Origin of the sequence: Hymenobacter bucti, from assembly GCF_042681145.1 — a bacterium.
Lineage (GTDB): Bacteria > Bacteroidota > Bacteroidia > Cytophagales > Hymenobacteraceae > Hymenobacter > Hymenobacter bucti.
On sequence record NZ_JBHUFD010000002.1, the window covers coordinates 115,343 to 159,074 of the forward strand.

Sequence of the window (43,732 nt, forward strand, 5' to 3'; positions counted from 1 at the left end):
CCGATGGCCCACATCACCTTGCTGTGCTCGTAGACGTGGCTCAGGATTTCATCTTTCGAGAAGAAGCCCGCGAACGGCGGAATACCGGCGATGGCCAGGCAGCCGATGAACATGGTGATGAACGTAATCGGCATCGATTTGCGCAGGCCGCCCATGCGGCGCATGTCCTGCTCGTTGCTCATGCCGTGAATAACCGAGCCGGCCCCTAGGAAGAGCAGCGCCTTAAAAAAGGCGTGCGTAAGCACGTGGAAGAACGACGAGGTATAGCCCATCACGCCCAGCGCCAGGAACATGTAGCCCAGCTGCGACACGGTAGAATACGCCAGTACCTTCTTGATATCGTTCTGCGCCAAGCCGATAGTTGCCGCGAACAGCGCCGTAGCCAGGCCCACGATACCGACCACTTCCAGCGTGTGTGGAGCCAGCGTGAAAAGCACGTTGGCGCGCAGCACGAGGTAGATACCGGCCGTGACCATGGTCGCGGCGTGGATGAGGGCCGATACCGGCGTAGGGCCGGCCATGGCGTCGGGCAGCCAGGTGTAGAGCGGCAGCTGAGCCGACTTGCCCATGGCGCCCACGAAGAGCAGCAGCGTAATGGCCGTGCAAATGCCCACCGTGTAGGTACCAAACTGCCCTAGGTGGGCTTTTTGGAACACCTCGCCGTACTGCACCGAGTTGAAGGTGAGGTAAATGAGGAAAATACCGAGCAGGAAGCCTAGGTCACCCACGCGGTTGATGATGAAGGCTTTTTTGGCGGCGTTGTTGTAGCTAGTGTTCTTGTTCCAGAAGCCGATGAGTAGGTACGAGCACAGCCCCACGCCTTCCCAGCCGATGAAGAGGATGACGAAGTTCGAGCCCATCACCAAAATCAACATGCTGAACACGAAGAGATTGAGGAAGCTAAAGAACTTGCCCACATTCTCGTCGTGGCCCATGTATCCGATGCTGTAGACGTGAATGAGGAAGCCCACGCCCGTAATCAGCAGCAGCATAATCAGGCTGAGCTGGTCAATCTGGTAGCCGAAGGGAATCTGGAGCGAGCCGACCGAAATCCAGTCGAACAGCTGCACGGTGTACTGGTACTTGAAGCCCATGAACAGCGTGAGCGACAGCAGGAACGAGCCCAGCACGGTAGCGCTGCCGATGAGCCCGGCCAGCGTGCCCGAGAGCTTGCGGTTGAGCAAGCCGTTGAGGAGAAACCCTAAGAAGGGCAGGCCCGGAATAGCGGCGTAAAACAGCGCCGAGTAAGGCGCATTAGCGCCAGGTAAAACAGTTTCCATCAGGTGAATGAGTGGAGGAGTGAATGAGTGAATGGGAAGCAGCTTGAGCGAGAGAGTCGAATAAAAATTCACTCAATCATTCATTCGCTCACTCACCACTTCAGGCGATTCAGCAGATTAACGTCGGTATTCTGGAAGTTGCGGTAAATCATGACGATAATACCCAGGCCCACGGCGACTTCGGCGGCGGCCACGGCCATGATGAAAAACACGAATACCTGCCCGTTGGGGTCGGAGCGGTAGGCGGCGAAGGCGGCCAGCAGGATGTTGACGGCGTTGAGCATCAGCTCGACGCACATGAAGATAATGATGGCATTACGCCGCACCAGCACGCCCGTGACACCGATGCAAAAGAGCGCGGTGGCGAAGAAAACGTAGTACTGGAGCGGAACGGTGCGGATGACCTCGGGTATCGTCGGATTCATGCGGGGGAGTTCGGGGGCCGAGCCGGCCGGTTTGGCGGGCTCTTAGCGGGCAAAGGTACCCGAAAAGTGCGAATCGGTGTAGCCTAGACTCTGCGAGTCCGAGCGCGAGCGCAGCTCGCATTTGCGTGAGGGGGCGCGGGCGAACGTAGATGCTCGCTGCGCTCGCGCTCGGACTCACAGAGCCCAGGCTACGGCTGACTATTTCGGCACTCAATTTGCACTACTATTTACTTCTGTTCTATGTATCAAAAAAGCGGCTTCCTCTGGAGGCCGCTTTTTTTGTGGCCAACTTGTAAAATATCCCGCGCCGCGCCTCGTCTGCTTAGGCACGATGAACGCGAGCGCCCTTACCCTATCTGCTGCCATGACGGCCAGCCAGCAAGACCAGCAAATTCAGGCCACGGTGCGCGAGCAGCGGGGGCGGCTGTTGCGCTTTATCGAGCGGCGGGTGCCCGACCCCGACGAGGCCGAGGACATTCTGCAGGATGTTTTTGCCGAGCTCGTGGAGAGTTACCGCTTGTTTAAACCCGTGGAGCAGGCGGCGGCCTGGCTGTTTCGGGTGGCGCGCAACCGCATCATCGACCGCTACCGGCGCCCTAGGGCCACGGTGTCGCTGGATGCGCCACTCGGCGCGGCGGCCTCCGACGACGAGCCCGCCCGCCTGCTGCAAGACATCTTGCCCGCCGCCGACGATGCCCCCGAAAACCGCCTACTGCGCGAAACCATTATGGACGCCCTCACCGACGCCCTAGCCGAGCTGCCCGCCGAACAGCGCCAGGTATTCGTGTGGCACGAGTTGGAGGACAAGTCCTTTAACGACATGGTGGCCGAAACCGGCGTGCCGCTCAAAACGCTCATCTCGCGCAAGCACTACGCCGTGAAACACTTGCGCAAGCGCTTGCGCAAGCTCTACGACGAGCTTTTCACGGATTAGCGTCTTTGTCCTTGTCTTTACTTCCCACCCAGCACTTTCCTCCTCCCCTAACGCTCCGCGAGGTTTAGCTTCGCCCTACTCCTATGAATCGTACCTTCTGGCTCAAGAAAGCCTTCAAATTCGTTTTTTTCGCGGCGCTATTCGTGGCCGTGGCTGGGTTCGCTACCCAAAATTTATGGAACTGGCTGGTGCCTAGCCTCTTTCACGGCCCCTTTATCAGCTTCGGGCAGACCCTAGGGCTGCTGCTGCTGAGCCGCATCTTGTTTGGCGGCTTTGGGCGCGGGCGCGGCACCTGGGCGCAGAAGCGCCGCCAGTGGCAGCAGCACATTGCAAAAGAAGTGGAAACCCTTTCGCCCGACGAGCGCGAAAAATTTCGGCAGCAAATGCAGAACCGCTGCGCCCAGTGGGGCCGCCGGGCGGGCGCTACTGCTCCAATGAGCAATTAACAATGAGTAATAAACAGGCGCTCCGACAAGCCTAATTAGGAATGTCAGAGCGCCTGCTCACTGTTAATTGCTCATTAAAAATCTACCCACCCTGCTTGCTGCCGCCACCTTTGGTGTCGTCGTTTTGGATGCTCTTGCGCTGCTTACCCTGCTGCTCCTGGCCAAAGCGGTAGGCAAAGCTCACGCGGAAAGCTCGCTGGTAGGCGTAAAAGGTCGAGCGCTGGTCGAAGGAGGGCGTGCTAATGGTGGAGCGGTAGGCCCAGCGCTCGTTAAAGGGGCAAGTGACGTTGAGCGAGATATCGGCCTTTTTATCCCAGAACGTTTTCTTACCGCCGAAGGAGTAATACAGGTTGGCCGGGCCGTAGCCCTGAATATCGATGCTGCGCAGCGAGCCGTAGCCGAAGGCCTGAATCGTGTAGTCCTTGGGCAGCCGGTACGAAGTGTTGAAGTTGAGGCTGGCCGTGAAGCCCCGCTGGTCGGCCTGCAAGGAGGGCGAGCGGCGCACGATGTACTGCACATCGGGGCCGGCACTGATGTCCCATTTGGGCGTCGGTTTGAGCGAGCCGTAGATATTGAACTGGTAGAACGTGTTGGCCGCCACGTTGGCGTAGGTAGTTTCGATAATGCCCTGCGTATTACTAGGCAGATTCACGTTCTCGATGGCATTACCGGTGTGCCGCACCGACAGCGCCGCGTTGACGGTAGTCGTTTTGACGCTGGTATTGTAGCTCAGTTCATACGAATCGGTCAGCTCGGGGTCGAGAAACGGGTTGCCGTAGGACACGAACCCTGGCGTAGACGCATCGCGGAAGGGGTTGAGGTAATCGATGGCTGGCCGCGTGATACGGCGGCTGTAGGCGGCGCGCATGCTGCTGGCCTCGCCAAGCTTGTACTGGGCAAAGCCGTTGGGCAGCACCGTGAGGTAGCTCGGGGCAAACTGCGAATTGGTGGTGCGGAAGTCAGCATTGATGCCGGTACGCTCCAGGCGGCTACCTAGGCTGGCCGTCAGCTTCTTGCCTACCCCAAAAGAGTAGATGGCGTAGGCAGCCTCCACGTCCTGGTTGTAGCTGAAGTCGGTGCCCCGGCGCCGGTCTTCGCGCAGGTTTGGGCCGTAGCCGGTGCGCAGCGTATCGACCGTGGCCACCGAGCCGGTGCTCCGGAAGATGCCTTTGAGGCCCAGTTCCAGCTTGCTTTGCTCGCCTAGGGGCTGGGTAAAGTCGGTTTGCAGCGTGGTTTCGTGGCCCGGCGTGCGGCCCCGGCTGCGCTCGCGGTAGTTGGCCTCGGCCGCGCCCAGCGGGATGCTGGAGCCCTGAAACTGATTGTAGTCGTAGCCAAACGTGCCGGTATTAAGGGCATATTGGCCCAGCACGCTCCACTCCTTGCGGGCCTGGGCAAAGGTGCGGGTGTAGGTGCCGGTACCCTCCACGTTGAGGCCGTTGAACACCTCCTTGGTGGCGCGGGTAAACAGCTGGTTGCTGGCGGCCAGCGGCGAGGTAAAGCGGTTGAAAAGGTCGCTGGTTCCCTGGCCCTGGTAGTAGTTGATGGAGCCCGCCAGCGTGATGCTGTGGTGCTCGGCGGGGTCGTAGTCGAGGCCCACGGTGCCGTAGGTCCAGCCGCCTTTGTTGTAGCGGTTGCCGCTGCGGCGCAGCGTGTCGGTGCCGGCCTGCGAGTAGCCCAGGCGGTAGGTTTCCGACTGGCCGGGGTTGTACCAGGCCCCGGCATTGGCCGACGATGTGAAGTTGATTTTACCCTGGCGGAAGTTCAGCGCCGAGTTGAAGTTGGTGTTACGATTGCCGCTGCTGATGCCCACCCGGCCATTGGCGCCCTGCTTAGTACCCTTCTTGAGCACGATGTTGATGATGCCGGCCGTACCCTCGCCGTCGTACTTGGCGGGCGGCGTCGTTATCACCTCCACGCTCTGAATCTGCTCGGCCGGAATGCTTTTGAGGGCCTCGGCCAGGTTGCGAGCCAGCGTGGGCGAAGGCTTGTTGTTCACGAGCACCTTAAAGTTAGCCGAGCCGCGCATGGTCACGTTGCCGTCGCCATCCACGGCCAGCAGCGGGGCCTTGCGCAGCACGTCCTGGGCGGTGCCGCCGGCATTGCTCACGTCCTGGTCGGCGTTGTAGACGAGGCGGTCGGGCTTCACTTCTATCACAGGCTTCTGGCCCACCACCACGGCCTCCTGAAGGGCCGTGGCCGCGGCGGGCAGCCGAATGGCCCCTAGGGCGGTGGCCCCGCTCGTCACGGTCACGGCCTGGGTATGGGTGCCGTAGCCCACGTAGCTCACGCGCAGCCGGAAAGAGCCAGCCGGCAGCTTGGTGAGAGAAAACTTACCCGCATCATCGGCCGCCACGCCCGAAATGGGCTTGTTATCCGTGGCGGCGGCCGGCAGCAGCACCACCGTGGCGTAGGACACCGGCTGGCGGCTCACCGAATCGAGCACCGTGCCAGTGAGCGCGCCGGTGGCGGCCACGGCGGCAATGGGTGCGGCCGGGCTTTGGGCCAGCGCCAGCGTGGTAGTACAGAAGGCAGCTACTGGCAGCAGCCAGCGCCCCAGACGGGCAGTAGAGAAGTTAGGCAAAGCAGGAGAGGAAGAAGAGTCGGAATGATAGATGCCGGAGGGCCGGCAGACGTTGCCACGGCAAAGGACTAATTCAGAAAAAAACACATTAGCTTCATATAGCAGTGCTCTTATCCATTGGCCACTCGCTGGCCGGCCCGGTTTTGTCCCCACTATCGGTCCCATCGGCCAAACGTTACGGCGCTTCCCACAATAATTATTTGTTACCTGCCGCACGACGGCAAGCGAGTAGGCAAAGGGCTGAGGCATGGCAGAAAGGTGCTGGGTGAAGACGAAGGCAAAAGTCCTCGCCACCCCCACACCAAGCGCCCTAAACCATTATTTGGCGCGTCCCAACTTATACTTTGGGCCGTGCTACCTCGCTGGGCGCCTGCCCCAGCAGCTTCTTAAACACGCGGTTAAACGTTGATTTTGAGTTAAATCCGCTCTCCAATGCCACGCCCACCAACGAGTAGTGCGCCAAGCGCGGGTCGGCGAGCTTGCGGCGGGCTTCCTGCACCCGGTAGGTATTCACGAAGTCGTTAAAATTCTGCCCGCAGCCCGCATTGATGACCTTAGAGAGCAGCGCCGGGTGAGTGCGCAGGCGGTGGGCCAGCTCGGCCAGGGTCAGCTCGGGCTCTAGCCAGGGCTGCTCGTTGGCCATGAGGCGCAGCAGCTTGTCGCGCCAGGGCTGGAGCTCGGGCGGCAGCGCAGGGGGCGGCGCGTCGGCAATTGCGCCAGCCGTGCCAGCGGTGGTAACCCCGGCGGCTGGTGCGCCACCCGCTGGGGTCAGCAGGGCACCCGGCAGCGCGCCAACGGGGGCGCTCGGGGTAGCCGCCGCCCCCATTGGCGCGCTGGCCGCAGCAACGGGCGTGGGCAACGGCAGCGGCATACCGCTTGGCGAGGCCTCGGAGGCCTCGCCTACCCCAGCGGCGGGTTCGAAGCGCAACGGGCTGGTGGCGGCGGCGTAATTGGCCTGCACACCCACTATGATGAGGCCGTAGATAAGGACGCCGCGCAGCGCAAACAAGTACCAGGCCGCATCGTAGCTCAGGTCGAAGAGGTAATTGAGTAGCGTGCCGCCCAGGGCCAGCATCAGCACCAGTAGTTGCAGCACTAGCAGCTGCTGCAGCCCGGCAAACCGCAGCCGCTCAGAGTCCGAAAAGTTGTCGTCGAGGTAGCGGCGGTAGTGGCGGTAGTCGGCCAGCATACGTAGGCCATAGCGTACCAACAGGGCCAGGGCCAGCCAGTTAATGGGCTCGAACCAGTCGTCGCGCCAGGTAGCTGCCGCGCCCTTCGTGCCAAAAAAGTTGGGCAGCGCCTCGTGGTGCAGCCCCCGCCGCCAGCCTAGGTCAAGCAGAGCCACCCCGGCAAATAAGCCCACCTGCGCCAGCCCCGGCAGCAGGTGCCGCCAGGCCCGTGGCCCCAGCCGAAACTCCTGGTTGGTGAGGCTGCGAAAGTAGAGGTAGTAGCCCGGCCCCAGCAGCAGGCCCAGCTGCCAGGGCACGTAAAACATCACGGTCGAGTACCCATCGTGGCTATCAAACCAGCCCGCGTAGCCCAGCATCCACTGGCTTACGGTGAGCGTGGGCAGCAAAACCAGCAGCGCCAGCAGGGCATCGGGGGTACTGCCGCGCCGCCATGCCCGGCCCAGCAGCCACAGCGTAGCCACCGCCCCCGGTACCACGAAGGGCAATAGCAACGAGCTATGCGGGCCAAACTGAAAGAGCATGGCCGCGAAAGTACAGCCCTAGGCGCCGCCACGGCCAAACATTGCGCTTAGCTTTGGGGTAGTTGGGTCCATCCCCCTCCGAGCCCCATGCACATCCTGCGCCACGTCGACCTCACCCGCGTTTTCTTCGTTGATATCGAAACCGTGCCCGGCCACGCCACGCACGCCGAGCTACCGGAGGCGCACCAGCCGCTGTGGCAGAAATTCTGCGAAAAGCGCCACGCCAAGGAGCTGGCCGACGGCCTCAGCCACGCCGAATTATTCGCCCACGGCGGCCTCTACGCCGAGTTTGGCAAAATCGTGTGCATTTCGGTGGGCTACTTCCGCCATTTGAAAGATGAAACGCTGGAATTCCGGGTTAAGTCGTTTGCCGACGATGAGGAATGCACCGTGCTGCGCGGCTTTGCCCAGCTGCTGGGCGAGCGGGCGCCCTACGCCGCGGCCAGCCGCTACGCCAAGCTCGAAACTGCCGGCCCCGAGGGCTACTACCTCTGCGCCCACAACGGCCGCGAGTTCGACTACGGCTACCTAGGGCGGCGCATGCTCATCTGCGGGCAGGCCATTCCGCCCATGCTCGACGTGGCCGGCCACCGGGCCTGGGACTTGCCCCACCTGCTCGACACCATGGAGCTCTGGAAGTTTGGCGACAACAAAGGCACCATCTCGCTGCCGCTGCTGGCCGGCGTGTTCGGCATCCCGTCGCCCAAAGACGACATCGACGGCTCGCAGGTAGGGCAGGTGTACTGGCAAGACAAGGACCTAGGTCGCATCGTGGAGTATTGCGAGAAGGATGTCATTGCCACCGCCCGCATATACCTGCACTACGCCGGCCAGAAAGAGCTGTGGCCCGCCGTGCAGCTCACGCAGGTGCCGTGGCCAGCCGTGCCCGCCCGCGGGGCATAATTTCCTTTTTCCAAGTTCTTTGCCTACCTAGGGGCAGCCAGCCGGCTGCCCTTTTTTGTTGCTCATCCCATCCATCCGAATAAGCATAGCCCCCATCTTAATACTATTTATAATTTTTTCTTTCTGCAATTTTAAATTCAGGCAAAAACGAAGCAATCAATTTTTATCCCTTTATAATACCATTTAAAATCATATTTTGAGGCTAATTTTTGTGTTTTAACGATAGATTCTGAATTTTAATCCTATATTTGCTTCGCCAACGGATTTATTCAATTACTCCCCGCTGGCAAGTGCCCAAGCACTCTTGTTATACGAATAATTACAAAGCAGACGACTTAACGAATTCTGACACTCTTATTTTTTTACTTATATCAATCACTCTATTTACTATGCGTCTTACTTCTATTCGTTTATCATTATGGCTGGTTGGGCTGCTGGTTGGCTTGTCGGGCCAGCGGGCAGTAGCCCAGGTTACTGCTCCTAGCCAAGGCGGTGAGGTTAGCCTCGAATATGCTACAGCTACTACCCTGACGCTGAATTTTGGTACTACTGGTAATGGCCAAGGTCGGGTGCTGGCTATTGCAGAATCCTCGCAAGGTGCACCTGTACCATTACTCCCCGTTGATGAGCATTTTTACACCGCTAACGCTGCTTACGGACAAGGGAGCGCGCTCAATAGCGGCTTTATAGTTTACAATGGAGCAGAACATTCAGTCACGGTTACAGGCCTAAAAGCTAGTACGTACTATTATTTCATTAGTGCCGAGTATAACACTGATGGCTTCGCTATACGCTATAACTCAAACGGCATCAGTATGTCGACGGCTACTCGCAAAGCTTCTACAACCTCCGTTCCAAGCCCACTACCTGTCGAACTAATTTCCTTTACCGGAACTGTTGACGCGCACGATATTGCTACACTACATTGGAGTACAGCCTCCGAGCGCAACTCGGCTTACTTTGCCCTTGAGCGCTCCCTCGATGGAACCACGTTCACTGAGGCTGGGCGCGTAGCGGCGGCAACTATCAGCAGCCAAACCATCACCTATCAGTGGCCCGACCCTAAGCGCTTACTATCCCCTACCTACTACCGCTTACGGCAAGTTGACACCAATGGCACAACACAGTATAGTAATGTAGTAACCTTAGCACCCGCACCAACAATAGCTAAGCTCCTAGAAGTATACCCTAATCCTAGCGAAGGCAAAGTTATGCAATTACTATTGCAAGGATATAATGATGAACATCTTACAATACGAATTACTGATGCTTTAGGACGCACGGTAGCAACTCAAAGGCTGCATCCTGCCAGCGCTCAATACTTGGCACCACTTGCCTTACCGCCGGGCTTAACTGAGGGCACCTATGTGCTCACACTTGCCGGCAGCGGTAGCCCTATTCAAAAACGCATTATTGTATCATATTAGTTATGCATTATTAATTTGTTTTATAATATCTGTCTACATTTTATATGATAGTAGGTAATACTAGCTGTATCGTATAAAAAAAATTGCATACAAAAAAGGCTTCCCAGACATGGGAAGCCTTTTTTGTATGCAAAAAAACACAGCAACATATAATACCTGTTTTGTATCGCTTTGGATGATTCATACGACTAATAATACTATTCCTAATTGTACTTCCTACCAACTAGTGTTGCGCTTATCACCTGAAGAACAAACAGTAAGCTCAACTGTAACAAACTAACATTTTGTTGTACTACTTCAATTACATGTGTTGCTTATCGTATATTTGGCTGTCAATTCCTTCCTGTTATTTCTTGACATCATGCAAACATCTTTAAACACTCATTCTTTATCGCCATCTACTTTGTGGCAAAAAGTATTTATTCTCAGCAGGTTGCGGCTAATCACCAGCCTCATTCTGCTCCTTTTCATCGGGTCATTCAGCCAGGTATTGGCTAACGTGACTGTCGGAAGTAACAACGTTATCATTGGTGGCACCAACGCGTCCGTCAACGGTACTTACTACACCAACAGTTCGAACGCTGCGGCAACAAAGGGCGCCTTTACGGCCGTGACCTCACTAGGTACGTTTAACCGCACCACAGGTAGCTTACAACTGAGTGCTCAGGCAACTACCCGCCAGACAGGCAACGACGAGGTGCAGTCTGCGCAGTTGTTTTATCGGATTTACGCAACTGGTACAACTGCGCCTACAGTATACACGGCGCTAAATCTTGATGTTGTCACCCTTTCGGGAAATGGCAATAACATAACCAAAACTTGGACTGCCTCGGCTAACCCTACTAATCTGTTGACTGCGACCAGCGGAGGTACTACTAGTGCTGGGCAGACCTACGTATTAGACCTCTACTTTCAATTCGTAGCTGTCGATAACAGGAACAATCCTACTAACTATTTTGACAGGGATAACATCAATCCTTACCAAACTAGATTCTCAGTACAAGGTAATGCTGCTGCAAACTGGGTTGGCAATACTACTGATTGGTATACTGCCAGCAACTGGTCTACTAACGCTGTACCCAATTCATCTACTGACGTTAACATCACTCTGCTGCCCACTATCACAAGGTACCCTACTATTGCGGGTACAGGTCGAATAGCCCAGGCGCGTACTTTACGAATTGATGTCAGCCGCGCTCCAAACACTGCCATTCTCACCCTAAACTCGGGTGAACTACAGGTATTTGGCGATTTTCAAAATCCTAATGGCGGGCTCAAGCAGAACAACGGCGCGTTTACGCTAGCTGGTAGCACCCAGACGTTTGACGGCGCTTCGTTTACTGAGTTTCGCATTCAGGGCGGTGGGACCAAGACCCTTACCAATCGGATGGACGTTGTCAATTCGCTGACTTTTGTGAATGCGAACGGCGGCGGTATCCTGGCTACCAATACAACTAACTCTGAAATTTTCAATGTTGACCTAGGAACAAACGCCACAATATCTGGCGAAACGGAAACCAGCTATGTATTAGGCATTTTGCGCGCTCCTAATCGCGTGATTACTCGGGGCACTACCAATACGTTTGGTGGCATTGGCATAGAAATAAATTCCTCTCCTTCAGCACCCGAAGACCCTGGCTTCTCTATAGTGACCCGGCGCACGGGCCTAGCCTACACCGGCGCCGGCCCTAATGGCACGGGTGCGAGCGTTAAGCGAAGCTTTACCTTCAGCTCGATTGACAGCCCTAATGACCAAGTTTTCACACTCAACTTCCGGTACTTAACTACTGAGTTGAATGACTTGAACCCTGCAAGCCTAGGATTTTACCGCTCTGCAAGTGGTGTCGCTCCTTTCGACAATTTGAGCCGGGCTCGGAATAGCGCCAACCTGGTAGTTAGCTCTACCATCACTGGTACTCTGGCCGCTACCTTCACCTTAGGCGCTACCACTCTTCCGCTGCCCGTAACGCTGGTAAGCTTCACGGCCACCCCCACGGCCCAAGGCGCTGCCCTACTGCGCTGGACCACCGCCGTCGAAACCAACAACAAGGGTTTTGGCATCGAGCGGCAGCTAGCTAGCGGCGATACGTGGCAGTCGGTGGGCTACCTCGCCTCGGGCAATAACGCCACCGGCAGCACCTATGAGTATACGGATAAGAGCCTGAGCGTCGCTGCTTCCACTCCTCAAGCCTACTACCGCCTGCGGCAGGAAGACCAGGATGGCAAGCTCAGCTACTCGCCGGTGGCTGTGATAGCGCGCCCTGCCGTGGCCGCTTCCAGCGACTTGCTCCTGAGCCCCGTACCCGTAACGGGCGCTAGCCTCTCGCTCTCGTTTGCTGAGGCCGGCCAGGCCGGTACCGAAATCTCCATCATCAACACGCAGGGCCAACGGCTATTCAGCCAAACTACGCAGACCAGCTCCGATGCGGTGCTTAGCCTCCCCGTAGAGCGCCTGGCCGCTGGGGTCTATATCGTAAGCGTGCGCGTACCGGGCCAGGCCGTGCGCCACGCCCGCTTCGTAAAGCTATAGGGCTTCGCCTGTAAACGCAAAATGCGCCCGCTGACATTTCTTGTCGGCGGGCGCATTTTGCGTTTTGCCCCTGCCCTGGCAAGCACTGCTCATTAGGCAGTACTGGGGGCACACGCTGGGTACTGCTTGCCTTAGAAGCGGCTGCTAATCAGCCTCTCATATCAAGCTTATCTTTACCTTATACTTCTCGATATTTCTCGCCCCTGCATGCCCCCTCTCGTACGATGGCTCCCGCTGTTCGCCGTGGTGCTTACCCTAGCAGTAGCGGTGTGGCTCATGCAGCCGCCCCGCCCCCTAGGTACCGAGGCGCCCGCTTCGGTGTTTGCAGTGGGCCGGGCCCTGCGCGACCTAGCGATTATTGCCCGGGAGCCACATAGCCTCGGCACGCCCGCCAATGCAGCGGTGCACGAGTACCTCGTGCGCCGCTGCCGGGCGCTCGGGCTACGGGTTAGCTTGCAGGATACCAGCGTTTTCACGCTTACGGCGGGGCAGCTGGTGGGCGGGCGGGTACAAAATATCGTGGCGCGGCTGCCGGGCCGGCAACCGGGCGGTAAAGCGGTGCTGGTGCTGGCGCACTATGACTCGCAGCCCCATACGCCCGGCGCGGGCGACGATGGCGCGGGCGTGGCGGCCATGCTCGAAACCATCCGGGCCCTGCGGGCGGGCCCGCCGCTAGCCCACGACATTATCTGGCTGTTTACCGATGGCGAAGAAGCCGGCCTGCTCGGGGCGCGGGCCTACGCGGCCGACACCGCCCGCCTGCGCCGCGAGGTGGGCGTGGTGCTCAACTTTGAGGGCCGGGGCAACCGTGGGCCCAGCGCGCTATTTGAAGTTAACGCGCAGAACGGCTGGGTAATCCGCGAATTTGCGCGGGCCGCGCCCGTAGCTTTCGCGTCGTCGCTCTTCTACGAGGTATACCGCAACCTCCCTAACGATACCGATTTTACGCCCCTGCGCCAAGCCGGCCTGACGGGGCTGAATTTCGCGTATACCGACGGGTTTAGCCACTACCACAGTCCGGCCGACACCCCGGCGCACCTCGACCTAGGTTCCTTGCAGCACCAGGGAGCCTACATGCTGAGCTTGGTGCGGCACTTTGACACCGTGTCGCTAACCCAAACCAAGGCCCCCGATTATACCTTCTTCAACCCCATCGGCCACTGGCTGGTGTATTACCCGGCGGCCTGGAACCTACCCCTGACGCTGCTCACGCTCGCGGTGCTGCTGGCCGTGGCCGTGCTGGCCCGGCGGCGCGGCCGCCTAGGTTGGCTGGGCCTGGTGGGAGGCGCCGCCGCCTGGGTTGGGGTGCTGCTCCTGATGCTGGCCGCGGGCTACGGCCTGCTGGCGGGCATCGTGGCGCTGTATCCGCAGTACCAGGCTTTTTACTCAGCCGCCTTTTACAATATCCTGGCTTATCAAGTAGCTCTGCTGGCCCTGGGCGGAGCCGTTTTTACCGCTTACTACAGCTGGCTCGGTAAGCGGGTGCGGCCCGATGCGCTGGTGGGCGGCGCCCTGCTAATCGGGGCGCTGCTACTGGGGCTGGTGCAATGGCAGGCGGCTTCGTCGGCTTTCTTGCTGGTATTTCCGCTGCTGTTTGCCAGCCTAGGTTGGGCGCTGCGGCTGCGCCCGGCGGGGCCTGGTTGGGCCAAATTGCTTGGTGGGCTCTCGGTGCTGCCGGCCGCCGCTCTGCTGGTGCAGTACCTGTACTTTACCCTGATAATCTTTGGCGGAGGGCCGCTGGTGCTGGTGGCCCTCCTCTTGCTTGCACTCCTGCTGGGCTTCGGACTGCCGGTGCTGCTCCCCTTGCTAGGGCAGCGGTACGCCCTACCCGCCCTAGCGCTGGCGAGCGCCTTGGTTGCCTTGGTGGTAGGGCACGCCACTAGCCAGCCTACCGCTGCCCAGCCCCAGCAAACCCATCTTTTTTACACCCTGGCCGCCGACCAGGGCCGAGCTTACTGGCTCTCGGCCCTGCCCCGGCCTGATGCCTGGACGCGGCAGGTGCTTACGCGGCCGCACTACGGGCCGCTCCCAGCCGCGTTGCCGGGGGCTACCAGTCCCGTGCTGTACCAGGCGGCACCCCGGCTAGCCCTCGCCCCGCCGCAGCTACTCGTGCTCACTGATAGCACGCTAGCGGGCCAGCGCCATTTAAAAATTCTGGTGCGGCCCGGGCGAGCCGGTGTTCGCAGCATGCGCCTGCTGCCCGCGGGGCGCGGGCTGCAAGCCCTACGCCTGGCAGGCCACCGCTTGCCGCTTACCAACTTCACCGGCCCATCGCTCGCCATTACCTTTTACGCTCCGCACGCGGCGGGCGAACTGCTGGACCTGGAGCTAGCCACGGCCAGCCCCGTGCAGGTAGTCGTGACGAGCCGTAGCCTAGGGCTGCCCCCAAGTGCCGGGCTGCCGCCCCTATCCCGCACCTTTGTGCCAGCGCCGGGCTACGCCAGCTTTTCAACCCAGGTCAAGCAGGTTTTTACCTTCTGATTACCAGTTATCATCTACCGCCTTGCCCGTCATGGTCTGCCGAATGGCGGTGGCCTGCTGCCGGCCGCTGCGCTGAATGGCCTCAATGGTTGACTGAAGCACGGGCTTTGGGTAGCCGGCGTCATCAAACGTGAGCGCGTTGGGAGCCAGGTAGTTTTCGATGGGTGTCACTGCGCCCTGCCCGGTGCTACTGTCGAAGGCAAAGTTGGTAATCTGGTAGCGGAAGCGGCCGGGCTTCACTTGCACCGTCACGGTGCGCCAGAGCGGCACCTGCACGTTGGCCCCCAGGAAGTTCTGCATCACTAGCTCGCTGGTTTTACCAGTGAGCTTGCCCGCCGCCTCGTCCTGCGTTTCGATGGTCATCTTGGTGGGGCCGGGCGCCGTGGCAAACCACTTTTTGGCCCGCGCATACAGCACCGCCTGGGTGGCGCCGGGCACCTGCACCACGCCCTGGTACGATACTTTGCGCGTCAGCGAGTCCATCGGCAGGGGGTTTACCCACCCGTGGAGCTTCGGCAGTTTTACCTGAGCCTGCGCCGTGGTGAGGGCACCTAGCAGCAGCAGTATGGCAAGGAAATGTTTCATGGGCTGGCTACGCAAAGCCGTTGGCAATGGTTGATAAGGCGGGCCACTATGGCGAGCATCACTAGCTAAGCTACTTGCTACTAGTTATCTGGGTAACTGCCAACTAGCAACTACCTAAAGCAAAAAAGAAGCCCAACTACCGTCGGGCTTCTTTTTATTGGCAATTAGCCTAAGTGCTTAGTTTAGCGACGCTACGTCGATGACGAAGCGGTATTTCACATCGCCCTTCAGCATGCGCTCAAAGGCTTCGTTGATGTGCTGAATGTCAATCACCTCAATATCCGACATGATATTGTGCTCGGCGCAGAAGTCGAGCATCTCCTGGGTCTCGGCGATGCCGCCGATGAGCGAGCCGGCCACGCGGCGGCGCTTGGCAATGAGGTTGAACGCGTGCAGTTGCGGAGCCTCGCTGGGCACACCTAGCAAAATCATCGTGCCATCGAGGCGCAGCAGGTTCACGTAGGAACCTAGGTCAATCTGGGCCGAGATGGTGTTGATGATGAAGTCGAAGTAGTTGTTCACCGAATTAAGCTGCTCCTCGTCCTTGGTTACCACAAACTTGTGGGCGCCCAGGGCTTTGGCATCGGCTTCTTTGCCGGCCGAGGTGCTGAGCACCGTTACTTCGGCACCTAGGGCCACGGCAAATTTCACAGCCATGTGGCCCAGGCCGCCCAGACCCATCACGGCTACGCGGTGGCCGGGGCCCACTTTCCACTGGCGCAGGGGCGAGTAGGTGGTAATGCCGGCGCACAGCAGCGGGGCCACGCGGGCCAGGTCGAGCTTCTCGCTCACGTGCAGCGTATACTTTTCATCCACCACAATGCTCTGCGCATAGCCGCCGTAGGTGGGCTGGCCGGTCTTGATTTCGCGGCTGTTGTAGGTGCCCACGAAGCCGGTGGTTTCGCAGTACTGCTCCAGACCTTCCTGGCACGAGGTGCACTCGCGGCACGAGTCAACCATGCAGCCCACGCCGGCCAGGTCGCCTACTTTAAACTTCGACACGTAGTCGCCCACGGCCGTGATGCGGCCCACGATTTCGTGGCCGGGCACCATCGGGAAAATAGAGCCGCCCCACTCGTCGCGGATTTGGTGCAGGTCGGAGTGGCACACGCCACAAAACAGGATTTCAATCTGGACGTCGTGGGCGCCGGGGGCGCGGCGCTCTAGGGAAAACGGCTCGAGCGGAATATTGACCGCGGGGGCCGCGTAGGCTTTGGTAGTAGACATTATCTGGCTTGGTTTTAGGGAAGGGGGCCTACAAAAACGCCGTGGCCGCCCGGTGGCAGCTACGGCGCTTGAAGTAGGTAGTGGGTAGTAAACTGCCCTAGGCGGCCTTTGTTTGCGGAGCGGCCAGCGCCGCGGCTACCAGCTGCCGCATTCGGGCCAGCGACTCGCGGGCAAACCGCCGCTGGAGCCGCCGCCCAAACAGCCTGAACCCCAGCCAGTAGAATGGGTTACGGATGCGCCCGGTCTGCGACACGGCGTGAATGCGAAACTGCACCGCGCCGCTAGCCAGGTTTTTGTGGATGGTGAAGTCAATCTGCCCCCGCTCGAAGTGGCCCTCCAGCGTGCGATAGCCGTAGCCCCACACGCGCTCGGGGCCGGCAGGCGCGGGGCGGGCTTGCTCATCGGTCACCCCGCTCACCCGCACTCCAAACCAGAACGAGAAGCCCAAAAACCGCGCGTGCAGCAGCATCACGCGGTTTTCAAGCGGCGTGTCGGGGTTAAAAATGCCCGTAAGCAGGCTCGGCGGCGGGAAGGCGTAGCGCCGCAGCACGTCTTGCGCGGCCGCAAACGCGCCGTACGCTGCGGGCGGGCCGGGCGCCTCGGCGGGCAGGTCGGTGGCGTAGTCGTCGAGGCGCCAGCCGTTGGCGACGGTGTACTCATTCTGGCGCGCAAAATCGTAGTTGACTTTAGCGTCGGCATAGCTGGCCAGGCGGGCTTTGTACTGCTCCCAGAGCGGCGGCTTATTCATTTAAACAAGTAACAATGAGCAATTAACAATGAGCAGGCTGGCGGTCTTAGCTGCGCTGCTGGTCGGTGGCACCGCCGGGCGCGTGGTGCACCGTTTCGACTACTACGGGCCCTAGGGCCTGCCCGCCGCTGGCGGCGGCCACGCGCTCGCAAAACGCGACCCAGGTGGCCTCCTGCATCAGCAGCCCGCCCCCGATGGTATCGTAGGCAAACGCCACCAGCCCATCGCGCGAGCGGGCCCGCGACCGGATTTCGAACCGCAGCGTATCGGGCCGTTCATCGAGGTAGTGCGTCTCGAAGTAGATGCGCCCCGCCTCGGGGTGGCCTTCGAGGGTGATGAACTCGAAGGCGGTGGGCCCCACGTCAGTGACGCGCACGCTGCCATTCCAGGGACCTAGTATCTTGATGCTGAACTCGTCGCCCACGCGCAGCGGACCGCTTTGGACGGGCTCCTCCTTCTGGAAATCGGCCAGCAGCTTGGGCGAGAAATGTGGCAAGTCGGCCTGCACCTGCGCCATGAGCTGGGTGGGCGACAGGCGCGGGCGCGCCACGTCGAGGTAGTAGCGGCGCTCGAGCCAGGGGCCGGAGCCCGTAGTGCCGGGTTGTTCGGCGTGCGAATGGTCAGACACTTTTTTAGAATTATGAGTTATTAGTTGGCTGGGGCAACCTTCTTGTCCATCTACCCATATGCTGCTTTATGTTCGCTAATACCCTGAGAAAAGTTGCCTCGCCGGCCAACTCATACTTCCTAACTCTTAACTCTTAACTAAAAAAGTGGCCTACTTCCGTCCGCCCGGCCCGGCGCCCGACCCGGCGCTGGTGCGCAGCCTCACCCAGCAGCAGCACGAGCTGCACCAGCGCCTGCGCGCCGAGCCGCTGGCCCAGCCCCCGCGCCTGATTGCGGGCTGCGATTCGTCGTTTCCGACGCCCGACACCATTTTGTCGGTGTTCGTGGTCTTGCAATATCCCTCGCTCGAGCTGATGGAGAAAGTGTACAGCTACGGCCCGGTGCCGCTGCCCTACATCCCGGGCTTGCTCTCGTTTCGGGAGGCGCCCAACGTGGTGCAGGCCTTCGCCAAGCTGGTGAATAAGCCCGACGTGATTATGGTGGATGGCCACGGCGTGGCGCACCCGCGCCGCATGGGCATTGCGGCCCACCTAGGCGTGCTACTCGACATGCCCACGTTTGGCGTAGCCAAGAATAAGCTCACGGGCACTTTCGCGGAGCCCGGCCCCACCCGGGGCGACCACTCGCCCCTCACCGATACCCGCACCGGCGAGCTGCTGGGCCAGGTGCTGCGCAGCAAAGACCGGGTGCTGCCGCTCTTCATCAGCGCCGGCCACCGCTGCGACCTGCCCACCGCCACCGCGCTCACCCTAGGGTGCCTGCGCGGCTACAAGCTGCCTGAGCCCACCCGCCTGGCCGACCACTGGGCCGAGGAATTCAAGCAGGAAGTGCGCTAGCCCGGCGGCCGGTGTACCGTGGGCCCTGCGGGTCCGCGCGTCGAATGCGTTGCACGCGCGGACCCGCAGGGTCCACGGCACGCCGGGCACCCGCCGCTGGGCGAGTTGTTTGGGGCATTGGGCGGTAGAACCGACCCGTGGGTACCCTAGGAACGTTTATTTTCAGCCAGAAAAGGCAGAAGCGCAGCGGGCAGGCCGGGCGCCGGCTTTATCTTTGACTAGTTCGAGCTGGCCCCATGAATAGGCGTTGATTAGGTAGTACTAATTCTGGGTTTCGACCCGGGGTTAGCCCACCGCCAGCTCGCACCTAGCGCTCTCCCTTCTTGGTTTTATGACGAAACTTTATTCTCTGCTGGCTGGGTGCTGGCTGGCAGTGCTGGCGCTAGGCGCGCGGCCCGCCGCGGGCCAAACCTTGCCGAGCCCCGGCCCGCGCACCTGCGCCACCGACCAGGCCAATGCCTTGCAGCAAGTGCAGCTGCAAAAGCGACTGCCAGGCTACAAGCCCACGGTAGCCACCCAAACGCGGACCACGGCGGCGCTGCGCACCACCGCCGTGACGTATACGCTGCCCGTTATCGTGCACGTCATCAACGACGGCGAGGCCGTGGGCGTGGGCACCAACATCAGCCAGGCGCAGGTGCAGTCGCAGCTCGATGTGCTGAACGAGGACTACCGCAACCTGAACCCCGATGGCTCGCTGGTACCCAGTCCGTTTCAGCCGCTGCGGGGAGATATGCAGGTGCAGTTTGTGCCAGCGGCGCTGGACCCCAGCGGCAACCCGCTGGCCGAACCGGGCATTGACCGGGTAAACCGCACTACCAAGGGCTGGACGGCCCCGCCCTACGCCGCCAACGGCTCGCTGGCGTACATCGAAGGCACCATCAAGCCGGGCTCGTCCTGGGACCCCGACCGCTACCTCAACATCTGGGTCATTAACCTGGGCGGCGGCCTGCTCGGCTACGCGCAGTTTCCGGACAACACGGCCGGCCTGGGGGGCCTGAGCGGCCTAGGGGGCTCGGCCGCCACCGATGGCGTGGTAATACTGTACGCGGCCTTTGGCCGGGTGGGCACGCTGGCCGCGCCCTACAACAAGGGCCGCACGCTCACCCACGAGCTCGGCCATTGGTTTGGGCTGCGCCACATCTGGGGCGACGATGAGCGGCTGAGCAATACGTGCAGCGGCTCCGACTACGCCGACGACACGCCCAACCAAGCCATTCAGAACTTCGGCTGCCCTACCTATCCGCACGTGAGCTGCGCCAACGACCCCAGCGGCGACATGTTCATGGACTATATGGATTACGTGGACGACGCGTGCATGCAGATGTTTTCGGCGGCCCAAAAGGACCGGCTGCAAGCCGTAATGGCGGCCGGCACGCCGCGCCGCAGCATCCTGGCTACCTCCACTGTGGCCTGCCCCAACGGCGTGGCCGCCGCCACCGCCGCCAACAGCGGCACCGTGTGCCCCGGCAGCACCGTGACCCTGGCGGCCACCGGCCCGGCCGGCGCCACCTACGCCTGGACGGGCCCCAACAACTACACCAGCACCCAGCAAAACCCGGTGCTGGCCAACATCACGACGGCCATGGCGGGCGTGTACACCGTGCGGGTGTCGGTGACCACCGGCGCCTGCCCCGGCACAGCCAGCACTACGGTCACACTGAGCCCGGCCCCGCCCATTCCAGCGCTGGCCACCACGGCTACCTCGCTGTGCCCCGGCACGGTGGCTACGCTTTCAGCCACTAACCTGGTAGCGAGTACTTTGCCCAATGAGAACTTCAACGGAACCGCCCCGGGCTGGACCATCGCCAACGCCGGCGAGGCCAGCGCGGCCTGGCAGTACCGCACGGCGTATAGCTACAGCAGCACCTATTTTACGCTGAGCAACTACTCGCTCGACGGCACCCGCTTTGCCCTGGCCAACTCCGACGCCGGCGGTCAGGGCTCCATTACAAATACGACGCTTACCTCGCCCGCCTTCAGCACGCAGGGCTACGCTGATTTGCAGCTGACCTTTTTGCAGCGCTTCATCTACCTCACGGGCGACGTGGCGGTGGTGGAGGCCTCTACCGATGGCACCACCTGGACGGCCGTGGCCAGCTACGCCGCCGACCAGGGCACGGCGACAAGACCCGCCACCAGCACCGTCAACCTCAGCGCTTTCCTCAACAAGCCCCGCGTGCAGGTGCGGTGGCGCTACAACACCAGCTGGTCATACTTCTGGGCCATTGATAATGTGCAATTTAGCGGCAGCCAGCCCACGCCCCTCTACGCCTGGAGCGTGGTGAGCGGCGATGGCCTGCCCGCAACCACGACTACGCCCACGGTTACGGTGGCGCCCACCCAAACCTCCGTATACCGCCTCACGGTGAGCTACCCCGGTGTGGCCTGCACGTCGTCGGCCACCATCAGCGTCATCGTGTCGCTGCCCACCTGGAACGGCACGGCCGGCAACGGCAACTGGTTCGACGCCGGCAACTGGACGGGCTGCGTGCCCACCCGCAGCCTCGACACGACCATTCCGGCGGGCCTCACCACGCCCTACCCCACCATCAGCAGCGGCACGGCCGAAGTGCGCAGCCTCACCCAGCAAGGCCTGCTCACCATGACCGGCGGCGAGCTGGCGCTGTACGGCGACTACGCCGGCACGGGCCCGCTGGCCGCCAGCGGCGGCACCATCGCCACCCGGAGCACGGGCCCCCAGAGCCTACGCGCAGCACCCTACGCCACCCTGCTCGTGGGCGGCACAGGCACCAAGACGATAGGCGCGGCCACCATCAACACGGCGCTTAACCTGGCGGGCGCGCTGCTCAACACCGGGGCGGCCACCGTCACGCTGGCTCCGGCGGCCACCATCACCGAAACCGACGCCAGCTACGTGCTAGGTAAAGTGCAGATTACCCGCACTCTAGGTACTACTACCGATGATTTTGGCGGCCTGGGCACGAGCATTACGTCGGCCGTGGCGCCGGGCACTACTACCGTGGTGCGCACCACAGGCCAGCCGCAGGGCTCGGGCACCAACCTAGGCATCAGCCGCTACTACGACATCACGGCAGCGGCTAGCAGCAGCCTGCAAGGCGCCACGTTGGTGCAGCGCTACCTGCCGCACGAGCTAGGCAGCGTGGCCGAATCGCAGCTGGTCATGTTCCGCTCAGCCGATGCGGGCGCTACCTGGAGCAACGAAGGCGCCACCCAGCGCGACGCCGGCGCCCACCTGGTGAGCCGCAACTTCGTGACTAACCTGCAAGGCCGCTGGACGCTCGGCAGCGCCACCGCCGCGCTCACGCCGGCCGCCATTCAGTACACCATTTCGGCCTTGCCGGTGCCATTCACGGGCGAGGGCTTGTCGCTATTAGTGACTACGCCCACCGCCGGGCCGCTGCACGTACGGATGTACGACGTGATAGGCCGCACCATCTACGACCACGCGGTGGCCAATGTGGAAGTGGGCACCAGCACCGTGCAGCTACCCAACTCAGGCATTCTTCAGCCCGGCAAATACATTCTGCACGTGCAGCAAGCCAACCAGGAAGTGCGCCTGAACGTGGCACGCGGCCAATAAATAGTCTGCGCTACCTCTAACAAAAAGGCCCGCTACCAAGGTAGCGGGCCTTTTTTGGTGGCTTCCCGCAGCGCCGCCAACGACTCGCCGGCCGCGACGGGCAGCGCCAGCAGCTGGGCCACGGCTCGATACACGGCGGCCGGGCTACCTAGAGCCAGCACGCCCGCGTCGCCGCTCGTTTGGGTCGATTTACTGAGCTTGTGGCCGGTGGCATCGGTCAGCAGCGGGTGGTGGTAAAACTGGATGCGCGGGGCGGTAAACGCCTGCGTCTCGCTTATTTGCGCGGCAAGCCATAACTGCGCCGCCGTGCTGGGCTGCAAGTCCTGGCCCCGGACCACGAGTGTCGTGCCCAGCCGCAGGTCGTCTACTACCGAGGCCAGTTGGTAAGCCGCCACCCCGTCCTTTTTGCGCACCACGAAGTCCGGCATAAGCTCGGCCAGGGACACGTTACTTGCCCTAGGGTCCTGGTTGGCCACGTGCACGGCGGGCGGCACGCGCACCCGCCAGGCGGCCCCCGGCGTAGCGAGCGGCACGGGCTCGGCGGGGCTGGTGCGGCTGCGCCGGGTAGCGTAGACCAGCCCCGGCTGCTGGGCCAAGCGGCGTAAAATTCGGTTGTACTCGGGCAGATGTAGCAGTTGCGAGTGGTGCCGCAGGAAGTCGTCGGGGTCAGCAGGACCCTGGTCATAATCAATTCCTAGCCAGTCAATTACCCGAAAAACATTCTCTAAGTAGGGCCGCCGCAGGCGGGCGCGGTCGAGGTCGTCGATGCGTAGGTGCAGCGTGCCGCCCGCCCGACGCACGAGCAGCCAGGTGAGCATAAAATTTACCGCATTGCCCAGGTGCAAATAGCCGCTGGGCGTGGGCGCCAGGCGGCCAATTGTTCGTTTGTCGTTTATCGCTGCTTGTTGTTCGCTGTTTGTCGGAACGCTCATCATTTATCCGGTCAACAAAAAGCAAGCAATGAACAACAAGCGGCGGTAAACGAACCTACTCCACCACTATCCACGGCTCGCCTTGCGGGTGCGCCCGCAGCTCGCCGAAGCTTTCCAGCGCCAGCCCGTGCTGGGCAAATATGGCCTGGGCCGCCGCCTCGTCGGCTCCGGGCGCCACGCAGACCAGCAAGCCGCCCGAGGTCTGGGGGTCGCAGAGGTAAAATTTCTGCTCGTCGGTGAGCGGGCCTACCTTGTGGCCGTAGCTCTGGAAATTGCGGATAGTGCCACCGGGCACGGCGCCTTGCTGCAAGTAGCGCTCTGCTTGCGAGATGCGCGGCACGCGTTGGTAGTCGATAATGGCTTGCACACCACTGCCTTCGCACACTTCGGCCAGGTGACCTAGGAGGCCAAAACCGGTTACGTCCGTCATCGCTTTCACCCCCGAAATCTGTCCTAGGTCGGCCCCGATTTTATTGAGCTGGCGCATTTGGGCGGGGGCCACGTCGGCATCTTCAGGCCGCAGGATTTCGCGCTTCTGCGCCGTGGTCAGAATGCCGACCCCGAGGGGCTTGGTCAGGTACAGGCGGCAACCGACCGTAGCCGTATCGTTGCGCTTCAGGTCTTTCTCATCCACCAAACCCGTCACGGCCAGCCCAAAAATGGGCTCGGGCGAGTCGATGCTGTGCCCGCCGGCCAGCGGGATGCCGGCCTCGGCACAGATGGCGCGGGCGCCCTCAGTCACGAGCGCCGCCACCTCGGGCGAGAGCTTGTCGATGGGCCAGCCCAGCACCGCGATGGCCAGCAGCGGTCGCCCGCCCATGGCGTACACGTCCGAAATGGCATTGGCCGAGGCGATGCGCCCGAAGTCGAACGGGTCATCGACGATAGGCATAAAAAAATCGGTGGTGCTGATGACGCACTGCCCATTCTGGCCCGGCAGGCGGTACACGGCCGCGTCGTCGCGGCTGCCGTTGCCCACCAGCAGGTTGTCGTAATTGGGCTGCGGCAGGCTGCTGTGCAGGATTTTATCGAGCACGCTGGGCGCGATTTTGCAGCCGCAGCCCGCGCCGTGGCTATACTGAGTCAGGCGAATTTGGTCGGTTTCGGGATTCATAGACCGCAGATTTAACGGATTTAACGGATTTCGCAGATACGCTTGCCTGCGGCAAGCTAACTATGCGGCTGGCTGGTGGCTATAAGCTCCAGGCTGCTTGTTGCAGCACCGCTTGGTAGCCATCGGAGCACTTAAAAGTCAAGCTTTACTGGCCCTAATACGGATTATGTGCCGGCACGGGCTGATGGCGGTGGGCCCGCAGCCAGGCTACAGCGGCTTCCCAAGCGCTTAGTTCGGGGTATATGGAGCACGAACAAGTGCTTGGGTGAAGGTGCCCGTTTTGCCACGTGGCCGGCTTTACTGGTAAACTCGAAGTGGTAAGGGGCCTGCGGGTGCCCTACCATGAGGGCATCAAACTCGTCGTGCTGCACAAATGCATACAGTTCGCTCAAGCCTAGGGCATCGACGTAAATCTTTCGTAAGACCGCTACATCGTTTGTAGGGTGGGCCACGCGCAGCTTCAGAATAGGAAAAATTGGCGGCATCAGGCGTGAGGAGTGGTTTGCACGGCCGCCAACACCAGCGCCGCATTCGCTGCCGCATCGGTGCCCTGGGCCGCAATGGTCACGCCTTTGCGGCCTTCCAGGCCGTAGCCGTAGCTTTTATCATAGTAGGCCAGCACCAGCTCCACCATACGGGGCATGTCGTTCTCGGCGATGGCCCCTAGGGCTTCTTTGGTGACCAGGCCACCTAGGCGCTTGCGCAGGCGCAGCACGGCCGAGGCCAGCTCGCCGGCATCGTGGCGGCCGTAGTCGGCGGCGAGGTACTGCACGCGGGCCGCGCGGGGCACGTCGAGCACCAGCAGCGGGGCAGCCTGCATCTGGGCAAAAAAATCGTTCGGGATGCCTAGGCTCCCGATGGAGCGGCTCTCGTCTTCGACCCAGATGGGGCGGTCGTCGGGCAACGTGGCCAGCGCGGCGGCGAGGTCATTCTCAAACTGCTCCTGCGTGGGCTGCGGCGGCTGGCCAAGCGCCCCAAACGACGAGCCTAGGTGGTTGGCCAAGCCTTCGAGGTCCAGCACGGGCTCGCCCTGCGCAGCCAGGGCGTGCAGCACGGCCGTTTTGCCACTGCCCGTGGAGCCGCCCAGCACGCGTAGCTGGCGCGGGCGGGCCATTTCGGCCAGCGCCCAGCGGCGGTAGTCTTTGTAGCCTTTATCTAGTAGATTGACGTGCAGGCCGCCTAGCTCGAGCAGCCACTGCACCGCGCCGCTGCGCATGCCGCCGCGCCAGCAGTGCAGGCGCACTTCCTGGCCGGGCGCTAGCTTGCGGGCTTCCTCCACCATGCGGCGCATTTTAGGGCCAAAGAAATCAAGGCCCAGCAGTACGGCCTTGTCAGGGTTGACCTGCTTATAGGTAGTGCCGATGCGGGCGCGCTCCTCGTCGCTAAACAGCGGCAGGCTGAGCGCGCCGGGAATGTGGCCCTGCGCGTACTCGGCCGGGGCGCGCACGTCGAGGATGGGACCGGCGGCGGTGCTTAAAAAATCGGTGATGGGGTGGCGGGGCATGGAAAGCAGCCGGCAGCCGGCAATAGCGGCCCTTGGCTGCTACGAAAGTACCAGCCGGCACCTAGGAAAGTTTCCGCCGCCGGCAGTGTTGAGCCAACTCAGTGGCGGCGGCTTGCGCGCCTTGGTGTAAGTTTGCAGCTAATTCGCAGCCCTCACGCCCGGACTTCCGGCCGCGCGCACTGCGCTTTCGCTAAATGCTGACAGCTTTCCTCGTCTTCTTCCCGCTCGCCGCCGCCCTGCTGCTACACTTTGCCAAGGGCGCCGCGGCCCGCGCCCTGGCCCTGGCGGCCGCCCTCCTAGAGTTCGCAGTTGCCGTGTTCGCGGCCATCACCTACGCCCGCAGTGGGCCAGCGAGTCTCGACTTCAATTTGAACTGGATTCCGTCGGCGGGCATCAACTTCCACCTCGGTATCGACGGGCTGAGCTTGTGCCTGGTGCTGCTCACCACGGTGCTGGTGCCCATCATTCTGCTTACCGCCTTCCGGCACGAGGAGTACGAGAACCCCGGCGCGTTCTACGCGCTGGTGCTATTTATGCAAACCGGCCTGCTCGGCGTGTTCACGGCCCTAGATGCGTTCGTGTTCTACTTCTTCTGGGAAGTGGCGCTGATTCCGATTTACTTTCTGGCCGGCGCCTGGAGCCGCCACGAGCGCCGCATTCAGATTACGTTTAAGTTCTTCTTGTACACCATCATCGGCTCGCTCTTCATGCTGGCTGGCTTCGTGTATCTGTATATGCAAACCGGCCCCGCCGCCGGCTCGCTGGCCGCGCACTCCTCCGATTTGCAGGCGTTTTATAACCTGAAGCTCGATGCCTCGACCCAGGCGTGGCTGTTCTGGCTCATCTTCGCCGCCTTTGCCGTGAAGATGCCCATCTTCCCCTTCCACACCTGGCAGCCCGATACCTATACCGAGTCGCCGGCCCCGGCCACCATGTTGCTCTCGGGCATTATGCTCAAAATGGGTATCTACGGCTGCCTGCGCTGGCTGCTGCCGGTGGTGCCGCTCGGCGTGAGCCAGTGGCAGCAACTGGTGGAGGTGCTCGCTATCATCGGCATCGTGTACGGCGCCATCATCGCCATCCGCCAGGATGACATGAAGAAGCTCATCGCCTACTCGTCGCTCTCGCACGTGGGTCTGATGATTGCCGGCGTGTTCTCACTCAAGGCCATCGGCCTGCAGGGCGCAGTAGTACAGATGCTGGCCCACGGCGTCAACGTGGTGGGTATGTTCCTGGTGGCCGATGCCATCGAGCGCCGCACCGGCACCCGCTCGCTGGCTGACCTAGGCGGCCTCACCCGCCGCACGCCGCTGCTCAGCGTCTGCTTTTTGGTGATGTTGCTCAGCACGGTGGCCCTGCCCCTCACGGGCGGTTTTGTGGGCGAGTTCCTGCTGCTGGCGGGCGTGTACGAGTTCAACATGTGGGCGGGCGCCATTGCCGGCCTCACCATCATTTTCTCGGCCGTGTACCTGCTGCGCATGTACCAGCGCGCCATGCTCGGGCCCGATTCGGCGCATTCCGACACTATCACCGACCTCAGCGGCACCGAGCTGCTCATGTTCGTGCCGCTCATCGTGTTGGTGTTCTGGTTAGGTCTATTTCCCGGCACGTTCCTGCACTTGTCGGAGCCGGTTACGAGCCAGATTCTCACGGTTGTTGGCCGCTAATTCAGCAGCGTCATGCTGACGAAAGCAGCGTCTTATCAAGGCTGTTTTCGTCACTTCAAGTAGTTGGTTATTGAGCGCGAGCGTGATAAGATGCTTCGCAAGCTCAGCATGACAGGCGTTCCTCTATGCTCCCCATCGTTCTCCTCTCCGTCTTCGGCATCATCAACCTGTTCTTAGGCTTCCTGCGCTCCAACCGGACGCTGATGCCCTTCGTGCTGGTGGTACTCGCCCTCGTTTTCGGCCTCAACCTGCTCGACTGGAATCACGCGGGCAGCATAAGCGGCCTCTTCGATTCGCCCTACGTCACGCAGATGCTGACGGTAGACAACTACTCGGTGGCCTTCAGCGGCATCGTGCTGCTCACGGCTTTGCTGCTGCTGCCCTTCTCGCGTTCCTACGTGGTGGCCGGCGAGCCCAACCTGGCCGAGTACTACTCGCTGCTGCTGTTCTCGCTGGTGGGCGCCATCATGATGGTGAGCTACAACCACCTCATCATGCTCTTTGTGGGCATTGAAATCTTGAGTATCAGCATGTATTGCTTGGCCGGCTCCGACAAGCGCAACGTGCGCTCCAACGAAGCGGCCCTCAAATATTTCCTGCAAGGCGCTTTCGCTACCGGCATTCTGCTCTTCGGCATTGCGCTGCTCTACGGCGCCACGGGCACCTTCCAACTCTCGGAGCTGGCCACCGCCATCGCCGCGCCCGCCAACCAAACGCTGCTGCCCATGCTCTACGTGGGCGTGCTGATGGTAGTCATTGGCATCGGCTTCAAGGTATCGGCCGCGCCCTTCCACTTCTGGACGCCCGACGTGTACGAGGGCACGCCCATGTTCTTCACCGCCTTCATGAGCACGGTGGTGAAAACGGCCGGTTTCGCCGCTTTCCTCAAGCTGCTGGTAGTGGCGCTGCCCGCCGCTAGCTCGGTGTGGCTGCCCACCATCGCGGCCATGTGTGTGCTCACGCTACTACTCGGCAACGTGGGCGCGGCGGTGCAAACCAGCGCCAAGCGCATGCTGGCCTATTCCAGCGTGAGCCACGCCGGCTACCTGCTCCTAGGTCTGGTAGCGGGCCAGGGCAAGCTCAGCGGTCCGGCCGCCCAGGGCATTTTCTTCTACAGCCTCGCCTACTCGGTGGCTACGGTGGCCGCCTTTGGCGTGCTCAAGCTCGTGGCTGACCAGCGCCAGCGCGAAGACTACACCGGCCTCGCCGGCCTGGGTCGCACCAATCCGCTGCTGGCTTTCGTGCTCACGGTAGCGATGCTATCGCTCGGCGGCATTCCGCTCACGGGCGGCTTCTTTGGTAAGTTCTTCATCTTCATGGCCGTGGCCCCCGTCAATATCTGGCTGGTCGTTTTCGCGGTGACGATGAGCATGGTGGGTATTTATTACTACCTGCGCCCCGTCATTGCTATGTACTTGCGCCCCGCCGAGCCAGGCAACGAGGCTCCAATTGTGGTCGATGGCTTCCAGTCAGCTACGTTAGTGGTGTTGGCAATTATCACGCTAGTGCTGGGTATTCTGCCCGGTTTCCTGAGCGACCTGCTGTAAGCTGGCAAGCACACTCCTACTGAAAAAAGCCACCCAGATGGGTGGCTTTTTCCGTGTCAAAACAAGGTAACCAATACCTATGCGTTCGTTGGCGCCGACTGCACCGCAGAAGGCGTCGGATTGTACTCGGGCGTAGCAGCGGCCTGTTCGGCCGCCCGCTTGCCCTTGTCGTCTTTCACATCGCGGCGGTTGAAGGGGCGAATAATCAGGCGCAGCGCCTGGCCCGAACTCACGTAGCTGAAGGCCCAGTCGACCAGCGCCACTATGCGATTGCGGAAGCCGACCAGCAGGATAAGGTGGATAAACAGCCACGACAACCACCCTAGGAAGCCATTAAAGTGAATATTCTTAATGTCCACCACGGCCTTGTTACGGCTTACAATGGCCATCACGCCCTTGTCGAGGTACTTAAATTCTTGCGGCGCTTCGTTGCGCAGGATGCGTTGCAGGTTTTTAGCCAAGTGCGCGGCTTGCTGCTGCGCTACTGGCGCCAGCATAGGCAAGCCGCGGGGCATTTCCTCGGTCACCATGTTGGCCACGTCGCCGATGGCGAAAATATTAGTTTCGCCCTCTACCCGGTTCCACTGGTTCACCGTAATGCGCTTGTTGCGCGTCACCGAAGGCTCGGCCAGGCCGGGCAGCGCGGCGCCGTTTACGCCAGCGGCCCATACCATATTCTCGGTCGGAATGTACTCGGTGTCAGAGTGAGCGGCCCGGCTGTTTTCGTAGCTCTTGATGGACGTATTCAGCATCACCTTCACGCCTAGCTCGTCGAGGTAGCGCTTGGCATCAGCCTGCGAGGCCTTCGACATTGGACCTAGGAGCGCGGGCCCGGCTTCAACCAGGAAGATTTGCATCTTCTTGAGGTCCAGCTCAGGGTAGTCCTTGGGCAGCACGTGGTTGCGCATCTCGGCAAGCGAGCCGCTGATTTCCACGCCCGTTGGGCCGCCCCCCACGACTACAATGTTGAGCAGCGCCTGCTTGCGCTCGGGGTCGGTTTCGAGGAGCGCCTGCTCAAAGTTCTGGAAAATGTAGCTCCGCAGGTTCAGCGCATTCGGGATACTCTTTATCTGCATCGCATTTTTCTCGATGCTCTCGATGCCAAAAAAATTGGTCAGCGAGCCAGTGGCCACCACCAGATAATCGTATTTTATGTCACCAATGCTGGTTTGCAGGGTGTTAGTAGCCGAGCTCACGCCCTTCACATCGGCCATACGGAAGAAGAAATTCTTCTGCCCCGCAAAAATCTTGCGCACCGGATACGCAATGCTGTCGGCCTCCAGGGCGCCCGTTGCTACCTGGTATAGCAGGGGCTGAAAATTGTGGTAGTTGTTGCGGTCTACCACTACCACTTGCACAGGGGCATTGGCTAGCTCCTTCGCCAGCCGCAGTCCGCCAAAGCCACATCCCACTATCACCACGCGCGGCTGCGCCGACACCGGAAGATTCGTATCCATAGAAAAAGCAAAAGGTGGCAATTAACTGCCACCCTTGCTTTACCGAAAAGACAGAATCTTGGTTGTAAAATTTATATTAGCTCAACTGCCATCTGGCTGATACCGACAACACTACCTATGCTTAATAATCGTTGCCCGACTGCCGTTTGAAGTCCCCATTTTTCACCTGCTTGATAAGCTGTAGCCAGCTGAACGGATTCAGCAACGGGTTGTTGCTCTGCGGGTTGGGGGCGGTACCCATGCGGCGGTCGAAGTTGTACTGCTGTTGCGACATGGTTTGGCGGTAGTTGGCCGTGGCGCCCATGGGCTGCGAGTTAAAGATTTTGCGCATCAAATCCTCATTCAGGTTCTCCGCCGCCGACGAGCCACGCTCATCGGCCGGTTTCATAGCCAGGAAGGCGCGCTTAAACGCCTGCTCGGTGGTGTAGGGGAACACGCGCACCTCGGGCAGTACGGTGGCATCTTCCTTGAGCGAGATGATGACCGAGAAGCTTTGGCGCTGATAGTCAGCCGGAATCACGATGGTTTGGTTGCGGTAGCCCAGCGAGCGCACCACGATGCTGTCGCCGGCCAGCACGGCCATCGAAAAGTAGCCGTAGGCATTGGAGTTGGTGCCGCGGCCGGCTTTGGGCACGTATATCGAGGCGCCCGCCACCCCCAGCAAGCTGTCGCCGCTCGCGATGATGCCCGTAAACTGCACTATCTGGCGCTTGCCCTGGGCCCAGGCCCGCGGGGCAGCCAGCAGGCCAGTGAGCACTACCAGGCTCAGCATCACTAAGAAACGACGACTATTCACGAAGGTGGGGTGGGGCTTAAATCAACTAAAACAAAGATACGAAGCCGCCCGGCCCGGCAGCCGTACTTTTGGGCTTGTATAGCAGCCGGGCGTCGGCTTCCCAACGGCAGATGCGAATAAAACATTTCTCCGTTGCATTTGGGCAACAACTTTTCAAAGCATTGGGCGACGAGAGCCGCGTGCGCATCCTGCATCTATTGTGGCGCAACCAGGAAATGGTGGTCGGCGACCTAGAGCAGGTGCTCGATTTCACCCAAACTAAAACCTCGCGCCAGCTCACGTATCTCAAAAATGCCGGGCTGGTCGGGTTTCGCCGGCTTGATAACTGGATGTTTTATTTCTTGAAAGAAGAGACGGTCGAGCTGCTTCAGCAGTTGCTTGGCTACATGGAGCGCGACCCGCAGCTGCTGCGAGACCAACAAGTGTACCAAACCCTGTGGAGCAACCGCGAGCTGGCCGCGTATAAGATTCAGAACCGTCGCTGGCTGCCCGAAGCCTAGCGCGGCCACCTAGGTTAGCCTGGGCCCCGGCCTACTCACCTAGCTTACTACCAGTTGTTTAGCTTATTTTTAGTTGTATTCCTATATGATAGCCCATCACATCTTTGTTTGTAATAATCAAAAAACGGAGGTTGGCGACGACCTGGCCAAAGCCCTCAAGAAGGAGCTGAAACTGCAAGGCCTCAAAACCTTCGTGGCCGACGGCCAGAAGGCTCACAACCGCGTGCAAACCTGCAACTGCCTCGACGTGTGCAAGCATTGCAAAAAAGGCCCCGGCGCGGCGGTCATCGTGTATCCCGAAGGTGTTCTCTACGGCGACGTGCGCCCCAAAGACGCCGCGCGCCTAGTGCACGAGCACCTAGGCAAAGGACTGCCGCTGACTGACCTGCTACTGAGTTAAGTATGAATCAAAAATTATGAGTTATGAATTGCTCTATTGCTTCCATAATTCATGATTCCCTCCCCATGAAGTCCTATCGCCACCTGTTTTTTGACCTCGACCACACGCTGTGGGATTTTGAAACCAATGCCCACGAGACCCTGCACCAGCTCTACCACGACTACGACCTAGGGCGGCACGGCACGTTTTCGTTCGAGCAATTTAGCGACCGCTACAGCGAAGTCAACCACGCGCTCTGGCGGCTTTACCAGGCCAACAAGGTGACGCAAAAGCAGCTGCGCGAAACCCGCTTTCTGCGCACGCTTACCAAGCTAGGCATGGCCGAGGCGGATATCCCGGCGGATATTTCGGCGCGGTTTACGGATATTCTGCCGCAGAAATCGGCCGTTTTTCCGCACACGCACGAGGTATTAGGCTACCTGCGCGGCAAGGGATACGTGCTGCACCTCATCACCAATGGCTTTGAGGAAATGCAGCATGCCAAGCTCACCTCGTCGAAGCTGACCGACTATTTTCAGGAAATCATTACCTCCGAAACCAGCGGCTGCCTCAAGCCTGACCCGCGCATGTTTGCCCACGCCCTAGGGCGCGCCGGGGCCAACGCCACCGAGAGCCTGATGGTGGGCGACAACCTCGAATGCGACGTGCTTGGCGCCTATAACGCCGGTATCGACCAGGTATATTTCAATCCCGCCAAGCGCCGACACTTCGCCCAAACGACCTACGAAATTGCCAGCCTAGACGAGCTGCGCGGCTTTTTGTAATTTATTTTTTCTCGCCCGTCATGCTGCGTATGCTGCGCATTAAGCAGAGACGCAGCGGAGTCGAAGCCTCTTGGTCGCTTCGTTGCTAGCGCCAAGGGTTAGTTTACCAGCCAAGATGCTCCTATTCTGCTTGATGTGCAGCATACGCAGCATGACGAGCGTTTTGTTCAACTTCCTCATCCTCTCCCCTACCCATGTCCAACGCCTTTTTTCAAGTTCCCAAGCCCATCAACGAGCCCGTGAAGGGCTACGCGCCCGGCTCGCCCGAGCGCGCCGAGCTGGTACAGGAGCTCAACCGCCTCAAGCAAACCCAGCAGGACATCCCGATGCACATCGGCGGGCAGGAAGTGCGCACGGGCCGCACCATCAGCCTGCACCCGCCCCACGACCACCAGCGCACCCTAGGGCACTTCCACGAGGGCGACGCGGCCCACGTGACCCAGGCCATCGAGGCGGCGCTGGCCGCCCGCACCGCCTGGGCCGAGCTGCCGTGGCAGGAGCGCGCCGCCATTTTCCTGAAGGCGGCCGAGCTACTGGCGGGGCCGTACCGGGCGCGCATCAACGCGGCTACCATGCTGGGTCAGAGCAAGAACGCGTTTCAGGCCGAGATTGACGCGGCCTGCGAGCTGATTGATTTCTTCCGGTTCAACGTGCACTTCATGCAGGAAATCTACCGAATGCAGCCCGAGTCGGCGCCCGGCATGTGGAACCGCCTGGAGCACCGGCCCTTGGAAGGCTTCGTGTTCGCGCTCACGCCCTTCAACTTCACGTCCATCGCGGCCAACCTGCCCGCTGCGGTAGCCCTGATGGGCAACGTAGTAGTCTGGAAACCAGCTCATCCGCAAATCTACTCGGCCCAGGTGCTGATGGAATTGTTCGCGGAAGCGGGCGTGCCGGCCGGCGTCATCAACCTAATTTACGTGGACGGGCCGGTGGCCGGCGACGTCATTTTCAAGCACCGCGACTTCGCGGGCATCCACTTCACGGGCTCGACCAAGGTTTTTCAAACTATCTGGCAGGAAATCGGGCAGAATATTGCCAATTACAAGTCCTACCCCCGCATCGTGGGCGAGACGGGCGGCAAGGACTTTATCCTGGCGCACCCCTCGGCCCACGCCAAGGCGGTGGCCACGGGCATCGTGCGCGGCGCATTTGAGTACCAGGGGCAGAAGTGCTCGGCGGCCTCGCGGGTGTATCTGCCCAGCAACCTAGCCGACGAGATTCTGGGCTACGTGAAGCAGGATTTGGCGACCGTGAAAATGGGTGATGTCGAAGACTTTACCAACTTCGTGAACGCCGTAATCACCGAAGCCAGCTTCGACAAACTGGCCCGCTATATCGACGGCGCCAAAAACGACCCGGACGCCGACATCGTGGCCGGCGGCGGCTACGACAAGTCGAAAGGCTACTTCGTGGAGCCAACCGTCATCCTAGCCAAAACGCCCAAGTACGTGACCATGTGCGACGAGCTGTTCGGGCCCGTCGTAACTGTCTATGTATATGACGAGAAGGAGTTTGAGACCACCCTCGACCTCGTAGACTCGACCTCACCCTACGCCCTCACCGGCGCTATTTTCTCGCAGGACCGCTACGCCATCGACCTGGCCACCAAGCGCCTCGTGAACGCGGCCGGCAACTTTTACATCAACGACAAGCCTACCGGCGCCGTGGTGGGCCAGCAGCCCTTCGGCGGCGCCCGCGCCTCAGGCACCAACGACAAGGCCGGCTCGGCGCTCAACTTACAGCGCTGGGTGTCGCCGCGCGCCATCAAGGAGACGTTTAACCCGCCTGTGGAGTACCCCTACCCCTTTATGGGCGCGGCGCCCAAAGAAGATTTAAACCTCGACAAGGGCGGCTTTTAAGCTGAAGTGTAAGCCTACTCAGGAGCGACTGGCAACAGTCGCTCTTTTTTTGTGCTTTCCTGAGTAAAAACTGAAGTAAAGTCGGACAAAAAACTGTCTAAGCTGGCTGGTGGCCGTACCTTTGAGACTGCTACTCACAGGTATGAACTCCAGTCATTCGCAGAACCCATTTTGGTTGGTTTTGCTCGTAGTAGGCCTGCTCGGCTTACTTTCTTTACTCAAACCGGGGCTAACGCTGGGCGACGTGGAGCTGCGCCCGGTGCGCCTGCTGGCCGACGTTTTGCGCAAAGACCCCGCGGCCGTGGCCCGCCTTGCCGCGCCCCCGCCCAATGGCCCCGCCACCGTGGCCCCCGCCGATACGGTGGTGGCCGCCGCCCCGCCCGATGCAGCCGAAATAGCGGCCGAGGCTGGTGCCAAGCTCCGGGTACCCACCGTGCCGAACCTAGGCGGGCTCGACAGCTTTTTGGCCGCCCTGCGCCAAACCAAGGCCGATGGCAGCCCGGTGCGCATCGCCTACTTCGGCGACTCCATGATTGAGGGCGACCTCATTACCGGCGACCTGCGCAACAGCCTCCAAACCGAGTTTGGTGGCGCGGGCGTGGGCTACGTGCCCATTAATTCCATCACGGCCGACTTTCGCAGCACCGTTCGCCAAACGTTTTCTGACGATTGGCAAGAGTATAATCTGATGACGCCCAGGCCGCCCGCCGCGTACCCCCTAGGTATCTCGGGGCACGTGTTTTTACCCCGCCCGCTGCCGCTGGCCGACAGCACGGCCGGCCCCGTGGGCCAGGCCAGTTGGGTTGAGTTTCAGGGCGGCGGGCCGTTTGCGCGGGTGCGGCGCTTCGAGCAGGCACAGCTGTTTTATGGCCCCGGCGCCGCCCACGACGAAGTGCTCGTGACCACCAACGGCCGCGAGGTGCCGCACGCCCTGGCCGGCCGCGCTGCCGTCAACACCATGCTGCTCAAGCCCGTCGTACCGGCCCGCGCCATGCGCCTGGCGTTTGCCACGCACCAGGCGCGCCCGGTGTACGGCGTTAGTTTTGAGAGTCCTAGGGGCGTGGTGCTGGACAATTTTTCGTTCAGGGGCAACAGCGGGCTTGCGCTCACCAAGATTCCGTTTCGAGAGCTGGCGGCCTTTGGCAAGGCGCTCGACTACCGCCTCATTATTTTGCACTATGGCGTGAACGTGGCCTCGGCTAGCTACGCGAGCTACAAGTGGTACGAGCGCGGTATGACTCGCGTGGTCGACCGCATGCAGCGCGCCTTCCCCAATGCCAGCATCCTCATCGTGGGCATGAGCGACAAGAGCTCTCGCATCGACGGCGAGTTTGTCACCGACCCCAGCGTGCCCCGGCTGCTGGCGGCGCAGCAGCGGCTGGCCCAGCGCAACCACACCGCGTTCTGGAATTTGTTTGAGGCCATGGGCGGCGAAAACTCGATGGTGGGCTGGGTTGAGGAATCGCCCGCGCTCGCCAACAAAGACTACACACACGTTAACTACCGGGGGGCGCACAAAATCGCGGGCTTGCTGTTTGGCTTTCTGATGCAACAGTACGCGCAACCCGCCTCCACCGACGCATCGAAACCCGCGGCCCGGCCCGATAGCAGCGGCCACCAGCCCGCCGCCAGCCCCTCCGACACGGCCACCGCCATCCAGTAATACGACCGATGCGCTCGCTTCCCTACCTGCTCTTGCTGAGCTGGCTGCTGGCCGGCACCCCGGCGCACGCGCAGCAAACGCAGCTCGACAGCCTGCAAAAGGCGTATCCTTTCCTTCGTACTTCGGCCAACCACATCGAGAACGCCAGCATCGGCCTGCAGCGCTTTTACCAACGGCTGCGGCTGCCCCAGCAGCAGCCTGCCGCGCTGCCCGGCAGCCGCGTGAGCATCGTGCACCTCGGCGACTCGCACCTCCAGGCCGACGACTATTCCGACCGCGTGCGGCGCGAGCTGCAACGCAGCTACGGCAACGCCGGGCGCGGCCTCGTGTTTCCATTTGAGGTGGCGCGCACCAACGGCTCGCGCACTTACCGCACTGCCCGCACCAGCGGCACCTGGCGCGCCAAGCGCCTCCTAGTGGTGCAGCCCGATAGTACGCTGCCGGTGGGTATCAACGGCATTTCGCTGGCCACCGCCGACTCGGGCGCGGCCTTCACGCTGCGCGTACCCATCCGGTACTGGCCTAGCTATCAGTTTAATGCGGTGATGCTTCTGCGCCGGCCCGGTCCGGCGGCCTTCGACTGGCAGGTGCTCAGCGAGCGCGGCCGGCTGCTGGGCACCGTGCCCGGCGCGGGCCACAGCGTGGCCGATACGCTGCCCCTCGACTCGCTGCGCACCTCCCTCACACTGCGCACCACCCGCCGCCGCGCCACCCAAACCAGCGCCGTGCTCTACGGCCTGGTGCTCGAAAACGGCCGGCCCGGCGTGCTCTACCACGCCATCGGCATCAACGGCGCGCAGGTGCACCAATACAACCGCACGCCGCTCTTCTTCGAGCAGCTGCCGCTGCTGCACCCCGATTTGTTCATCATTTCGCTCGGCACCAACGACGCGTTTATTCCGGGCCGCTTCACGCCCGAGCGCTTCACTGGCCGCCTCGATACCCTCATCAGCACCCTGCGCCAGCGCTGCCCCGAGGCCGAGTTTCTGCTCTGCGCCCCCGCCGACTCGTACCGCGGCCGCCGCTACCGCAATCCCGACCTAGGGCGCCTTTCGGCCGTGCTGCGCACCTACGCCCAGGCTCACGACCTAGCCTACTGGGACTTTGCGGCCGTGCAGGGCGGCTACGGCTCTATGGGCCAGTGGCGGGCCGCTGGCTTGGCCCTCAACGACTTTGTGCATTTTACTACGGCTGGCTACGACGTGCAGGGCCTGCTACTTTACCTCGCCATTCAGGATGGATTTTCTGCGTTCCGTACTCGCTGACATCGACTTCGACCGGCTGCTGGGCCAGTTTGCCTACAGCCCCCGCAGCCCAATGATTTTCAATACGGGCTTCTTTTTACTGCTCTTTCTGGGCTTTTTGGGCATCTACCAATTGCTGCGCGGCTACCACCGGGCGCGGCTGCTCTACGTCACGGCCTTTTCGCTGTTTTTCTACTACAAGTCGAGCGGGCTGTACTTCCTGCTGCTGGTTTTTTCAACCATAGTCGAGTACAACTTCGCGCTTTGGATAGCTGATTCTAGCAGCCAAACCAAGCGTAAGCTGCTGCTCACACTCAGCCTGCTGGTCAACCTAGGGATGTTGTTTTACTTCAAGTACACCAACTTCTTCCTCAGCGGCTACCAGGCGCTCACCGGCCAGCCGGTGCCGGTGCTGCACGTGCTGCTGCCGGTGGGCATCTCGTTCTACACCTTCCAGACGCTGAGCTACACCCTCGACGTGTACCGCCGCCAGATAAAGCCGCTGCGCAACATCTGGGACTTCGCGTTTTTCGTGTCCTTTTTCCCGCAGCTCGTGGCCGGCCCCATCGTGCGGGCCTCCGATTTTATTCCGCAGATTCCTAAAAAGCCTTTCCTCTCCCGCGAGGACATGGGCCGGGCGGTGGTCCTCATCGCGGCGGGCTTGTTCAAGAAAGCCATCATCTCTGACTACATCAGCCTCAACTACGTCGACCGCATTTTCGACATGCCCACCCGCTACAGCGGCATCGAAAACCTGCTCGGCGTGTACGGCTACGCCATGCAGATTTACTGCGATTTTTCGGGCTACTCCGACATTGCCATCGGCATCGCCCTGCTCCTAGGTTACCGCCTGCCGCCCAATTTTCTCTCGCCCTACCAAAGCACCAGCATCACCGAATTCTGGCGGCGCTGGCACATTTCGCTGTCCAGCTGGCTGCGCGATTACCTCTACATCCCGCTGGGTGGCAATCGCAAGGGTGTTTTTCGGCAGTACTTCAACCTGTTTTTGACCATGCTCCTAGGTGGCTTGTGGCACGGCGCGTCGCTCACCTTCGTGCTGTGGGGCGCGCTGCACGGCGCGGTCCTGGCCGTGGACAAGCTCTTCCGAAAGGTGTTCAAGCCCGGCGATAATTGGTTTGTCAAGCTCCTGGGCTGGGCCATCACCTTCCATTTCGTGTGCTTCTGCTGGATATTCTTCCGCGCCGGCTCCTTTGACATCGCCAGCCAGGTCATTCACCAGATTACCAGCAACCTGCGGCCCGATTTGCTGCCCCAGGTGGTGGCCAGCTTCCGCCCCGTGTTTGCGCTCGTGGCCCTAGGCTACCTGCTGCACGCCATCCCCGACGGCTTCACCTTTCAGCTGGAGGGTATCATGGGCCGCCGCTCGGTAGTGACCCAGGCGGTGGCCGTGACGGTAGTTATCTGGCTGGTTATTCAGGTGAAGTCGGCCGAAATTCAGCCGTTTATTTACTTCCAATTTTAATCGCAGATTTAGCGGATTTAATGGATTGCGCGGATACGCCCCGCTGCGCGGGGCTGACTAGGTGGGGAGTTGCTTTATTTGGGCGGCTCGGCATAGCAATGCTCCGCTGCGCTCGGTATGACGTTTTTTTTTGATTTTCAGACACGCTCTTACTAAAATACCCTTATGCTGCGCGCGCTCCTTACGTCACCTTTTCAAGTGTTGCGGCTGGCCTGGGTAGCGCACCGCAGCCGCTACCGCGGGCGCGAGCAATGGGAAGTATTCCGGGTGCTGACCGCCTGCTGGTTGAAAATCAATTTTGCGCCGCGCCGCGGGCTGTATCGGCAGCGCATTTTCGGCTTCGTGGTCGAGGGTAGCAGTTATGAGCTACTACTCAAGCTATTCAAGGAAATGTTTTTAGTAGAGCCCTACGCCTTTGAGCCGGCTACGACTACCCCAACCATCATCGACGGCGGGGCCAATATTGGCATGGCAGTCGTGTACTTTAAGAAGCACTTTCCAGAGGCTACCATCCTGGCTTTCGAGCCTAGCCCAGAAGCTTTTCGGCTACTAACTACCAACGTAGCCAACAATCAGCTGCGCAACGTGCAGCTCTACAACGTGGCGCTGGCGCCGACGGCCGGCGAGTTGCCCTTTTACCTCGAAGCCGATGGGGCCGGCCTCAACGGCTCGCTGCGGCCCCACCCAGCGGGCGCCCGCACCGTGCACGTACCCGCCAGGCGCCTATCGGACTACCTAGGGTCGACTGCTCGCATTAGCCTGCTCAAACTGGATGTGGAAGGCGCCGAAGCCGGCATCTTGGCTGACCTTGACCAAGACGGCTTGCTGTCTTGCTGCCAGCAGGTGATTGTGGAATACCACTATCCCATTGGCAGCGCCGAGAGCGCGCAGCTCGCGGCTTGCCTCCAGACCTTCGAGCGGCGGCAGTTCGCCTACTATTTTAAGGTAGTGTACCCGCGCACCGTGCACAGCCAGGATGTGATTCTGCATTGCTGGCAGCGGCCGTAGGGCGACCTAGGGCGGCGGCAGGCTTGGGCAGTGGCGTAACTTTGCGCCCTCACTGCCCCAGTTATGCCCAGCAAAGCCACCAAACTCGCTAACTCTATCCCGCCCGAAGCCCTGCTGAATGTCGAAATCCAGGACATGGTGGCGGAAGGCAAATGCCTGGTTCGCATCAATAACCTCGTCGTTTTTGTTAACCAGGTAGCCCCCGGCGACGTGGTGGATTTGCGCATTAGCAAGGCCCATAAGCGCTTTATGGAGGCCATGCCTACCAAGTTCCACAAGTACTCGGAGCTGCGTACCAAGCCCTTTTGCCAGCACTTTGGCACCTGCGGCGGCTGCAAGTGGCAGCACATCAGCTACGATGCGCAGCTCAACTACAAGCACCAGCAGGTGGAGGACCAGCTTACCCACATTGGCAAAGTGGCGATACCCGAGGTGCGCCGCATCATGGCCTCGCCCGAGCGCACCTACTACCGCAACAAGCTGGAATACACCTTCAGCGGCAACGGTTGGCTGACCGAGGAGCAGATAAAGGACGACACCGCGCACTACGACCGCCGCGTGCTGGGCTTCCACACGCCCGGCCGCTTCGATAAGATTTTGGACGTGGAGCACTGCTGGCTGCAGCCCGAGCCGAGCAATGAAATTCGCTTGTTTGTGCGCGACTATGCGCGCCAGCACCGCCTGCCCTTCGGCGATATGGTACGCCAGACCGGCCTGCTGCGCAACCTCATCATCCGCACCGCCGAGAGCACCGGCGAAACGATGGTAATCCTCCAGTGTTACCATGACGACGAGGCCCTGCTGCCGCTGCTCGACGCGGTGTATGCCAAGTTTCCCGAAATCACGTCGCTCAACTACGTGCTCAACAACAAGGGCAACGAGACTTTCCACGACCTGGAGGTGGTGTGCTACCGAGGCAAGCCCTACATCGAGGAAGACATGGAAGGCCTGCGCTTCCGCATCGCCCCCAAGTCGTTTTACCAGACCAACTCGGCCGGCGCCTACAACCTCTACAAAGTGGCCCGCGACTTCGCCGAAATCAAGCCCACCGACCTCGTCTACGACCTCTACACGGGCGCCGGCACCATCGCCAACTTCGTGGCCCGCCTGGCCAAGCGCGTCATCGGCGTCGAGTACGTGGAGCAGGCCGTGCTCGACGCCCGCGTGAACTCCGACATCAACGGCGTGACCAACACCGAGTTTTTCGCCGGCGACATGAAGGACATGCTTACCGAGGCTTTCACCAGCCACCACGGCCACCCCGACGTCATCATCACCGACCCGCCCCGCGCCGGCATGCACGAAGACGTGGTGAAACGCCTCGTGGAGCTGCGCACGCCCCGTGTCGTCTACATCAGCTGCAACCCCGCCACCCAGGCCCGCGACCTAGAGCTGCTCGACGAGGTGTACAAAGTGACCCGCGTGCAGCCCGTGGATATGTTTCCGCACACGCACCACGTGGAGAACGTGGTGCTGCTAGAGTTGCGGTAATGCGTTTTAAGCCATGAATCCTGACGAGAAAATCACAATTATCTGGCAAGGGGAGGAAGTAGGCGTCCTTCTTAATCCTATGCCTGATATGTGGTACCTGGATGGTTCGTGGGTAAGTAATAATAGTGTAGCAGCTAATGCGTTTGAGGCGCTCGCAAAAAAGCTTGAAGTCAAGGAAACGTCTAAAGATTGGGGAAAGGGTATTGATGTTCAATTAAAAGACGAAGCCGGCCAAATTCGTGGGCTTGTTCTTTGTCTAACTGAGCAACATAGTCTGTATTTGAGAAGAATAACCTATCCAGCGAAGTTTGACAAAGAATATCGCTCAAACAGTAAGCCTGTTTTGAATAAGACAAGCTTGTTTCAGCAGATGCTCAATTTCATTGTTTCACGTAAGTAGACAGAACAGAAAATAATATGGACTACTTCAACGACCCCGAGCTAAACGGCAAATACCTAGGTACGATTACCAAGGATTTTGCTACCGCCTCCGACACCATTAAGGAAGCCTCTTACCAAATCCGCAAACGCGATATTTCGCAGTACCCGGTGTTTGTCTTTGCCCGCCAAATGGTGCAGCTCGGCAGCCTACTCATCAACGGCGACGAAATGGATTTACAGTGGCACGTCTTCGCCAGCTACCTCGAAATCCTGACCCAGCAGGGCATCGTAGACCCCGAAAAAATAGAAGATTTTACCAGCACCTGGAAAAATCCCGACGAGTTTTGCTGCCTGCTGGTAGTAGATGAGGAGTTCACGAATTTCGTGTACATCCCCTACCCCGAAGACTAATCGCAGATTTAACTGATTTAACGGATTGCGCAGATACGCCCCACTGCGCGGGGCTGACTTACCACTTGCTACGTCATTTCTAGCAAGCATAGTCAGCCCCGCGCAGCGGGGCATATCTGCGCAATCCGTTAAATCAGCTAAATCTGCGATTAAAAGTGGTTGAAGCCTTGCGCCCGCAGGGGCACGGCCTGGCCGGCCTTCGTGATGAGGTTTACCGCATCGTTCTGCTCCGTGAGGTGGCCGATGACGGTGATATCGGGGTGGTTCTTGATTTTGGCGTGGTCGGCGACCGGGATGGTAAAGAGCAGCTCGTAGTCCTCGCCGCCGTTGAGGGCGGCCGTGATGGGGTCGAGGTTGAACTCGGCCGCCGCTTCGAGCGTGGGGTTGGCCAGGGGCAGGTACTCGCTGAATACGCGGGCGCCGGTGCCGCTGGCGGCGCACATATGCAGCACTTCGGAAGCCAAGCCGTCTGAAATGTCGAGCATGGCGGTGGGCTGCACGCCCAGCTCGCGCAGCTCGTGCACGATGTCGAGGCGCGCCTCGGGCTTGAGCTGACGCTGCACCACGTAGTTGTAGTTGTCGAGTTCGGGCTGGGTTTCGGGGTCAGCCAGGAAGGCTTGCTTTTCGCGCTCTAGCACTTGCAGGCCTAGGTAAGCGCCGCCTAGGTCGCCGGTTACGCACAGAATATCGGTGGGGCGGCCACCCGAGCGGCGCACGGCTTTGCCGGCTTCTACTTGGCCTAAGGCCGTGACACTGATGACCAGGCCGCCGCGGCTGCCGGTGGTGTCGCCGCCCACTAGGTCTACGCCGTAGGCCTCGCAGGCCAGGCGCATGCCAGCGTACAGTTCTTCGACCGCCTCCACCGTGAAGCGGCTGGGTAAACTCAGGCCCACCACGATTTGAGTGGGCGTAGCAAACATGGCGGCTACGTCGGAGACGTTGACGGCCACCGCTTTAAAGCCTAGGTGCTTGAGCGGGGAGAACGACAAGTCGAAGTGCACGCCTTCGACCAGGAGGTCGGTCGTTACCACCACTTCCTGCCCGGCGGGCGGGGCCAGGATGGCCGCGTCGTCGCCGATGCCCAGGATGGTGGAGGGTTGCGTGAGGGTAATGTCGCGCTGCAAACGGCGGATAAGGCCAAACTCGCCGAGCTGGGACAGGGGGGTTAAATCGGACATAGAGGTGATAGCTAAGGTTGTTAG

At 60.7% G+C, this 43,732-nt stretch carries 36 protein-coding genes (1 of these 36 only partly in view); 21 read left to right on the top strand and 15 right to left on the bottom strand.

Features of this window, described 5'->3' with window-relative positions; genetic code table 11:
- Both nuoL and nuoK read right to left on the bottom strand, forming a co-directional pair.
- Positions 1 to 1,280: the 5' portion of an NADH-quinone oxidoreductase subunit L gene (nuoL, locus tag ACFSDX_RS06455; RefSeq protein WP_382312425.1), read on the bottom strand. Its footprint begins 670 nt before the window's first position; 1,280 of the gene's 1,950 nt are visible here — the first part of the coding sequence; it begins with the start codon at positions 1,278 to 1,280; the stop codon falls past the left edge of the window.
- Between the two features lie 92 nt (positions 1,281 to 1,372).
- Entirely contained in the window at positions 1,373 to 1,705 is a 333-nt protein-coding gene (gene nuoK, locus ACFSDX_RS06460; RefSeq protein WP_382312426.1) for an NADH-quinone oxidoreductase subunit NuoK, read from the bottom strand.
- 331 nt (positions 1,706 to 2,036) lie between these two features.
- Between nuoK and ACFSDX_RS06465 the strand changes: the two genes are divergently transcribed.
- Complete coding sequence (locus ACFSDX_RS06465) at positions 2,037 to 2,639, top strand: RNA polymerase sigma factor (protein WP_382312427.1); 603 nt, start codon at positions 2,037 to 2,039, stop codon at positions 2,637 to 2,639.
- An 83-nt stretch (positions 2,640 to 2,722) separates the two neighbouring features.
- A complete protein-coding gene (locus ACFSDX_RS06470; protein WP_382312428.1) occupies positions 2,723 to 3,085 on the top strand; it encodes a hypothetical protein in 363 nt (120 codons plus the stop codon).
- An 82-nt stretch (positions 3,086 to 3,167) separates the two neighbouring features.
- Here the strand turns inward: ACFSDX_RS06470 and ACFSDX_RS06475 are convergent, their stop codons facing one another.
- Positions 3,168 to 5,666 (bottom strand): TonB-dependent receptor domain-containing protein, encoded by a 2,499-nt coding sequence (locus ACFSDX_RS06475; RefSeq protein ID WP_382312429.1) that lies wholly within the window; start codon positions 5,664 to 5,666, stop codon positions 3,168 to 3,170.
- A 337-nt stretch (positions 5,667 to 6,003) separates the two neighbouring features.
- The gene (locus ACFSDX_RS06480) at positions 6,004 to 7,377 is read right to left on the bottom strand and encodes a helix-turn-helix domain-containing protein (RefSeq protein WP_382312431.1); all 1,374 of its coding nucleotides are present in this window, start codon (positions 7,375 to 7,377) and stop codon (positions 6,004 to 6,006) included.
- A gap of 87 nt (positions 7,378 to 7,464) precedes the next feature.
- Between ACFSDX_RS06480 and ACFSDX_RS06485 the strand changes: the two genes are divergently transcribed.
- The 4 genes from ACFSDX_RS06485 to ACFSDX_RS06500 all read left to right on the top strand — a co-directional run bounded on the left by ACFSDX_RS06485 (position 7,465) and on the right by ACFSDX_RS06500 (position 14,718).
- Positions 7,465 to 8,280: a ribonuclease H-like domain-containing protein gene (locus ACFSDX_RS06485; RefSeq protein ID WP_382312432.1), complete on the top strand. Its 816-nt coding sequence runs from the start codon at positions 7,465 to 7,467 to the stop codon at positions 8,278 to 8,280.
- Between the two features lie 389 nt (positions 8,281 to 8,669).
- The gene (locus tag ACFSDX_RS06490) at positions 8,670 to 9,707 is read left to right on the top strand and encodes a T9SS type A sorting domain-containing protein (RefSeq protein ID WP_382312433.1); all 1,038 of its coding nucleotides are present in this window, start codon (positions 8,670 to 8,672) and stop codon (positions 9,705 to 9,707) included.
- Between the two features lie 1,861 nt (positions 9,708 to 11,568).
- Complete coding sequence (locus ACFSDX_RS06495; protein WP_382312434.1) at positions 11,569 to 12,237, top strand: T9SS type A sorting domain-containing protein; 669 nt, start codon at positions 11,569 to 11,571, stop codon at positions 12,235 to 12,237.
- A gap of 207 nt (positions 12,238 to 12,444) precedes the next feature.
- Complete coding sequence (locus ACFSDX_RS06500; RefSeq protein ID WP_382312435.1) at positions 12,445 to 14,718, top strand: M20/M25/M40 family metallo-hydrolase; 2,274 nt, start codon at positions 12,445 to 12,447, stop codon at positions 14,716 to 14,718.
- Here ACFSDX_RS06500 and ACFSDX_RS06505 read toward each other — a convergent pair whose 3' ends face one another.
- The 4 genes from ACFSDX_RS06505 to ACFSDX_RS06520 all read right to left on the bottom strand — a co-directional run bounded on the left by ACFSDX_RS06505 (position 14,719) and on the right by ACFSDX_RS06520 (position 17,906).
- Entirely contained in the window at positions 14,719 to 15,303 is a 585-nt protein-coding gene (locus ACFSDX_RS06505; RefSeq protein ID WP_382312437.1) for a DUF4468 domain-containing protein, read from the bottom strand.
- 177 nt (positions 15,304 to 15,480) lie between these two features.
- Positions 15,481 to 16,530: an NAD(P)-dependent alcohol dehydrogenase gene (locus tag ACFSDX_RS06510; RefSeq protein WP_382312438.1), complete on the bottom strand. Its 1,050-nt coding sequence runs from the start codon at positions 16,528 to 16,530 to the stop codon at positions 15,481 to 15,483.
- 97 nt (positions 16,531 to 16,627) lie between these two features.
- Positions 16,628 to 17,278, bottom strand: coding sequence for a DUF1990 family protein (locus ACFSDX_RS06515; protein WP_382312439.1), 651 nt, complete (start codon positions 17,276 to 17,278; stop codon positions 16,628 to 16,630).
- Positions 17,279 to 17,324: 46 nt separating this feature from the next.
- A complete protein-coding gene (locus ACFSDX_RS06520) occupies positions 17,325 to 17,906 on the bottom strand; it encodes a DUF1990 family protein (RefSeq protein ID WP_382312440.1) in 582 nt (193 codons plus the stop codon).
- A gap of 145 nt (positions 17,907 to 18,051) precedes the next feature.
- Here ACFSDX_RS06520 and nfi point away from each other — a divergent pair, with 145 nt between their 5' ends.
- Together nfi and ACFSDX_RS06530 are read left to right on the top strand one after the other, a co-directional pair.
- The gene (nfi, locus tag ACFSDX_RS06525; protein ID WP_382312442.1) at positions 18,052 to 18,741 is read left to right on the top strand and encodes a deoxyribonuclease V; all 690 of its coding nucleotides are present in this window, start codon (positions 18,052 to 18,054) and stop codon (positions 18,739 to 18,741) included.
- 331 nt (positions 18,742 to 19,072) lie between these two features.
- Positions 19,073 to 22,306, top strand: coding sequence for a M43 family zinc metalloprotease (locus ACFSDX_RS06530; protein ID WP_382312443.1), 3,234 nt, complete (start codon positions 19,073 to 19,075; stop codon positions 22,304 to 22,306).
- Between the two features lie 32 nt (positions 22,307 to 22,338).
- On the opposite strand, the gene ACFSDX_RS06535 is transcribed toward ACFSDX_RS06530, so the two are convergent.
- The 4 genes from ACFSDX_RS06535 to mnmH form a co-directional block, all read right to left on the bottom strand.
- Positions 22,339 to 23,241 carry a glutamate--tRNA ligase family protein gene (locus ACFSDX_RS06535; RefSeq protein ID WP_382312444.1) on the bottom strand — a complete coding sequence of 301 codons (903 nt, stop codon included), beginning with the start codon at positions 23,239 to 23,241 and terminating at the stop codon, positions 22,339 to 22,341.
- A gap of 52 nt (positions 23,242 to 23,293) precedes the next feature.
- Entirely contained in the window at positions 23,294 to 24,352 is a 1,059-nt protein-coding gene (gene selD / locus ACFSDX_RS06540) for a selenide, water dikinase SelD (protein ID WP_382312445.1), read from the bottom strand.
- Between the two features lie 164 nt (positions 24,353 to 24,516).
- Entirely contained in the window at positions 24,517 to 24,837 is a 321-nt protein-coding gene (locus ACFSDX_RS06545) for a hypothetical protein (RefSeq protein ID WP_382312446.1), read from the bottom strand.
- On the bottom strand, positions 24,837 to 25,856 hold the full coding sequence (mnmH, locus tag ACFSDX_RS06550) for a tRNA 2-selenouridine(34) synthase MnmH (protein WP_382312448.1): 1,020 nt from the start codon (positions 25,854 to 25,856) through the stop codon (positions 24,837 to 24,839). Before mnmH ends, ACFSDX_RS06545 begins: the two co-directional genes overlap by 1 nt.
- Before the next feature lie 194 nt (positions 25,857 to 26,050).
- Here mnmH and ACFSDX_RS06555 point away from each other — a divergent pair, with 194 nt between their 5' ends.
- Positions 26,051 to 27,523: a complex I subunit 4 family protein gene (locus ACFSDX_RS06555; RefSeq protein WP_382312449.1), complete on the top strand. Its 1,473-nt coding sequence runs from the start codon at positions 26,051 to 26,053 to the stop codon at positions 27,521 to 27,523.
- Between the two features lie 125 nt (positions 27,524 to 27,648).
- Positions 27,649 to 29,070 carry an NADH-quinone oxidoreductase subunit N gene (locus ACFSDX_RS06560; RefSeq protein ID WP_382312450.1) on the top strand — a complete coding sequence of 474 codons (1,422 nt, stop codon included), beginning with the start codon at positions 27,649 to 27,651 and terminating at the stop codon, positions 29,068 to 29,070.
- A gap of 77 nt (positions 29,071 to 29,147) precedes the next feature.
- Here the strand turns inward: ACFSDX_RS06560 and ACFSDX_RS06565 are convergent, their stop codons facing one another.
- Complete coding sequence (locus tag ACFSDX_RS06565; RefSeq protein ID WP_382312451.1) at positions 29,148 to 30,527, bottom strand: NAD(P)/FAD-dependent oxidoreductase; 1,380 nt, start codon at positions 30,525 to 30,527, stop codon at positions 29,148 to 29,150.
- A 121-nt stretch (positions 30,528 to 30,648) separates the two neighbouring features.
- On the bottom strand, positions 30,649 to 31,299 hold the full coding sequence (locus ACFSDX_RS06570; protein WP_382312452.1) for a carboxypeptidase-like regulatory domain-containing protein: 651 nt from the start codon (positions 31,297 to 31,299) through the stop codon (positions 30,649 to 30,651).
- Between the two features lie 134 nt (positions 31,300 to 31,433).
- On the opposite strand from ACFSDX_RS06570, the gene ACFSDX_RS06575 reads away from it, so the two are divergent.
- The 11 genes from ACFSDX_RS06575 to ACFSDX_RS06625 all read left to right on the top strand — a co-directional run bounded on the left by ACFSDX_RS06575 (position 31,434) and on the right by ACFSDX_RS06625 (position 42,530).
- Complete coding sequence (locus ACFSDX_RS06575) at positions 31,434 to 31,823, top strand: ArsR/SmtB family transcription factor (RefSeq protein ID WP_382312453.1); 390 nt, start codon at positions 31,434 to 31,436, stop codon at positions 31,821 to 31,823.
- Between the two features lie 85 nt (positions 31,824 to 31,908).
- Positions 31,909 to 32,223, top strand: coding sequence for a (2Fe-2S) ferredoxin domain-containing protein (locus ACFSDX_RS06580; protein WP_382312454.1), 315 nt, complete (start codon positions 31,909 to 31,911; stop codon positions 32,221 to 32,223).
- 65 nt (positions 32,224 to 32,288) lie between these two features.
- A complete protein-coding gene (locus ACFSDX_RS06585) occupies positions 32,289 to 32,987 on the top strand; it encodes a YjjG family noncanonical pyrimidine nucleotidase (protein WP_382312456.1) in 699 nt (232 codons plus the stop codon).
- A gap of 194 nt (positions 32,988 to 33,181) precedes the next feature.
- Positions 33,182 to 34,849 carry an L-glutamate gamma-semialdehyde dehydrogenase gene (gene pruA / locus ACFSDX_RS06590; protein WP_382312457.1) on the top strand — a complete coding sequence of 556 codons (1,668 nt, stop codon included), beginning with the start codon at positions 33,182 to 33,184 and terminating at the stop codon, positions 34,847 to 34,849.
- A 142-nt stretch (positions 34,850 to 34,991) separates the two neighbouring features.
- Positions 34,992 to 36,512, top strand: coding sequence for an SGNH/GDSL hydrolase family protein (locus ACFSDX_RS06595; RefSeq protein WP_382312459.1), 1,521 nt, complete (start codon positions 34,992 to 34,994; stop codon positions 36,510 to 36,512).
- Between the two features lie 8 nt (positions 36,513 to 36,520).
- Positions 36,521 to 37,777, top strand: coding sequence for a GDSL-type esterase/lipase family protein (locus ACFSDX_RS06600; RefSeq protein WP_382312460.1), 1,257 nt, complete (start codon positions 36,521 to 36,523; stop codon positions 37,775 to 37,777).
- A complete protein-coding gene (locus tag ACFSDX_RS06605; protein ID WP_382312461.1) occupies positions 37,749 to 39,239 on the top strand; it encodes an MBOAT family O-acyltransferase in 1,491 nt (496 codons plus the stop codon). Before ACFSDX_RS06600 ends, ACFSDX_RS06605 begins: the two co-directional genes overlap by 29 nt.
- A gap of 165 nt (positions 39,240 to 39,404) precedes the next feature.
- A complete protein-coding gene (locus ACFSDX_RS06610) occupies positions 39,405 to 40,247 on the top strand; it encodes an FkbM family methyltransferase (RefSeq protein ID WP_382312462.1) in 843 nt (280 codons plus the stop codon).
- A gap of 63 nt (positions 40,248 to 40,310) precedes the next feature.
- Positions 40,311 to 41,738 carry a 23S rRNA (uracil(1939)-C(5))-methyltransferase RlmD gene (gene rlmD / locus ACFSDX_RS06615; RefSeq protein ID WP_382312463.1) on the top strand — a complete coding sequence of 476 codons (1,428 nt, stop codon included), beginning with the start codon at positions 40,311 to 40,313 and terminating at the stop codon, positions 41,736 to 41,738.
- A gap of 13 nt (positions 41,739 to 41,751) precedes the next feature.
- On the top strand, positions 41,752 to 42,138 hold the full coding sequence (locus tag ACFSDX_RS06620; protein WP_382312464.1) for a hypothetical protein: 387 nt from the start codon (positions 41,752 to 41,754) through the stop codon (positions 42,136 to 42,138).
- Between the two features lie 17 nt (positions 42,139 to 42,155).
- Positions 42,156 to 42,530, top strand: a complete 375-nt coding sequence (locus ACFSDX_RS06625) for a hypothetical protein (RefSeq protein ID WP_382312465.1) — start codon at positions 42,156 to 42,158, stop codon at positions 42,528 to 42,530.
- 149 nt (positions 42,531 to 42,679) lie between these two features.
- On the opposite strand, the gene thiL is transcribed toward ACFSDX_RS06625, so the two are convergent.
- Positions 42,680 to 43,708, bottom strand: coding sequence for a thiamine-phosphate kinase (gene thiL / locus ACFSDX_RS06630; protein ID WP_382312466.1), 1,029 nt, complete (start codon positions 43,706 to 43,708; stop codon positions 42,680 to 42,682).
- Positions 43,709 to 43,732 lie beyond the last annotated feature (24 nt).

Coding starts and splice junctions, on each gene's coding strand:
- ACFSDX_RS06580 (WP_382312454.1), top strand. CDS start 31,909: ATGATAGCCCATCACATCTTTGTTTGTAATAATCAAAAAACGGAGGTT.
- ACFSDX_RS06625 (WP_382312465.1), top strand. CDS start 42,156: ATGGACTACTTCAACGACCCCGAGCTAAACGGCAAATACCTAGGTACG.
- ACFSDX_RS06565 (WP_382312451.1), bottom strand. CDS start 30,527: ATGGATACGAATCTTCCGGTGTCGGCGCAGCCGCGCGTGGTGATAGTG.
- thiL (WP_382312466.1), bottom strand. CDS start 43,708: ATGTCCGATTTAACCCCCCTGTCCCAGCTCGGCGAGTTTGGCCTTATC.
- ACFSDX_RS06500 (WP_382312435.1), top strand. CDS start 12,445: ATGCCCCCTCTCGTACGATGGCTCCCGCTGTTCGCCGTGGTGCTTACC.
- ACFSDX_RS06570 (WP_382312452.1), bottom strand. CDS start 31,299: ATGCTGAGCCTGGTAGTGCTCACTGGCCTGCTGGCTGCCCCGCGGGCC.
- ACFSDX_RS06470 (WP_382312428.1), top strand. CDS start 2,723: ATGAATCGTACCTTCTGGCTCAAGAAAGCCTTCAAATTCGTTTTTTTC.
- ACFSDX_RS06535 (WP_382312444.1), bottom strand. CDS start 23,241: ATGATGAGCGTTCCGACAAACAGCGAACAACAAGCAGCGATAAACGAC.
- ACFSDX_RS06610 (WP_382312462.1), top strand. CDS start 39,405: ATGCTGCGCGCGCTCCTTACGTCACCTTTTCAAGTGTTGCGGCTGGCC.
- ACFSDX_RS06480 (WP_382312431.1), bottom strand. CDS start 7,377: ATGCTCTTTCAGTTTGGCCCGCATAGCTCGTTGCTATTGCCCTTCGTG.
- ACFSDX_RS06505 (WP_382312437.1), bottom strand. CDS start 15,303: ATGAAACATTTCCTTGCCATACTGCTGCTGCTAGGTGCCCTCACCACG.
- ACFSDX_RS06575 (WP_382312453.1), top strand. CDS start 31,434: ATGCGAATAAAACATTTCTCCGTTGCATTTGGGCAACAACTTTTCAAA.
- ACFSDX_RS06620 (WP_382312464.1), top strand. CDS start 41,752: ATGAATCCTGACGAGAAAATCACAATTATCTGGCAAGGGGAGGAAGTA.
- ACFSDX_RS06560 (WP_382312450.1), top strand. CDS start 27,649: ATGCTCCCCATCGTTCTCCTCTCCGTCTTCGGCATCATCAACCTGTTC.
- ACFSDX_RS06600 (WP_382312460.1), top strand. CDS start 36,521: ATGCGCTCGCTTCCCTACCTGCTCTTGCTGAGCTGGCTGCTGGCCGGC.
- ACFSDX_RS06510 (WP_382312438.1), bottom strand. CDS start 16,530: ATGTCTACTACCAAAGCCTACGCGGCCCCCGCGGTCAATATTCCGCTC.
- pruA (WP_382312457.1), top strand. CDS start 33,182: ATGTCCAACGCCTTTTTTCAAGTTCCCAAGCCCATCAACGAGCCCGTG.
- ACFSDX_RS06585 (WP_382312456.1), top strand. CDS start 32,289: ATGAAGTCCTATCGCCACCTGTTTTTTGACCTCGACCACACGCTGTGG.
- nuoK (WP_382312426.1), bottom strand. CDS start 1,705: ATGAATCCGACGATACCCGAGGTCATCCGCACCGTTCCGCTCCAGTAC.
- ACFSDX_RS06530 (WP_382312443.1), top strand. CDS start 19,073: ATGACGAAACTTTATTCTCTGCTGGCTGGGTGCTGGCTGGCAGTGCTG.
- selD (WP_382312445.1), bottom strand. CDS start 24,352: ATGAATCCCGAAACCGACCAAATTCGCCTGACTCAGTATAGCCACGGC.
- ACFSDX_RS06545 (WP_382312446.1), bottom strand. CDS start 24,837: ATGCCGCCAATTTTTCCTATTCTGAAGCTGCGCGTGGCCCACCCTACA.
- ACFSDX_RS06490 (WP_382312433.1), top strand. CDS start 8,670: ATGCGTCTTACTTCTATTCGTTTATCATTATGGCTGGTTGGGCTGCTG.
- rlmD (WP_382312463.1), top strand. CDS start 40,311: ATGCCCAGCAAAGCCACCAAACTCGCTAACTCTATCCCGCCCGAAGCC.
- mnmH (WP_382312448.1), bottom strand. CDS start 25,856: ATGCCCCGCCACCCCATCACCGATTTTTTAAGCACCGCCGCCGGTCCC.
- ACFSDX_RS06555 (WP_382312449.1), top strand. CDS start 26,051: ATGCTGACAGCTTTCCTCGTCTTCTTCCCGCTCGCCGCCGCCCTGCTG.
- ACFSDX_RS06485 (WP_382312432.1), top strand. CDS start 7,465: ATGCACATCCTGCGCCACGTCGACCTCACCCGCGTTTTCTTCGTTGAT.
- ACFSDX_RS06515 (WP_382312439.1), bottom strand. CDS start 17,278: ATGAATAAGCCGCCGCTCTGGGAGCAGTACAAAGCCCGCCTGGCCAGC.
- ACFSDX_RS06605 (WP_382312461.1), top strand. CDS start 37,749: ATGGATTTTCTGCGTTCCGTACTCGCTGACATCGACTTCGACCGGCTG.
- ACFSDX_RS06595 (WP_382312459.1), top strand. CDS start 34,992: ATGAACTCCAGTCATTCGCAGAACCCATTTTGGTTGGTTTTGCTCGTA.
- ACFSDX_RS06465 (WP_382312427.1), top strand. CDS start 2,037: ATGAACGCGAGCGCCCTTACCCTATCTGCTGCCATGACGGCCAGCCAG.